This window comes from Gordonia sp. SID5947, from assembly GCF_009862785.1.
GTDB lineage: Bacteria > Actinomycetota > Actinomycetes > Mycobacteriales > Mycobacteriaceae > Gordonia.
The window spans coordinates 172,202-229,872 of record NZ_WWHU01000001.1 but is presented as its reverse complement, the minus strand read 5'-3'; the positions used below and the strand labels follow the sequence as shown (position 1 = coordinate 229,872).

Genomic DNA, 57,671 nt, shown 5'->3' with positions numbered 1-57,671 from the left:
TGGATTCGTAACTTCGACGCCATGAGAAAACACAGAAACGACCGGCCCCCAGGGCGCCGGAGCTTGGTCATCCTCATTCTCATCGCCGCGGCCACAACGATTCTGGGCCTCGGCTTCGGAGCGTCGGACGCGCGGTCGTCGTCGGAAACCGGCGCGCCGGGCACCGCTCGGACGAACTTCCCACCCACGCCCGCCGATCTGGCCACACCGGCGGGTCGATTGGTGTGGGACCTCACATCCGGTCACCCCGATCGCGCCGCCCGCGAGTTGCCGAAGCAGTTCACCGCGGATCTCGGTTACCGGCCGCAGATCGTCGCCGGCTATCCGGTCAATCCGAGGGGCGGTTGTTCCTCCCCGGTGACCCTCCCGCGCAGGTTCGAAGTCCTGTGCCGGTCCCACGATTTCGGTTACGACGTACTGCGATTCGCCGCGGAGACCGGGCATCCACTGGGCGGATGGGCCCGCCTGCGCCTGGACCAGATGCTCGTCGACCGGATGCACGCGTCCTGCACCTCGCCGTTCTGTGATGCCGCCGCCACCGCGACCGAGCTCGGGCTCCGCCTCAACACCTGGCGCCAGTACGACGGACCGCCCACCGCGGTCGAGTCCGCCACACAGATCGTGTCGTCCGGGGTCGGACGCGGGTGGGCCGACCTCCTCGACCGACGAGCCGATACCGAGCGATGATCGCGCCCGCACCCCCATCCGGGCCGGTGCGGTACCCACGACGAGCCACCATCTTCTCCCCTCCCCATCCCGCCGTGTCGATCGCGGCGTCACTGGGCGCGGTGATTGCGCTCTGGCCGTGTGGGCTCCCCCGGTCCGGGATCATCTCGGGCATCCTCACCGCACTGTGTGTGGGAATCGCAACGACCGCAGCACTTGTGGCCACCCGGCGACGCACCGTGCGTCCCGCGGCGGCCGTCGCCGCCGTCGCCGGAGCGGCCGGTGTCCTGGTCTGCATGGCTCTGGTCAGCCTGTCGTGGCAGAACGCGCTCCGCACCGACCTGGGTGCACCGTTGGTCGGCGTGAGCTGGCTGGGCGCAGCCGTGGCCCCTGCCACCCTGCTTTTCACGGCCATCGTGTCGCTGCCCCGGATCACCGCGATGATCGGTGCCACGGTGGTGGCGGTGGCCGCGGGATACCTCCCCGCGGCGCAGGCGGATCCACCGTCACCGCCCCGCACTCCGACCGGTGTGATCTACGGCGTCGACGACGGTGCATCGCTCCCCGATCGCAGTCGAGATCTCGCAGATCGGTGGGTGCTCGCGGGAGGGCTCGACCTCCGGGCCGTGGTGATCGCCGTGCCGACCGGTTCCGGGTGGGTCGATGCCAGCGCGGTGGCGGGTTACACAAACCGATTCGCCGGAGATGTCGCGATTCTCGCCGGTCAGTACGCCCAGGTGCCGTCGTGGCGGGCCTTCGTCGGTGACCGCTCGGCAGCCGGCCGGAACGCGATCGCGCTACTCGACGAAGTGATCGGACGCACCGAGTCGCGGCCGCCGAACCGACGGCCACAGATCTATCTCTACGGACAGAGCCTGGGCGCCATCGGCGCCGAGGACGCCCGGGTCTGGGCCGGCGCGCATCGGCCTGGTGCGGTCACCGAGACGTTGCTTGCCGGGGTTCCCGGCGATGCCGTCGGCGACCAGCCCGGGCCAGGCGCTCGGCGGGTCGTGCTCACGAACGCATCCGATCCGATCCCGCGGTGGGCGCCGTCCCTGATCTGGCGCCCGTCCCGGCAACCGCAGGGCACGGTCGTCATCGGCCGGCCCGTCCGTCACCCGCCGTGGCTACCGCTGGTCGGCTTCCTCCAGACGAGCACCGACCTGCTCGGCTCGCTCGACGGCGCTCCGGGCGTGGGACATCGATACGGTCAGGAGCAGTCGTCGAGTATGTCCACGACGTCTGAGGGGTCCGGGTGACCGTCAGCTCACGGGCCCGCGGGCGGCCTCGTAGGCGCCACCCACGCGGTAGAGCCGGTCGTCGGCGAGCGCCGGCGCCATGATCTGCAGGCCCACCGGCATCCCGTCGTCGGCGGAGAGCCCCGACGGCACCGACATCGCACCGACACCGGCCAGGTTCACCGGCAACGTGCAGAGATCGAACAGATACATCGCCAGCGGGTCATCGACCTTCTCGCCCAGGTCGAATGCCGTCGTCGGGGTGGTCGGCGACACCAGCACGTCGACCTTCTCGAAGGCCTCGGCGAAATCACGGGCGATCAGGGTCCGCACCTTCTGGGCCTGGCCGTAGTAGGCGTCGTAGTACCCGGACGACAGCGCGTAGGTGCCGATCATGATGCGGCGCTTGACCTCCGGACCGAAACCCTGGTCGCGGGTCAACGCCATGACCTCTTCGGCACTGTGCTTGCCGTCGTCGCCGACCCTGAGCCCGTAGCGCATGGCGTCGAAACGCGCGAGATTCGACGACACCTCCGACGGCAGGATCAGGTAGTAGGCACCGAGCGCGTAGCTGAAGTGCGGGCACGACACCTCGACGACCTCGGCGCCACGGTCGGTGAGCACTTGCAGGGCCGCCCGGAACGAGTCCAGCACGCCCGCTTGGTAGCCCTCGCCCTGGAGTTCGGTGACCACACCGATCTTGACGCCCGAAAGATCTTGCTGCGCACCGAACTCGGCTGCCGCGACCACATCTGGCACGGGCGCGTCGATCGACGTCGAGTCACGCTTGTCGTGTCCGGCGATCACGGCGTGCAACAGCGCCGTGTCGAGCACGGTCCGCCCACAGGGGCCACCCTGGTCGAGCGACGACGCGCAGGCCACGAGTCCGTAGCGCGACACGGTCCCGTAGGTCGGCTTCACGCCGACCGTGGCGGTGACCGCGGCCGGCTGGCGGATCGAGCCGCCGGTGTCGGTGCCGATGGCCAGGGGTGCCTGATACGACGCGAGCGCCGCCGCACTGCCCCCACCGGATCCTCCCGGGATCTTGTCGGTGTTCCAGGGGTTTCTGGTGACCTGATAGGCCGAGTTCTCCGTCGAACTGCCCATCGCGAACTCGTCCATGTTGGTCTTGCCGAGAATCGGCATACCGGCGCCGCGGAGTCGCTCTGTGACGGCCGCATCGTACGGGGAGACCCAGCCTTCGAGGATTCTCGATCCGCACGTGGTGGGCGCGTCGACAGTGGTGAACACGTCCTTCAGCGCGATCGGGACGCCGGCGAGCGGCGACGGCGCGTCGCCCGCCGCGATGGCGTCATCGGCCGCCTTGGCCGCGACCAGTGCCTCTGCACCGCTGATGTGCAGAAAGGCGCCGAGTCGATCGTCGATCTCGGCGATCCGGTCCAGGTGGGCCTGGGTGACCTCGACCGAGGACAGCTCGCGGGTGCCGATCTTCTCGGCGAGATCGGCAGCCGAGAGGCCGGTGATCTCCCCTGCGGCCCGTGATGCGTCGGTCACTGTTCCTCCCCCAGGATCTGCGGGACCGCGAACCGGTCCTGTTCCACGGCCGGTGCGCCCGACAATGCCTGCTCGGTGGTCAGGCAGGGCGTCTCCACATCCGGACGGAGCACATTTGCCAACGCGGCCGGGTGCGCCGTACCCGGCACGTCGTCGGCGGCCACCTCGGACACCTGGGCGACGTGCGCCAGGATCGAATCGAGCTGCGTCGCGTACTGGTCGAGTTCGTCGTCGGTCAGCGCGAGCCGGGACAGCCGAGCCAGATGCGCGACCTCCTCCCGAGAGATCGCCGACCCTGATCCGCTGGACATGCCAGGTCCTTTCGCCGTGTCGTGCGTGGTCCGCCCACCAGCCTATGGGAACGGCGCCACGGAGCCGTAGCCGCGGTGTCGCGCCCTGCCGTCCGCCGACACCGCGACCGGTGCCGGGCGCCTCACCGCACGCGTGTGCGCCGGTGGTGCGACAATGGCGGGCGTGTCTTACCTGCTGCGGGTGTACCTCCAGGACCGGCCGGGCAGTCTCGGACTGCTCGCGGTCCAGTTGGGTTCGGTGGGAGCCGACATCCTCTCGCTCGAGGTGGTGGAACGCGGCGACGGATATGCCGTCGACGACCTCGTGGTCGAGGTGTCCCCTGGCTCTCTGCCCGACGCCCTGATCACGGCCGCCGAGAAGGTCAAGGGTGTCCGTGTGGACTCGATCCGCCCCTACTCGGGTGTCCTCGACACCCATCGGGAACTCGAACTCGTGGACCAGGTCGCGACGGTCGGCCGCGACCGTCTGCAGGTTCTCGTCGACAACGCACCGCGCGTGTTGCGCGTCTCGTGGGCCATGGTGGTGACGGGTGCCAGTGGCGGTGTCCTGCAATTGTTCGGCAGTTCCGGCGCTCCGGAGACCCCGCTGACCCATGTCGACTGGTTGCCGTTGCGCGACGCCGCACAGCTCGACGGCGAAGGCGATTGGGTTCCCGATGCGTGGAAGGAGATGGACACCCGCATGGCGGCGGCCCCACTCGGCAACGGGGACAAGGCGATTCTGCTCGGCCGCATCGGTGGTCCCGATTTCCGCCCGTCGGAGGTGGCTCGTCTCGGCTATCTCGCCGGGATCGTGGGCACGGTGCTGCGCGCGGACAGTTGACCGGCGACGGGCGGCCTCACCGGTCAGTCCTGACCCGGATCTCCCGTCTCGAGAAGACGCTTGAAACCGTCCTCGTCGAGGACCGGCACCCCCAACTGTTCGGCCTTGGCCGCCTTGCTGCCGGGTGAATCACCGACCACCACGAAGTCGGTCTTCTTGGACACCGACCCCGACGCCTTGCCGCCACGCACCAAGATCGCCTCCTTGGCACCGTCACGCGAGAAGTCTTCCAGGGAACCGGTCACCACAACCGTCTTGCCCTCCAGGGTCCGGGCGATCGACGAGTCACGCTCGTCCTCCATGGAAACGCCTGCGGCACGCCACTTCTCGACCACATCCCGGTGCCAGTCGACGGCGAACCAGTCCCTGATGCTCTGCGCGAGGGTGGCGCCGAGCCCCTCGACCTCGGCCAGCTCGTCGGCGCTCGCCTCCTCGATCGCCTGCAGGGATCCGAACTCGGTGGCCAACGCGCGGGCCGCGGTGGGCCCGACGTGCCTGATGGAGAGGCCGACCAGGACCCGCCAGAGCGGAACCTTCTTGGCGTTCTCGAGATTCGCTATCAACCGCTTTCCGTTGGCGGACAGGGATCCCGACTTGGTCGTGAAGAGGTCGGTTCGGACGAGATCGTCGGCGGTCAGTCCGAACAGGTCGCCCTCGTTGGTGATCACACCGGATGTCAGCAGCGCGGTGGCGGCCTCGTAACCGAGGGCCTCGATGTCGAAGGAACCGCGGCCGGCCAGGTGGAACAGTCGTTCACGCAGCTGCGCCGGGCAGGATTCCGTGTTGGGACAACGGATGTCGGCGTCGCTGTCCTTCTCCGGCCGGAGTTCGGTACCGCACTCGGGCAGTGCGTCGGCATGGCGAACTCGCGTTCGCTCCCGTCGCGGACGTCCACGACCGGACCGAGGACCTCGGGAATCACGTCACCGGCCTTGCGGATGGTGACGGTGTCGCCGATCAGCACGCCCTTGCGTTTGACCTCGGACTCGTTGTGCAGCGTCGCGCGGGACACCGTCGACCCGGCGACCAGAACCGGCTCCATGAACGCGAAGGGTGTCACACGTCCGGTGCGTCCCACCCCGACCTTGATGTCGAGGAGTTTGGTGGTCGCCTCCTCGGGCGGATACTTGTACGCGATGGCCCACCGCGGAGCCCGCGACGTCGCACCCAGCCTGCGCTGGAACGTGACGTCGTCGACCTTGACGACGATTCCGTCGATCTCGTGCTCGACGTCGTGCCGGTGCTCGCCCCAGTAGGCGATCTTGTCGAGGATCTGCGCGGCACCGTCGAGTTTGGTGGTGTGGTCGGACACCGGCAGTCCCCACGCGCCGAGCGCCAGGTAGGCGTCATGCAGCGACGCCGGTCGCCACCCTTCGGTGTGGCCGATCCCGTGACAGATCATCCGCAGCCTGCGTCGAGCCGTCACCTGGGGGTTCTTCTGGCGCAGCGACCCCGCAGCGGAGTTACGCGGATTCGCGAACGGGGGCTTGCCGTCTGCCACCAGGGAGGCGTTGAGTGCCGCGAAGTCCTCCCCGCGGAAGAACACCTCTCCGCGGACCTCCAGCACGTGCGGGATCGGGAAGTCGTCGGATGCGGTGAGCCGGTTCGGGATGTCGTCGATGGTGCGCGCATTGAGGGTGACATCCTCCCCGGTGCGGCCGTCGCCGCGGGTGACGGCACGCGTGAGCGTGCCGTCGGTGTAGACGAGCGCCAGGGCGACGCCGTCGATCTTGAGTTCACAGAGGAAGTCGACCCCGGCGCCCGTCTCCGCCTGCACCCGGTCGACCCAGGCACGCATCTCGTCGGAATCGAAGACGTTGTCGAGCGACAACATCCGCTCGAGGTGGTCGACCGGGGTGAACGCGGTGGAGAATCCTCCGCCGACGAGTTTGGTCGGCGAGTCGGGGGTCGCCAGTTCCGGGTGCGCGTCCTCGAGTTCTTGCAGCTTGCGGAGCAGCCGGTCGAACTCGCCATCGGAGACGATCGGCGCGTCCTTGACGTAGTACCGGAACTGGTGATCGCGGATCTCGTCGGCGAGCGCGGTCCACTCCTCGCGCAGGTCGCCGCTCTGATCGGTGGTACCGACTTCTTCTGCCACGACATCGAGCCTATCGGAGCAGACCGACACCACCGCGCTGCCGACCCGCCCTATCCTGGGTCCATGCCGCACCCGATCATGTTCGACGACGCGGATCCCGTCCTCGCCCGCGTACGGGGGATCGCCTTGGCCCTACCCGATACCACCGAGGTGATCGCCCACGGCCGGCCGACATTCCGGTGCGGCAAGATGTTCGGCAACTACGGCGGCAGCGTCAAGGCCACCAAGGTGCGCCACGACCGGTCCCTCCTGTTCATCCCGGAGGAGTCCGAACGTCCGGCACTGCTCGACGACCCGCGGTTCTTCTTGCCCGCGTATCTGGGACCGTACGGATGGCTGGGCCTGGTCCTCGACGAGACATCGGACTGGACAGAGGTCGGCGAACTACTCGACGCCAGCTACCGACAGATCGCACCCAAGCGATCGATCGCCAAGCTGTCGACGCCGGACTGAAGGCGGGTGCAGACCTGCGCCGAACGGGCGTCGGGCGCAGTCGGGCCTTCGGTGGGGCGGGGCCTACAGCGCTGTCGGATCTGCTGCCAGCAACTCGCCGGCGGCCGCGCAGAGGCCGAGCGCAGTCCTCGCCCACGCCGGAGTGGCGCCGGACAGACCGCAGGTCGGGCTGACGATCACATTCTGCGACAACACTTTCCGGTCAAGACCGATCCGGTCGGTCAGCGCCGCGAGCCGCGTGGCGACGATCTCCGCGCGTAGATCCCGGTCGCCCAGGGTGGGCACCACCCCGGCCACCAGCACGTCACCACGGTCGATCAGCGAGCCGATGCCGTCGAGGTCCGCGGTGGTGGGCGAGGTCACGTCGAGCGACCAGGCGACGCCCCGGAGACGGTCGATGAGATCCCAGCGCGGCGCCGCACAGCTGTGCACGATCGTCGGACGGCCGATCTGCTCGACCACCCCCCGCAGGGACTCGGCGACGTCGGCCACCGGCACGGCAGGAATGGTGTCGAAACGCGTCAGGGGCCGGACCGCTCCGTCGATGACCTGCCCGATCATCGGCTCGTCGAGCTGCACCACCACGTCGGCCCCCAGCCGCCGGGTGACATCGCCGACGAGTTCGCGCAACCCCTCCGCCGTGGAGGCCACCACGTCGTGCCACGCTCCGCGGTCGCGCAACACCTTGTGTCCGGCACGCAGTTCCACCGAGGCCGACACCGTGAAGGGACCGCAGACCTGGATCTTGAACGGACGCCGTGTCCCGCGGAAACCTGCTGTGTCCCAGAGTTCTTCGACGGCGTCGAGATCGGCGCGCAGAAAGTCCCGCGAGCGGCGCGAGATCGCCGACCCGCGAGCCGCGAGCCGGTAGCCCCAGGTCCCGGCATCCATCGGCAGATCGACGAGGACAGCCGCCATCCGACCGATCATGTCGGCGCCGGCACCCCGGTTCGGTAGTTCGACGAGGTGGGCGAGGTCCAGTTCGCCGTTGATGACCGCGGCAGCCTCACGCGGGTCGGTTCCCGGCATCGAACCGATGCCGGTTCCGACGCCGCCGCGCAGCGCGGGTTCCGGTTGACTCACGCGGCGACGCTCACGCGCCCGGACCGGTCGCGACCCGGGCGTGACGCGCACCCGAGGCGGGATCAGAATCTGTCGTCAGGATGCGTCCGGATCCCAGCACGAGGTCGCCGTGCCGTGAGTCCGGCCGATACAGCACTGCGGCCTGCCCTCTGGCGACCCCGGTCAGCGGTGTCGACAGGGCGATCTCGATGACCGGCTGACCGTCGCGGACGGCGGGTGTCGCGACGACCGGCGCCAGGCCGCCATGCGCACGGACCTGCACCATCGCCTCGAACGGCCCGGTCGGCGCGGTCCCGGCGGTCCAGACCGGGCGATGTGCGGTGATCGACCAGACGTCGAGGTGAGCCGCCGAGCCGACTGTGACGGTCCCCGACTCCGGGTCGATCTCTGTCACATATCGGGGCCTGCCGTCGGCGGCCGGCGCCTCGATGCCGAGACCCTTGCGCTGGCCGATCGTGAAGCCGTGGACGCCGTCGTGTTCGGCGAGCCGGTCTCCGGTGTCGGCGTCGACCACCGCACCCGGCCGGATGCCGATGTTGGCACCGAGAAACGCGCGGGTGTCGCCGGTCGGGATGAAGCAGATGTCGTGCGAGTCGGGCTTCTCGGCGACCGCGAGTCCGCGTCGTGCGGCCTCCGCGCGGATCTCGCCCTTCGGGGTGTCACCCACCGGGAACATCGCGCGCGACAGCTGGTCGGCGGTGAGCACGGCGAGCACGTAGGACTGATCCTTGTCCTCGTCGACCGCGCGGCGCAGTTCGCCGTCGTCGAGCCGGGCGTAGTGGCCGGTCGCGAGCGCATCGAAGCCGAGTGCCGTGGCCTTTTGCGCGAGCGCGGCAAACTTGATCTTCTCGTTGCAGGTCAGACACGGATTCGGTGTCTCGCCCGCGGCATACGCGTCGACGAACTCGTCGATCACGTCGTCTTTGAACCGGTCGGCGAAATCCCAGACGTAGAAAGGGATTCCGAGGAGATCGGCGACCCGGCGGGCATCCGAGGCATCCTCGCGCGAACAGCAGCCGCGTGATCCGGTACGCAAGGCCCCGGGGGCGGTCGACAGGGCGAGATGCACCCCGACGACGTCGTGTCCGGCGTCTACCGCGCGGGCCGCGGCCACCGACGAATCGACTCCCCCGCTCATCGCTGCCAATACTCGCATCAGCGTCCCTTCCCGGTCGGTGACGAGACGAGCCCCGCGGCGCGTGCCCGGTCGACGACCTGACCGATCACCTCGGCGACCGCGTCGACATCGGCCGCCGTGGAACTCGGCGCCAGAGAGAACCGCAGCGAACCGCGGGCCGTCGAGACGTCGAGTCCCATCGCCAGCAGGACATGACTCGCCTGGGCCACCCCCGCGGTGCAGGCGGACCCCGTGGAGCACTCGACGCCGTTGGCGTCGAGCAGCATCAGCAGGGAGTCGCCCTCGCATCCGTCGAAGGAGACATGGACGTTACCGGGCAGCCGCCGGTCGTCGCGGGGCCCGTTGACGGTCGTGTCCGGTACGTCGAGGAGAGTGTCGAACAGCCGGTCCCGGAGTTCGACGACGTGTTCGGTGGCGGCCGGCATGTGCTCGACGGACAGTCGCAGCGCGGTCGCCATGCCGACGGCCCCTGCCACGTCCTGGGTGCCCGACCGGACGTCGCGCTCGTGGCCGCCGCCGTGCAGCAGTGGCACGCACTCGACGTCGCGGCGCAGGAGCAGCGCGCCGACTCCCTGCGGCCCACCGAACTTGTGCGCTGCCAGGCTGAGCGCCGAAAGCCCGCTCGACCCGAAATCGACCGGGATGTGGCCGACGGCCTGGATCGCGTCCGAATGCACGGGGATCCCGAACTCGGCACCCACGGCCGCGATCTCGGCGATCGGCTCGATTGTCCCGACTTCGTTGTTGGCCCACATCATCGAGATCACCGCGGTCTCGTCGGCGTGCGCCTCCAGTTCGGCCCGCAACCACGCCGGTGACACGAAGCCCTCGGCGTCGACCGGGGCGATCACCAGTTCGGCGCCGGCGGCATCGGCAAGCCAGGTGGCCGGGTCGAGCACCGCATGATGCTCGACGGCCGACACGACGACCCGCCGCCGCTCGGGGTGCTCTCGACGGCGTGCGGCGTAGATGCCCTTGAGCGCGAGATTGTCGGACTCGGTCCCACCGCCGGTGAAGATCACCTCGGAGGGGCGTGCGCCCACCGAAGCGGCGATCGACTCCCGCGCCTCTTCCAGCCTGCGGCGGGCCCAGCGACCCGAACCGTGCAACGACGACGCGTTGCCCGGCTGCGCGAAGACAGCGGTCATCGCCTCGACGGCGTCGGGCAGCATCGCTGTCGACGCAGCATGGTCGAGGTAGACCGGGGCTCGAGAAGGCATGGACATGACGTTGCAAGGATAAACGCGCGAAGACCGCCGACCAATTCCCGCGGATCGGGCGGTGCCGCTCACACCGCGCCGACCGGCGGTTGCGGGCGCTCAGGCGTCGACGAGCAAGACCGGTTTGATCGTCGCGCCGCCGAGCGAATCGGCCGCCGCCTGATTGATCTGCGCGAACGGGTAGACGGTGATGAGGTCGTCGAGCGGGAGCTGCCCGGCGGCGTACAGGTCCGCGAGTTCGGGGATGACCTCGTCCGGCACCACGTCACCCTCGATGACTCCCCGGATCGACAAGCCTTTGTACAACACCGACATCACGTCGAACTCGAGGGCACGACCGATCCCGACGAGCGCGATCTCACCCCGCGGCTCGGCTGCCGCGACAGCCGCGGCGAAGACATCCTGGCGTGCGGTCGTGTCGATCGCGTGGTCGGTACCACGCCCGTGCGATGCGATGACCTCGGCAGCGAGATCGTCGGTCGAGGTGGGATCGATGGTCGCGCACGCGCCGAACTTCTCGGCGAGCGCGCGTCGACCGGCGATCGGATCGACGGCGATCACCCGCGCCCCTGCCCGGGCCGCGGCGAGCACCGAACACAGGCCGACACTGCCCGCGCCGTATACGGTCAGCGTGGCGCCGGCTGCCGGACGCACGACCCTGGTCACCGTGCCGTAACCGGTCTGCACACCACAGCCGAGGGGCGCGGCGATGACCGGCGACAACGTCTCGGGCACCGGAATCGTGTTGTCCTCGTGAGTGATCGCAAAGGTGGCGAAACTCGACTGCCCGAAGAAGCCGCCGAAGACGGGTTCGCCGTCGCGAGTGATCGTCGGCGTGCCGTCCGGCCGCCCTGCGGTGTTGAGTCCTGCAATGCAGTATGCGGGATGCCCCGCAAGGCATTGCCTGCAACTGCGGCAACTCCGGTAGGTCAGGCACACGGTCTGGCCCGGTCGCACCCGGGTGACCCCCGGCCCGACGGCCTCGACCACACCGGCGCCCTCGTGGCCGAACACCTGCGGACAACGGTGTTTCGACCAGGTCGCACGCATGCCCAGATCGGTGTGGCAGATCCCGACCGCCCGAATCCGCACCAACACCTCCCCGGCCTGTGGCGAATCGAGTTCGACGGGAGACACCTCGAACGGACCGCCGGGCACCGAGACGACCGCGGCGTCGATCCGCAACCTCAGACCCGTTCGAGCAGAAAGTACAGGTGGCGGCCGTCGATGACGGCGGCCTTGCCGTTCATGATGCCCATCACGGTGTTGTCGTCGACTCGTTTGAAATGGTCGATGACGGCCTGCCCGTCGTAGACCATCGATGCCGTGACCTCGCCGCGGAACTCGACGGACCACAGACTGGCCTCACCCTTGCCGAGTTCGGTGTTGGAGAAGAGGTCGCCGTCGTCATTGCGACAGATCAGCGGCTGGACATCGGAACGCGACGTGAAGGTCTTGCCGAACCACCCTGCCTTGCCGAGCATGCCGTTGACCGGGTGCCCGGTGGTGAACTCGTCACCCTTCCACGCGCCGAACATCTCCTCGGGCCGGACGGTGTCGAGGGCTGCCCACACGGCGTCGAGTTCGGCGTCGTCGACCAGGCCGGTCGCCGATCGGAGCTCGGTGAATCGTGCTCGGGCCTCGGCGCGGGACAGTGTTGGTGCGGAAGTCATGGCTCGAACGCCTCCTGTTGCTGATCGCGACGCCGGACGATCGTCCGGCTCTCGGCTACAACATATATGAGATATGTAGAGCCGTCATTTGCGGGCGGGAGCCGGTCAGGCCGAGAGCAGACGCTCACACCGAATGGCCAGCGTCCGGCGATCCGCGTCGGGCAGTTGCAACTCGTGCACGCGGACGTGGACCGTCAGTCCCCGCGCACGCACGACGCGACGCAAGGTGTCCAGCGGGGTGTCGTTCCCGATGAAACTCGGGCCGAGCTGGGCGAGCCGTCCAACCCGGTGAACCGGAGTCGGATCGGGATCACCGGCACCCCGGCGTCGATCGCGGCCTGGAAGAACGCCGGACGAAATCGGCCGGCCTCCCGGCCACACCAGGTCGTGCCCTCCGGGAACACGGCGACCGATCGATCCCGATGTAGTTCGTCGACAGCACTACGCACCGTCGCCGGAAGCTCCCGGAGCGACGCCCGATTCACCGGGATGACGCCGAGACGCCGAGACAGTGCCGATATCACCGGCATCTTTGTCACGTCGGATTTGGCGACGAAATGCGATGGGCTGACCACGGCGATCGCCAGAAGATCCAGATACGAGATGTGGTTGGCGACGACCAGCCCCCGCAGCGATCCGGCGAAGGGGCGCCGGTCGTCGACGCGAACGCGGATACCGAGGGCCGCCAGCAGGTGCAGCGCCGCCCGGCTCAGGAGCCGCCTGCGCAGTAGCCGTGGGGCGAAGACGACCAGTGGCCCGCATGTGACGAGGAAGCACACGACGACGATCAATCGGACCATCCGTGTCACCGCCACCGCAAGGTTCACCACCGACGGCTGCTCCCGACAGTGCTCGCCGCACCCGCTGGCGGGGTACCAGGCGTGGCGCGCCGGCGGCTGGACCGGTGCGACCCACTGCGCTTCGATCGCTCCCGAGGCCGACCGTCTCGTCGGGAGACCGGATGCGGTCAACGCGGCGGTCGGACTGGTCGCGAGTGTCATGTCCCGATGACATCCAGCACGGACGACGGGGCGCCAACGACGACGTGTCGTGTCGGTTCTGGGCCGGTGAACGTCGATGACCGCGAATGAACGCGGCCCCAAACGACGGTGGCCCCGGCGTGTCGAACCGACACGCCGGGGCCACCACTGATCAGATCACTTGCGCTTCTTGACCTCTTCGGTCAGCTGCGGCGCGACGTTGAACAGGTCGCCCACGATGCCGTAGTCGGCGATCTCGAAGATCGGCGCCTCTTCGTCCTTGTTGACGGCGATGATCGTCTTCGAGGTCTGCATGCCTGCGCGGTGCTGGATCGCACCGGAGATGCCGAGCGCGATGTAGAGCTGCGGCGACACGGTCTTGCCGGTCTGACCGACCTGGAACTGGCCCGGGTAGTAACCCGAGTCGACCGCGGCGCGCGAGGCACCGACGGCCGCACCGAGCGAGTCGGCGAGTTCCTCGACCACGGAGAACTTGTCCGCGCTGCCGACGCCACGTCCGCCGGACACCACGATCGACGCCTCGGTCAGCTCCGGACGATCGCCGCCGACGTTCGGCTCGACCTTGGTGATCTTGACGACGCCGTCGGCCTGAGCCGGGACCTCGACGTCGACGCGCTCGCCGGCACCGGCCTGCGGAGCTGCCTCGACACCACCCGGACGCACCGAGAAGACCGGGGTGTCGCCCTTGGCCTTGGCATCGACGGTGAATGCGCCACCGAAGATGGAGTGGATGCCCACTCCGCCCTCTTGCACATCGACCACGTCGGCGAGCACACCCGAGCCCAGGCGCACGCCCAGCCGGCCTGCGATCTCCTTGCCGTCGGCGGTCGCCGCGACGAGGATGCCCGCCGGGGACGCCTGCTCGGCGATCGATGCCAGGACGTCGACCTGCGGGGTGACCAGGTAGCCCGCAGCGTCGTCGGACTCGGCGACGTAGACCTTCTCCGCGCCGGCCTCCTTGAGACCGTCGATGACGCCGTCGGCCGATCCCGGCTTGCCCACGACGACCGCCGCAGGGGTGCCGAGGGCACGCGCGGCCGTGATCAGCTCGCTGGTGACCTTCTTCAGGGCGCCTTCGGCGTCCTGCTCCACGAGCACAAGTACTTCAGCCATGTTCTTTATCTCCTGAATGTCTCTTTTATCGCCAGTTGCTCTGAGTGCCCGCGCGGACTAGATGATCTTCTGCGACACCAGGTATTCGGCGACCTTGGTACCGCCGTCACCTTCGTCGGTGACGCGCTCGCCTGCGGTCTTCGGCGGCTTCGGATTCGATGCGGTCACCTCGGTGCCGGCGTTTTCGAGGCCCACATCGGTGGCCTCCACGTCGATCTCCGCGAGGGTGACGACCTGAACTTCCTTCTTCTTGGCAGCCATGATGCCCTTGAAGGACGGGAAGCGCGGCTCGTTGATCTTCTCGTTGACGCTCACGATGGCCGGCAGCGTCGCCTCGATGTGGAAGATGCCGTCGTCAGTCTCACGCTCACCGGTGAGGGTCTCGCCCTCCAGGGTCAGCTTGCGCAGATGGGTGAGGTGCGGGAGTTCCAGGTACTCGGCGATCATCGCGGGGATCGCGCCGACCCGTCCGTCGGTGGCCTCGTTGCCCGCGATGACGAGCTCGACACCCTCGACGGTGCCCAGCGCACGCGCCAGGACGTAGGCGGTCTGCACCGCATCCGAGCCGTGGAGCTGATCGTCCTTGATGTGGATGGCCTTGTCGGCGCCCATCGACAGCGCCTTGCGGATCGCCTCGGTCGCACGCTCGGGACCCGCGGTCAACACGGTCACCTCGCCACCGTCGGCTTCCTTGATCTTCAGGGCCTCCTCGACCGCGCGCTCGTTGATCTCGTCGAGAACGGCGTCAGCGGCTTCGCGGTCCAGGGTGAAGTCACCGTCGGTAAGCTTGCGCTCGGACCATGTGTCGGGAACCTGCTTGATCAGAACGACAATGTTTGTCATGGGTCTGCGTCGACCTCCTGCGTCGGTTTCTCCCACCTTACTGCCGAGTAAGTTGGGTTCGGTCTCCCCCACTTTAGCGTTAGCTCGGTGAGCACAAAACATCGACTACCTCACATAACGTGCCGACAGGGGCAACCGGGCAACCCGGAGCGAGCGGCGGACGCGCTGAGATGCCGTCGAAGCCCTTGGCGTTGGGTCGCCCCGACGAGTCCGCCGCTCGCCGCGCGACGGCGACGGCCTGCCCATCTGGGGAGCACACCCTCCGATCGCCGTGATGGTGGGCACTAGTCTCGTGGGGATGAGCGAGTCACACGAGACCCTCGCGTTGACGGGCGAGCGAACCGTCCCCGGTATCGCCGAGGAGAACTACTGGTTCCGGCGGCACGAGATCGCGTACGCCCACGTCCTCGGTCTCTGTGCCGGTATGGACGTGCTCGAGGCAGGCTCGGGTGAGGGCTACGGCGCGGCCATGCTCGCCACCCGCGCGCGGTCGGTGACCTGCGTCGACTACGACACCAGCGCCGTCGAGCACACCCGCCGCCGGTACCCGGGACTGATTGTGCACCAGGGCAATCTGATCGATCTGCCACTCGCCGACGAATCCGTCGACGTCGTGGTGAATTTTCAGGTCATCGAGCATCTCTGGGACCAGCCGGCGTTCATCGCCGAATGTCGTCGCGTGCTTCGACCCGGGGGTCGGTTGTTCATCTCCACCCCGAACCGCATCACCTTCTCCCCTGGCCGCGACACCCCGCTCAACCCGTTCCACACCCGCGAACTCGATGCCGCCGAGATGACACAACTGTTGTCCGACGGCGGGTTCGACGTACCGACGATCTCCGGCGTGTATCACGGACCGCGACTGGTGACCCTCGACGAGAAGTGGGGCGGTTCGCTGATCGACGCGCAGATCGATCGTGCGCTGGCCGGCCAATCGTGGCCCGATGACCTCGCGAGCGACGTCGCCGCGGTCGCCACCGACGACTTCGCCATCCTCGACCGCGCTCGGGACGGTGTCGACATCGACGCCAGCCTCGACCTCTTCGCCGTCGCCGTCCGGCGCTGATCGGCGAAGCGCCTCATGACACCCGCATCCGGTGCCGCCGTACCCGGCCGATTCACGCTTGTGCTGCATTCTCATCTGCCGTGGCTGGCCAACCACGGCCGGTGGCCGGTCGGCGAGGAATGGCTCTACCAGTCCTGGGCGAGTTCCTATCTGCCGCTGTTCGCGATGCTGCGCCGGTTGGCCGACGACGGCGCGGTCCACCAGTTGTCACTCGGCATCACGCCGGTGCTCGCCGCGCAACTCGATGATCCGCATTGCGCCACATCGATGTACGAGTGGCTCGCCGACTGGCAGTTGCGCGCGGTCGAGGCGGCGATCGCGCCTGACCCGGCGCGACGCGCCCTCGGCAATCGCGAGTATCGCGCCGCAGCGGAGGCGATGACCGAGTTCGAGACGTACTGGCGCCACGGCGCGAGTCCGCAGATCCGCTCACTCGCCTCGTCCGGGGTGGTCGAGATCCTGGGCGGCCCGCTCGCCCATCCGTTCGCCCCGTTGCTCGACCGCCGGCTACGGCAGTTCTCGCTGGCCGAAGGTCTGGCGGACGCACGAGCGCGGTGGGCGTCTCGTCCCGGAGGCATCTGGGCTCCGGAATGCGCCTTCGCCCCGGGGATGGAGACCGAGTACTCCGCGGCGGGCGTCGGCCATTTCATGGTGGACGGGCCGACGCTCAAGGGCGACACGGCACTCGGCAGGCCGGTCGGTGACAGCGATGTCGTCGCGTTCGGCCGGGATCTGAGCATCAGCTACCGGGTGTGGTCGCCCAAGTCGGGTTACCCGGGCCACGCCGCCTACCGGGACTTCCACACCTATGATCACGCCACCGGCCTGAAGCCGGCCCGGGTGACCGGTCGAGGTGTCGAGTCGGCCGACAAGAAGCCGTACGACCCGGCTCGCGTGGACGCCGTGATCGACCGGCACGTCGACGATTTCGTCGATCACGTGCGCCGCCGACTCGTCGACGAGTCGGCGCGGCAGGGGCGTCCGGCGCTGGTGGTGGCCGCCTTCGACACCGAGTTGTTCGGCCACTGGTGGCACGAGGGCCCGGTTTGGCTCGAGCGCGTCCTACGGCGACTGCCCGAAGCAGGCGTCGAGGTCGGCACCCTCGCGTCGGCACGGCGCGACGGCTTCGTGGGCACACCGGCGCACCTGCCGGCGTCGTCGTGGGGATCCGGCAAGGACTGGCGGGTGTGGAACGGGCCGCAGGTCGAGCATCTCGTCACCCTGAACGCGGAGGTCACCGAGACCGCACTGGCGACGGTCGACAAGATCCTCGCCCCCGGGGTCGCGGCCGCCGGTCGCCCGGCCGGGCGCAACCGGGTGGCCGATCAGATCCTCCGGGAGACCCTGCTGACGGTGGCCTCCGACTGGCCGTTCATGGTCTCCAAGAACACCGCGGCCAACTACGCTGTCGAACGGGCACACAAGCATGCGCACGCGACCCGGGAGATCTGCGACGCCGCCCTCCGGGGCCGTCACGACCTGGCCGGCCGCCTCGCCGACGCCTGGGCGCGCGCCGACAATCTGTTCGCCGGGCTCGATGCACGACGATCACACACGAGGGACGCGGTCCACGGGGCCGGGGGATGACCGCGACGGGGGATGGCAGATGAGGATCTTGATCGTCTCGTGGGAGTACCCACCTGTGGTGGTCGGCGGTCTGGGCCGTCACGTTCACCATCTGACGACCGAACTCGCCGCTCAGGGACATGACATCGTGGTGCTCACTCGGCGTCCGACCGGCACGGACGCGGTGAGTCACCCGACCACCGACTCCCGAGTCGACGGCGTCCGCGTCATCGCCGCAGCCGAAGATCCCCCGGAGTTCGAGTTCGGCCGCGACATGATGGCCTGGACACTGGCGATGGGCCACGCTTTTGTACGCACCGGACTGAGAATGCTTGCCGGCGAAGGCAACTCACCCGGTGTACAAAGCTGGCAGCCCGACGTCGTGCATGCCCACGACTGGCTGGTGGCGCACCCGGCCATCGCACTCGCCGAGTTCTTCGACGTTCCGCTGGTCTCGACCATCCACGCCACCGAGGCCGGTAGGCACAGTGGTTGGGTCAGCGGACCGACCAACCGGCAGGTGCACTCCGTGGAATGGTGGCTGGCGAGCGAGTCGGATTCGCTGATCACGTGTTCGACGTCGATGCGCGACGAGGTCACGCGCCTCTTCGGGCCCGACCTGCCCGACATCTCGGTGATACACAACGGCATCGACATCAGGACCTGGCCGTTCGCGCCGCGACCGATGCGCTCCGGCCCGCCAGAGCTGTTGTTCGCCGGACGCCTGGAATACGAGAAAGGCGTCCAGGACCTGCTGGCCGCGCTCCCCCGCATCCGTCGGACGCAGCCCGGGACGACCCTGACCATCGCCGGGACCGGCACACAGGAAGAGTGGCTGATCGAACAGACGCGGCGGCACCGCGTGACCAAGTCCGTCAGGTTCCTCGGGGCCGTCGACCACCAGGGTCTCGTCGATCTCATGCATCGTTGTGCAGCCATCGTGCTGCCCAGCCGCTACGAGCCGTTCGGGATCGTGGCGCTCGAGGCGGCGGCCACCGGCGCGCCGCTCGTGGTGTCGACGGCGGGCGGTCTCGGTGAAGCGGTGACCGACACGACGACCGGCCTCACCTTCGCGCCGGGCGACGTGGCCGGCATCGCGACCGCGGTCCGCGCTGCGCTGAGCGACCCGGCGGCCGCGGCCACCCGTGCGGTCCGGGCACGCGACCGGCTCACCGAGGAGTTCTCCTGGAGCGAGGTCGCCGAGCGGACCGCCGGTGTCTATCTGGCCGCCAAGCGCCGGGTCCGTCATCCGGTCGGTCGCCCGAGCATCCCCGAACGCCCACTCCCGGAACGTGATCCGGGACAAACGGACTGACCGAGGGGCACTTTCCGGTTGAGTGTGGCCATCCCGGCAGATAGTCGGCGACCGTCACCGCTCGCGCTCGGCCGCTGCCTTCTTCCGTTCGATGTCGGCGAGGGCACGTTCGAGTTCGGCACGTTCTTCGGCGCTGGTCGCCCAATCGTCCTTGCGGTTCTTCACGACTCGGGCAGGTGCGCCCACGGCGATGGAGAAGTCCGGGATGACCCTCGGACCACCGCGTGCGAACCGAGCACACAGCCCCGGCCGACGATCGTGTTGCGCAGCACCGACACCTTGGCGGCGACCCAGGTGTCCGGCCCGATCCGCACCGGCCCCTTCACGATGCCCTGATCCTTGATCGGCAGGGTGATGTCGTCCATCTTGTGGTCGAAGTCGCAGATGTAGCACCAGTCCGCGATCAGGGTAGAACCGCCGATCTCGAGATCGAGGTACGAGTTGACCACGTTGTTGCACCCGAAGACGGTCTTGTCGCCGATCTTCAGGCTGCCCTCGTGGCACCGGATCGAGTTGCCGTCGCCGATGTGCACCCAGCGGCCGATCTCCATCCTCGCCATCTGGGGGGTCGCGTGGAGTTCGACGTCACGTCCCAGGAAGACCATGCCGCGCAGCACCACATGGGGGTTGGCGAGGCGGAAACGCGCCAGTCGGTAATACCGGACGAGATACCACGGCGAATACGCCCGGTTACGTACCACCCATCGCAGCGAATCACGCGTCAGAAACCGTGCCTGCGCTGGGTCTCGCCGGCGGCCCGCCGTCCATCGGGACCGATAGGAGGCATTCCACATGGTGGTCATGACGACAAACCCTAATCGACCCGAAATCCGGGCACGATAGGCTCTCTGCTGGCACGTCGTCCGACGGGGCAGATCGCGACAGGACAGGAGCTTCGATGGCGGTAACGGCCGGTAGGCGTGAGGTTTCCCGTCGTGCACCGACGACCCTCGTGGCGCTCCTGGTGACCGTCATCGCCGTCGTGGCATCGGCCTGCTCGGACGGCGAGGTCGATGTCCACTCGGTCGCGGGCCCCGGGTGGTCGAGCTATGGCGGCAACGCGGCCAACTCGAACTTCGCCTATCCGGCCGTACCCGACGACCTCGAGCTCAGTTGGACCCGCCCCACCGGCGGTCCGGTGACCGCACCGCTCACCATTTCCACCCAGGCCAATGTGGGCGTGACGTCGAACACGGCGAGCGGATGCAATCTGCTGATCCTCGACCCCCACAGTGGCCGCAAGAACTTCTGCAAGCGGATGCGGGCGGGCATCGAGGTCAATTCACTCCTCGTGGACCAGTTCGATCAGCCCTACGTCGGGGAGGAGACGACCTTCCTGGCGTTCAACGCAGGCGGCGCGATCCGCTGGCGGATGCCGGTGCTCGGCGTCCCGCTCTCGGCGAAGTTCGCCGCGCCGGGCCAGGTGCTCGTGGCCACCACCCAGGGCCAACTGCTGCTCATCGACAGCCAGACAAACGAACTCGTCGCACCCGAGGTTCGGCTGCGTAGCGATGCCAACCCCGACGACCCCACGTTCGGCTTCGGCGAATGCGTCACCAACGGACCGCGCTGCGGCATCCCGTCGCCCCCCGCGGTCGACGAGGCGCATGAGAGGTTCTTCCTCAACTTCTGGCCCGAGGGGGCCATCGCCTCTCAGATCCGCGCGATGTCCTACGCCGAACAGAATGGCCGACGCGTGATGCGGGAAGCGTGGCATGCCGACGTCCCGGGCGGCGTCGTCGGGTCTCCGACGCTGTCCGCCGACGGATCGACCGTGTACACGTTCAGTCGTCTCGGCAAGCTCGTGGCGCTCGATGCCGCGACCGGCAAGACGCGGTGGACCTACGACAACGGCGGGTACGGCTTCGGCACCATGTCGGTCTCCCCGGATGGTCTCATCATCCCGACCGGAGTTCTCGGCGCCCCGTTGACCTTGCTGCGCGACCGCGGCGATCACGCCGAACAGGTATGGCAGCGCAAGGATCTCGCATCGGTGAGCCTGTCCACCCTCACCGATCAGGACACCGCCTGGACCGTCATCCGTGACAAGGGCAAGAGCACCCTGTCCCTGGCCGAGGTATCGACCGCCGACGGGTCGACGAAACGCACACTGCCGCTTCCGGAGTCGGGCGGTTTCGCCACCGGTGTCGCCGTGTCGGCGAGAGGACAGGTCGCCACCGCGACGAACATCGGAAAGGTCTACTTCTTCGACAGCAAGGCCGAGATCGACTGACTGACCTCACCGGTCGACGCTTGCCGCTTCCGGATCGAGGAAGAAGAGACCGGCGATCCGCCCGTCGGTGTCGAAGGCGACCCGTATGCTCATCGCACCCGCCTCCTGCTCGATCGGCACATCGACCACCGTGTGCAACCCGTGCAGACGTACGAACGGTGCGCCGGTCGACTCAACCTCGCCCCTGAGCGCGATCACCGATGCCCAGGCATCGGCCAGACCGGACTCGTCGAGCGCGGCCGCCATCGAGGTGGCGAACCTCGACACGACAGTCGCCCACTCGCCTGCGCGAATGCGTGTCAGCAGATCGGCGGCCATCACATCTGCGTGGGGTATCAACGTCTTCAGCATCGGTTCCCCGGTCCTCGGGTCCATCGGTTTGCCGAATCGCTGGAACGCGGCCTGGCGGGTGACACCGACGACGTCACCGATCTCCTGCCAGGTACAGCCACACTCTCGGGCGCGTCGTGCTGTCGCGCTGAGCAATTCCTCTGCCCGCCGACCCAGCTGGAGTGCGTCGTGAACCTGCGCCAGCGCGCCGGGCCGGCCGTCACCTTCAGAACCTATGCTCCGCGCGTACCGTTCGACGTCGAGAACCAGCTCATGCACCTCACCCATACGTAAAGCGTAGGTTTACAGATCGGCGCTTGTCAATATCTGGTTTACAACGGCAGGAAGTCTCAGAATCTCGCGCCGGGCTCACAGATGAACCCCACGCCCTTTCTTCCCATCCGGGTCAATACGAGCGTCAGCGCCCGAGAGCCTTTGGGCTTCAACCGTTTACGCAGGCGATCCGGGTCGATGTCGAGGCCTCGCACCAAGATCTCGAGCGTTCCGCAATCCTGGGCGGCCAGCCGCTTGCGCAGTTCCTTCTCCGCGACACCGGTGGCCTCGATCACCCGAAACCCCCGCTCACCCTCGGGTACCGCGTCGCCGGTCAGATAGGCGATCTGCGGGTCGAGTTGCCAGAGGCCGTGCCGACGAGCGTAATCGCGAACCAGGCCGGCCCGAACGACTGCACCGTCCGGGTCGATGATCCACTCCCCCACCTCACCGACCGGCACGTGGTCATCGCCGTCATCGGTCACGTCGTACGCACGCACCGACCCGTCGGGACGCGACCTCAGGACGGTGGCGCGTTGTCGCGGCTCGTCGTCCCGTTCGGTCCACAGACATGCCTCCCGCACCGAGCCGTCCAGAGATGTGATCTGGACCTGGCCGGAGAACCCGAAGCGATCGCGCAGCATTCGATAATCCAGCCCCGGAGCGCATTTGACGGCGAGAGGCCGGCCGGCGTAGGTGGTGAGAACATCGAGCAGCGGCGGCGTGAGCGCCTCGAGCCGGAACACTCGTGCCGAACCGGACCGACGCGCCGGATCGGCGACTACGACATCCGCGGACGACGTCGGCGTGAGTGCATCCGCCCGGAGCAGCGTCGAAGAACCGTTGCCCAGTGCGCAGTTGTGGCGGGCCATGGACAGCCGGACGGTGTCGACATCGCTGCCGATCACACCTGAAATACCTTCCTGCGCAGCCAATTCCATGACCTCGGTACCGATCGAGCAAGTGACGTCATGGATCACGGCGCCGGGGTGACGCCGGGCGATCTCGGCCGCACGGTTTCGGCCGACCGCGCTGGCGGTGGCCTGCTGCAACGCGTCGTCCGTGAACAGCATGTCGTCGGCCGCCGAGAGTTTCGTCCGTCCCCGGCGACGACAGATGACCGTCTCGATCAGCGCGGCGTCGTGCGGCGCGTAACGGCTACGGAGCTCCCCGATGTCGGCGAGCATGGACGCCGGGGTCAGGTCGAGCGTCGAGGCGGTCTCGAGCGCCTTGATGCCATGTCGCGACCGCAGGAAGGTGACGTCGTCGAGTGTGAACCGGTAGCCCACCGTTCATCCCTCCGCGCCACGCTCCCGACGGTCCGACGTCACTTCTTCGTGCCGGTGACGATCGCGTTGTAGAAGAACTTCGGCGGCACCACTTTCCGCAGTACCTTCTCGTCCAGCCAGGACATCCGCTTCCATCCGTTGAACGCGAACATCGCCCAGCCCCAGCCCAACTTCGCCTGCGGCACCGCGGCCTCGAAGGTGCGGACCGGCCAACCGAGCATGGCCGCCGCGAGCTCCTCGGTCGCCGTCTCCACGCGGGTGGCACCGGCGTCACGTGCCATGCGCTCGAGTTCGGCCGGATCGAAGGTGTGGATGTCGACGACCGCCTCGAGAGCCGCCGCCCTCGACGACTCGTCCAGTTCCTCCTGCGGACGTCGCCAGGACCGCAATGGACCGAGTTTGGTGATGTTGGTGGTCGCGGCCCACGTCGCACGGCTCATCCACCGCGCATAGAAGTCGCCGATGGTCGTCGGTTCACCGGCGAACACGAAGCGCCCGCCCGGCTTCAGCACACGCAGCACCTCACGCAACGCCTGTTCGACATCAGGGATGTGATGCAGGACCGCATGCCCGACGACGAGGTCGAAGGTGTTGTCCTCGTACGGGATCTTCTCCGCGTCCGCAACGCGCCCGTCGACGTCGAGACCGAGGTTCTCCGCGTTGCGCAGCGCGACCTTGACCATGCCCGGCGACAGGTCGGTGACCGACCCCTTCTTGGCCACACCGGACTGCATCAGGTTGAGCAGGAAGAACCCGGTGCCACAACCGAGTTCCATCGCGCGCTCGTACGGCAGTTCCGCATCCGAGGCCACCGCATCGAATCGTCCACGCGCATAATCGATACAGCGTTCGTCGTAGGAGATCGACCACTTGTCGTCGTAGGTCTCCGCCTCCCAGTCGTGGTAGAGCACCTGTGCCAGCTTGGTGTCCTCGAGCGCGGCCTTGACCTGCTCTTCGGTGGCGTGCGGATTCGGCTCCGGATCGATTCCCGGCGTCATATTCGTGGTCATTACTCGGCTACTTTCTCGTCGTCGGGGTGAATCACGATCTCGGCCCGCCGCCTCGCGACGCCCGCCGGTCGTTCGATCTGCGGGATCGGGGCATCACTTGCCGGTGAACTTTGCCTTTCCGGGCCCGTTCTCGATGAACGACTGCATACCGATCCGGCGGTCCTCGGTGGCGAACAATGCGGCGAAGAGTTGTTCCTCGATCTTCAGACCGGTCGTGAGGTCCACACCGAGTCCTTGGTCGACCGACTTCTTTCCGGCCGCGAGCGCGACCGACGCCGCGTCGCGGAACTGTCCCGCCCATGCCAGTGCGGCGTCGTAGACGTCGTCGGGTGCCACCACCTCGTCGACGAGACCGATCGCGAGCGCTTCCTGTGCGTCGACGAAACGCCCCGTGAAGATCATGTCCTTGGCCTTTGCGGGTCCGACCAGCCGGGCGAGCCGCTGGGTACCGCCGCCACCGGGGATCACACCGAGCAGGATCTCGGGTACGCCGAGCTTCGCGTTGTCCCCGGCGATGCGGCGGTCCGCGCCGAGGGCGACCTCGAGACCACCGCCGAGGGCGTAGCCGGTGACCGCGGCGACCGTGGGCTTCGGGATGTCGGCGACCGATCCGAGCGCGGCCTGCAGCCGCCCGGCGACCTTGCTCATCTCGGCATAGGTCATGTCGTTCATCTCTTTGATGTCCGCGCCCGCGGCGAGCACCTTCGGTCCGCCGTAGATGATGACCGCCTTGACGTCGTCGCGCCGGGTCGCCTCGTCGGCCGCCGCGGCGAGTTCGGACTGCACCTGCCGATTCAGCGCGTTCATCGGCGGTCGATCGAGCCGGATGGTGCCCACGCCGGGATGATCATCGGACGTCTCGAGGGTGACGAACTCTGGCATGGTCGAAGGCTACCGTCTGTATTGCGTGTGCAACCCCGCCGGGGGAGGTCACGGATCTACAGTTGGCTCATGGCGAGGGCCTCGGAAGCCGGTGACCCGGTCGAGTTGGAGGTTGGCGGCCGGACGATCCGTCTGTCCAGCCCCGACCGTGTGTATTTCGCCGAGCGCGGTGAGACGAAACGCGACCTGGCCGATTACTACCTGTCGGTCGGAGACGGGATCGTCCGCGCACTGCGGGACCGGCCCTGCATGCTGCACCGGTTCCCGAAAGGTGTCGACGGCAAGAAGGTGCACCAGAAGAGGATTCCCGCCGGCGCGCCCGACTGGCTGGAAACGGTCGAGCTCTGGTTTCCGCGCTTCGGCCGTACCGCAGACGAACTCTGCGTCACCGAGCTGGCCAGCGTGATCTGGGCCGTCCAGATGTCGACGGTCGAGTTCCATCCCTGGAATTCGCGACGCCGGGACCCCGAATGTCCCGACGAATGGCGTATCGATCTCGATCCCATGCCCGACTGCCCGTTCTCCCGAATCCAGCGGGTCGCCCACGTCGTCGAGGAGGTGCTCGACGAACTCGGCATGCGGGGGTTCCCGAAGACGTCGGGTGGTCGCGGACTGCACATCTACGTCCGGATCGAACCGGAATGGGGCTTCCCGCAGGTCCGCAGCGCAGCGCTCGCCTTTGCGCGAGAGGTCGAACGCCGCGCCCCGGCCGATGTGACGACGAGTTGGTGGCGCAAGGACCGTGATCCCGCCGCCGTGTTCGTCGACTTCAACCAGAACACCCGCGACCACACCATGGCGTCGGCGTACTCGGTGCGCGGAAATCCGCGCGCGACCGTCTCCGCTCCGATCCGGTGGACCGAGATCGACGATGTGGCGCCCGACGATTTCACGATCGCGACGATGCCTGCACGTTTCGCCGAGATCGGCGACCTGCACGCCGAGATCGACGATGTCGCCCACCGGATCGACACCCTGCTGGAGTGGGCCGAACGCGACGACATCGCGGTCGCGGACGACGAAGCATCGGGCGAGGGCATCGTCGACCTCGACTCCCCGGAAGTCACCGATAAGGGTCCGTGATCTCCCGCAGGTCGACGAGACACTGACGGAGATCGTCGAAACGGTTGGCACCCAGGTGTTCTCGCCATTCATTCTCGACGACCTCGACCTCATGGGCAGCGATCTCGCACAGCCTGGCGCCTTGCTCGCTGAGCGTCACGAGCCGGGCGCGACCGTCGGACGGGTCGGGCACCCGCATCAGGTAGCCGGCGGTCTCCAACTGGTCGACGAGACCTCCCGCGGTCTGCTTGGTGATCCCGGCCTGCTCGGCGAGGTCGGTCAGGCGCATCGGTTCGGGCGCCAACCGCTGCATCAGACGCGCCTGGGCGAACGTGATGTCGGCGGCACCGGCCACGGCGATGCGCGCCATCACCCGCGCCTCCGCCGCGCGGTGGGCAACGAACATCAGGACCGCGATGGGCGGGTCGTCGGACATACGTTGACTTTAGTACGAGAACCTGACTAATATAGTCAGGTCGGCTGACCAAATCGAGTCGTGTTGGAGCGGAGGTGGACCATGGAGTCCGATGCCATCTGGGGCCACATCGACGAACAGCGACTGAGCCTTGCCGACCTGATCGAGTCGCTGGGTGCCGATCAGCTCGCGACCCCCTCCCTCTGTTCCGGGTGGACGGTTCGCGACGTCGCGGTGCATCTCACCCATTCCCACACGCGCGCCGGCCGCGTGCTGTTCGAGGCGGCGAAATCGGGATTCCGCTTCGACGCCATGGTCCGTCGCCTGGCGATCGAGGACCGGGCCGATGCGCATACCGTCGCGATCAGGTTGCGGTCGATGGTCGGGTCACGTCGTCACCCGATCGGTACGACCGAGTTGGAACCACTGCTCGACACGCTGGTACACGGGCAGGACATCGCGGTACCCCTCGGCATCGACCGACACATGCCCGCCGACGCGGCAGCGGCGGCCGCACATCGGGTATGGGCGATGCGATTCCCCTTCCACCCACGTCGTGATCACCGGGGCATACGGTTCGTCGCCACCGACTCCGCTCTCGACCTCGGTCACGGACAAGTCGTCGAGGCGCCGACCCGCGACATCCTCATGCTGTTCGCCGGACGAACGGGGGCGGCGGGCGAACTCCTTGACCTGTCTCGATGATGCCCACCGCATTCAGCGGCTGAGGCCGGGCACCGATCGGTCCGCGGCGACGGCGAAGTACCGGTCCGAACCCTCGAACTTCAGACCTGCCAGCCCTGCGCCGGGCGTGACGGACGGTTCGATCGGCTCGATCAGCCGATCTGCTGCGAGCAACTCGGAGACCGAGGCGAACTCCGCCAGATGGTTCAGCTGCGCCCAGGTCGGCGGGAGGAGGGTGTGCTCATTCGCGATCCACGCGTCGAGGGCGGCCCGCGGTGTGGCCCAGGCAGTCACCTCTGCCTCGGTGGTGTGACCATCGGCGGTCTGCCCCTCGGGCAAGGCGGCCAGGAAGAAACGCGTGTCGTAGCGCCGCTTCTCGATGATCGGGGTGATCCAGTGGGCGAGCGGCCGCAAGAGGTCGGCTCGGAGGGCCAACCCCTGCTCACGCAGGAACTCACCCAGCGACAGTGTCTTGTCGACGAGCCGGCCGCGTTGTGTCGCAAACGACTGCGGATCGACCGGGGTGCCGTCTGGACGCGTGGCCAGCAGCACCCCGCACTCCTCGAAGGTCTCACGAACCGCGGCACACACCAGAGCTTGTGCCGTCTTGGCGTCGGTGTGGAACGCGTCGGCCCACCACTGGGCGTCCGGGCCGGTCCAGTCGATGTCGGCGTCCGCATCGCGCGGGTCCACGCCGCCGCCGGGAAAGACGGTCACCCCGCCGGCGAAGGCCATCTGCTTCACCCGGCGCTGGAGGAAGACCTCGACGCCGCGTTCCGAATCACGGACCAACACCACGGTCGCCGCCCCACGCAACGGTGCCGGTTCGGTGGCAGTGGGCTCCGGGGTGGACTCGGATGGGCTCATGGCAGATGCTCCTGTCGGCAGATCACCGTACGACCGTAGCGCGCGGGGATCAGCCCGCCGCTCGGCGATGCCCGCCGGGCCGCCGGGTCCGCCGGGCGAACCACCGGCCGTCGACCTTGCTCAGCGTTATCTGCTGCCGGAACGCCGTCGACAGGTTCTCACTCGTGAGGACATCGTCGAGGAGCCCTTGGGCGACGACCTCCGCCTCGGAGAGCAGCATCACGTGCGTGAACCCGTCGGGGATCTCCTCGACGTGGTGGGTGATCAGGACGATCGCCGGGGCCTCCGGATCGGAAGCCAGCCGGCCGAGGCGATCGACGAGTTCTTCGCGGCCGCCCAGGTCGAGTCCGGCCGCAGGTTCGTCGAGAAGCAGCAGTTCTGGATCGGTCATCAGTGCACGCGCGATCAGGACCCGTTTGCGCTCGCCCTCGGACAAGGTGCCGAACCGGCGGTCGGCGAGGTGCTCGGCACCCAGCGACTCCAGGGATTCGACGGCCTGTGCGCGATCGATGTCGTCGTAGGTCTCACGCCACCGTCCGATGACCGAATAGCCGGCCGAGATCACCACGTCGCTGACGACCTCGTCGGCGGGCACCCGTTCGGCCAGCGCGGCGCTGGAGACGCCGATCCGCGTGGACAGTTCCCGGACCTCCACCTTCCCCAGCGGCTCGTTCAACACGAATGCCGTGCCGGACGTCGGGTGGACCTGCGCGGCCGCCAGCCTCATCAGGGACGTCTTGCCAGCACCGTTCGGACCGATCACCACCCAGCGTTCGTCCAGCTCGACTTGCCACGAGATGGGCCCCACCAGTGTGTTGCCACCACGGACCAGCGTCACCTCGCGGAAATCGACCAACAGGTCCGGATCGGATTCGTACACCTCGTCTTCGGTCGCGTCCGTCACTCCCCTATCGTGCCCTACACCGATGGCCTCCACGTGGAGCCATGCGACACATGCTCGCCGCCAAGGGAATACATCGGGCCGGAATACACCGGGCCGGTGGCGCCTTGACCTCTACATGAGTGTTGATCTGTCCATCCTCGACCTGGCACAGGTCGGCCCCGGCGAAACCGTCCACGACAGCTTTGTCGCGAGCGTCGACATGGCGCAGCGCGCAGAGCGCTGGGGCTTCCGGCGCATCTGGTATGCCGAGCATCACAACATGTCGTCCATCGCATCGGCCGCGCCCGCGGTTCTCATCTCGCATGTGGCCGCACACACCGAGACGATCCGACTCGGCGCCGGCGGCGTGATGCTGCCCAACCACTCCCCGTTGGCGATCGCCGAACAGTTCGGCACCCTCGGCGAGTTGTATCCGGGTCGCATCGATCTCGGACTCGGCCGCGCGCCGGGCGGCGACCAGCAGACCTTCGCGGCGCTCCGCCGCTCGATGGCGTCGGCCGATCGGTTCCCGTCGGACGTGTTGGAACTGCAGGGGTACCTGCGCGGCCAGTCCCGCGTCGAGGGCGTCTCGGCCACGCCGGGAGCCGGCACCGACGTCCCGCTCTACATCCTGGGTTCGTCGCTCTTCGGCGCCCAACTCGCCGCCGCGCTCGGCCTCCCCTATGCGTTCGCGTCCCACTTCGCGCCACAGGCCCTCGAGGAGGCCGTCGCGGTGTACCGGCGCGAGTTCCAGCCATCCGAACAACTCGAGTCGCCGTATGTGATCGCCGGAGTCTGTGTCATCGCCGACGACGACGAGGCGGTCGCCCAGGACCAGCTTCGTCAGGCGAAGCGCCACCGCGTCAACGCACTCTTCGGCCGCGGGCGAAAGTTCACCGACGAGGAGGCCGACATGATCCTGGACATGCCGCAGGGCCGCCAGATCGACTCGATGATGACCTACGCCGGTGTGGGCACGCCTACTCAGGTGCATGACTATCTCGACTGGTTCGCCGGGCACGCGCAGGCCGACGAACTCATCGTCGCGTCGATCGCACCTGACCGCCACATCTGGCGCAACACGTTGGGGCACATCGCACCGGCTGCTGCGCGCACCAGCACGTCCTGAACCACCACGGACCGAAGCACCGCTCGTCGACTCAGACGGGTGGCCGCGCGTGAACGCTCATCGGTCGGCGAGCTCAGCGATCACCGTCACCGATCCTGGTGCGATCTCGGTGAACCCGGCGTCGCGGACCGCGACCGAACGACCTGCCGGCCCGGCGTCGAGCAGGTCTGCCCATCGCCGCGGCGTGGCCCGGCGAACCGCGAGATCACATCCCGCCCTGCGCCATTCACGCGCCTGCGCGACGGTCATCAGCGTGACCGCGAGCATCGCACCGTGACCGACCTGGGCGGCCGTCTTGCCGACGGTCATCTCGAGACCGGGGTTGAGCCAGAGACACACCCCCGCGTCCGGGGCGACGGAATCCACCTGCCCGCCGATCTCCGTTCCCCCGATCTGCAGCCGAGAGATGCGCTTGTCGACGTCGCCGACGCGGCCGGGCACGATCGCGCGCGCCTCGGCCGCTCCGTGCTCGACGGTCACTCCCCAGACCTCCTGCGCCGCCGCCCATTGGGCACCGCGGGCACGGCGGGCGATCTTGCGGATACGCGCATCGCACCAGTCATCCATCGGCGGTGACCACGGCCCGTCGGCACCCGCGCGGTCATCGAGACACAGCATGGCCACCGAACGTGCGGCAGCAGTGAGCAGGTCGGTCCGGTCCGGCGGATCGGCCTTCTCGATCCGGACCACCATCTGCATGGCCAGCACGTCGCCCGGATCATCCGGGTCCTCGCCGCCTCCGACATAACTCACGAGTCGCCGGTAGGCGTCGTCGAAAGGATCCTCGGCGTCGTCCTCGATCGCCGGGTCGGTCATCCCCAGTTCTCTGCCTTCGTCAGGCAGAACGGATGGCCCGAGGGATCCAGCAGCACCCGCCAGGTCTCGCCGGGCTGTTCGGCCGGAACCGTCGCGCCGAGCTCGACACATCGCGCCGCCGCCGCGTCGAGGTCGTCGACGGCCAGATCGAAGTGGAACTGCTTGGAACCGTTGGGGTTCGGCCACGCCGGCGGCACGTAGTCGGGAATCTCACCGAAACCGAGCGCGGCACCTGTCCCGGTCAGCATCGCGTACCCGCTGCCCGACGCGGTGATCTCCCAACCCAGCACCGCCGACCAGAACTCCGACGACACCGTAGCGTCGGCACAATCGAGCGTGACCATGGCCAGGTCACCTACCTTTTGTTCATTCGCCATCGCAACGTCCTTCCCTGTGTGATCCGACAATCCGATCATGCCCCGCACCGACGTCGGTGACTTGAAGGAACACGACACCATGCCGCTCAGCCGAGTGGCACCCGGCGGACGACTCCATCTGCGGCGTCGGCTGCCTCGATCTCATCGCGGGTCACACCCAGGATGAAGAGCACCGCATCGAGGAAGGGGTGGCTCAGGGCTGCGTCGGCGACCTCACGTAGTGCCGGTTTGGCGTTGAAGGCGATGCCCAGTCCGGCCACGCTGAGCATGTCGATGTCGTTGGCGCCGTCGCCGACGGCGATCGTCTGTTCCATCGGAACCCCGACCTGATCGGCGAAGGCCCGCAGCGCCCTGGCCTTGCCCGGCCGGTCGACGACCTCCCCGACCACTCGTCCGGTCAGCTTGCCGTCGACGATCTCCAGGGTGTTGGCCCGGACGAAATCCAGTTCGAGCTCGTGCGCGAGCCCTTCGATGACCTGACGGAATCCACCCGAGACCACACCGCAGTGATAGCCCAGCCGGTGCAGGGTCCGGACGGTGGTCCGCGCACCCGGGGTGAGCTGCAGGGAGCCGGCCACGTCGTCGATCACGCTTGCGTCCAGTCCCGCCAGGACGGCGACCCGCTGATGCAACGACTCCGAGAAATCGAGCTCACCGCGCATGGCGGCCTCCGTGACCGCCGCGACCTCGGCTTCCTTGCCCGCTTTGGCCGCCAGCATCTCGATGACCTCGCCCTGGATGAGCGTCGAGTCGACGTCGAAGACGATGAGACGCTTCGCACGTCGGGCCAGTCCGCCACGTTCGACGGCGATGTCGACCCCGTGGTCGACGGCGACGGCCGCGAGTCCCTTCCGCAACGCCGAGTCGGCGGCGACGTCGTCCCGCTTGGTGCTCACCATCAGTTCCAGCCCGGTGAGCGGATAGTCGGCGACACCACGGATGGAGTCGATGTTGCCGCGCTGGCTGGCCAGCTCGGCGGCAATCGCCCGGAAGGCGCGTGCGGTCACCGGGCTGCCCAACACCACCACCGCGTGGCTCGACGGCCGCCTGGTCCCGGTGTCCGGACCGACCTCGACGATGACGTCGATGCCGACCGAGTCCATGGCCTGCTCGACCACGTCCTGGAGTTCCTCGGGATCTCCCGAGGCAGACACCAGCACACCGAGCGTCAGTCTGCGCCGGATCACCACCTGCTCGACGTCGAGGAGGCTGACCTTCTGACCGGCGAGCGCTCCCATCAGCACCGACGTCACGCCGGGTTTGTCGGGCCCGGTGACGGTGATCAGGACTGTCGTGTCACCCGATTCCTTCGCCACGTGTTCGCGTCTGTGGGCGGTCAGCGGGGGTCCGGATCCCCGGACGCCTCATGGTCGCCGGTGGTGAACGGCGCTCGCCGGATGTGCTCGGCCTCTTCGGTGACCTGCCGGTCACGGCCGTGCTCGTTGTGCCCGGGGCCGACATGGGCCTCCGCGCGCATCCGATCGATCATGTGCGGGTAGTGCAACTCGAAGGCCGGACGCTCCGAACGAATCCGGGGCAGCTCGGTGAAGTTGTGCCGAGGCGGCGGGCAACTGGTCGCCCACTCGAGCGAGTTTCCGAAGCCCCACGGATCGTCGACCGTGACGACCTCGCCGTACCGGTAGCTGCGGAAGACGTTCCACAGGAACGGCAGCGTCGAGAGACCCAGGATGAAGGCACCCAACGTCGACACCATGTTCAGCGTGGTGAACCCGTCGGAGGGCAGGTAGTCGGCGTAACGACGCGGCATGCCCTCGTTGCCCAGCCAGTGCTGCACCAGGAACGTGGTGTGGAAGCCGATGAAGGTCAGCCAGAAGTGGATCTTGCCCAATCGCTCGTCGAGCATGCGCCCGGTCATCTTCGGGAACCAGAAGTAGATGCCGGCGTAGGTGGCGAACACGATGGTTCCGAAGAGCACGTAGTGGAAGTGCGCGACCACGAAGTAGCTGTCCGAGAGGTGGAAGTCCAGCGGGGGGCTGGCGAGCAGCACACCGGTGAGACCACCGAAGAGGAACGTGACGATGAAGCCGACGGAGAACAACATCGGCGTCTCGAACGTCATGTTGCCCTTCCACATCGTGCCTATCCAGTTGAAGAACTTCACACCGGTCGGCACCGCGATGAGGAACGTCATGAACGAGAAGAACGGAAGCAGCACGGCTCCGGTGACGTACATGTGGTGCGCCCACACGGCCACCGACAGCGCGGCGATCGACAGCGTGGCGTACACCAGGCCCGAGTAACCGAAGATCGGCTTGCGGGCGAACACCGGGAACACCTCGGACACGATCCCGAAGAACGGCAGGGCGATGATGTAGACCTCGGGGTGGCCGAAGAACCAGAACAGGTGCTGCCACAGGATGACGCCGCCGTTGGCGGGGTCGTAGAGGTGTGCGCCGAACTGACGGTCGACCTCGAGGCCCATGAGAGCCGCGGTCAACAGCGGGAAGGCGAGCAGGATCAGCACGCTGGTGACGAGGATGTTCCAGGTGAAGATCGGCATCCGGAACATCGTCATGCCCGGAGCGCGCAGACAGACGACCGTTGTCACCATGTTGACGGCGCCGAGGATGGTGCCCAGACCGGAGACGGCCAGACCCATGATCCACATGTCGGCACCGACACCCGGCGAGTGGATCGCATCGGTCAGCGGCGTGTAGGCCGTCCAGCCGAAGTCGGCGGCGCCGCCCGGGGTGAGGAAGCCCGCGACCGCGATCGACGAGCCGAACACGAACAGCCAGAAGCCGAACGCGTTCAACCGCGGGAAGGCGACGTCGGGCGAACCGATCTGCAGGGGCAACACGAAGTTCGCGAAGCCGATGACGATCGGTGTCGCGTACATCAGCAGCATCACCGTGCCGTGCATGGTGAACAACTGGTTGAACTGCTCGGTCGACAAGAACTGCATGCCCGGGTGAGCGAGCTCGCCACGCATCAGCAGGGCCATCAGGCCGCCGATGAGGAAGAACGCAAAGCAGGCGGTGATGTACATCATGCCGATCAACTTGTGATCGGTCGTCGTCAGCAGCTTGTAGATGAACGAGCCCTTGGGCTGGTAGCGCTCCGGAAACGGACGCACTGGTGCCACTTGCGTGGTGGGCTGGTCTACCGCGGTCACAGATCCTCCTCGTTGCGCAACCGATCAGGGCCGGTCAGCTGCCGCTCCCCGCGGTCGCCACATGAACAAAGCGAGCGCTGGTTACTGATCCTAAACCCTCACACGGGCAGTGGCCGAGTGGGTCCTACGATACGTCGTATTCGACGGCCGGGCAGGCCCATAGGCACAGTTCAGGACCCGCTTCGACGACGACGCGCGGACCGCTGGGCGGCGTCGCCGGACGTCTTCGGTGACGTGTCGCGACCGCCCAGGGACCATGGATGGTCCGGTGCTAGCGTGATCGCGTGCATCGCAGCGGCGAAACCCGGTTACAACGGTCGGATCGAAGGGCCCGGGGCATGGCTCGGGTGATCGGGACCATGTCGTCGATCGCCGTCCTGGTGGCCGTCGCCGGATGCAGCGACGACGCACCGCTGACAGATCCCCAGGGTCAGCCGATCTCCACCGTCACCACGCGGGTGGCCGAGGTGAACATCGTCAACGCCGACCGTGACCTCACGCGCACCTGCCTCGCGCCCACCGCACCCGACGACGGTGTCACCGATGTGACACGGATCGTGGTGACAGACCCTGCCTTGCTCGACGCGGTCTGCGCGCTCGGGATCGGGCCCAAGGTCACCGCTGTCGCGGCCGCGCCGGGCAGCGTCCCCGAATATCTCGGCCCCCAACTGGGGGCGGTACCCACCATCGGGTCCACTCCCGGTGCCGACGCCGTGGCCGCCGCGAAGCCCGACGTGGTGCTCGCGACGCCACAGACAGAGGCGGCCGCGAAGGCCTTCGGTGACGCGCGCGTCGCGACGATCGCGCCGGGCGGTTGGAAAGAGCGGTTCCAGGCCGTCGCCGACGCGCTGGGCCGGTCGTCAGCGGGCACACGACTACTCGACGAATTCCACACCGAGACGCAGAAGACCGGGCGTCGTATGGACGCCCAGCACAGCCAGGTCTCACTGGTCCGGTTCACGGGGGATTCCGAGATGATCGCCGGGACGGGCACCTTCGCCGGCCAGATCCTGTCGGAGATCGGGGTACAGCGGCCCGAGCCACAGCGCTCCCTGCGCTCGTTCACCGTCACCGACGAGAACTTCACGGACGCCGACGGCGATCTCATCTACGTGAGCTTCCAGGACGAGCGCGGACTCGAGCACGGAAAAGAGGTGCTGCTGAGCGATCGCTGGCTGGACATGGGTGCGCCGACGTGGAAGCGAGTCCTCTCCGTCGATGACCAGATCTGGTACGGAACGTCCGGCTTGGCGGCCGCCTGGCTGGTGCTCAACGACCTGAAGGGGTCCCTCGATGGCAACTCGTGATCTGGCCGCACAGGCCCGGGAACTGCTCGATCTGCACCGGCCCGGCGACCCAGGGGTGTTTCCGACCGTCTGGGACGCGTGGTCGGCCGGACTCGCGGTCGGCGGCGGCTTCGCGGCGCTCACGGTGGGTAGCCACCCGGTCGCCGACTCGATCGGACGGCCCGACAACGAGGGCATGACGTTCGACGAGTTGCTCACTCGGGTGCGTCAGATCAGCGCCGCGGTCGAGGTGCCACTGTCCATCGACATCGAGTCCGGTTACGCCGAGACACCCGAGCGTCTCATCGACGGACTGCTGGAGGCCGGCGCCGTCGGCCTGAACATCGAGGACACCGTGCACTCCGAGGGGGGTCGTCTCCGCGAGGCCTCCGAACACGCGGACCTGGTCGGCGCATTGCGTGCCGCAGCCGACGCGGCCGGCGTGCCGATGGTCATCAACGCGCGGACGGATCTGTTCCTCAAACAGGTCGGCGACGAGGCCGACCGGGTCGACCGCGCGGTCGCGAGGTTGATCTTGTGCGCCGACGCCGGCGCCAGTTCCCTCTACCCGGTCGGATTCCACACCGACGACGTCCAGCGGCGACTGTGCGCCGAGTTGCCGCTGCCGGTCAACGCCATCGGGAACCCGGCCGACGGTTCCCGCGCGCATTTCGCCGAACTCGGGGTCGGACGCATCAGCTTCGGACCGCTCTGGCAGATGAGCCTCGCGCAGCGGGCGACGGATCTGCTCGCCGACTGGCGTTGACCATCTGCCGTCCCCGGTTGACGGTCGACCTGCACCTCATGGCCGACGCTAGGGTGGTCATGATCCTCGATGCCTCTCGATTCACCACGAAATAGGTCGACCGCGAGCTCGACCGCGGACCCCTCCCCGACCCTGCCCCTGCACGCGCTCTGGCGGCCGGGCATCGGTCTTGCGCTGTGGTGGGCGCCGGGCGGCTGCCATGGCGACCTGCCTGAAACGCTCGCCGACCACCTGGCCCGACGACGCGCTCGTCGGGAACTGGCGATCATCGGTGCATCCGGGGGGCGTGAGTTCGTCCCGACGATGACACTCGGCGCCGCTTCCGGTGTGGCGTTCCTCGATCTCACCCGACCGCAAACCGTCAGTGGCGAGATCCGCTGGTACCGGTACCTGCTCGACGGTGTACGAGCCAACGTCGCCGCCGGTGCCGTCGCCCCGGGCGTCGCCGAGATCGACGGTGAGCCGATGCTGCGATGGCAGCCCGTTCCGACCTCCTCCTGGCAGAGCTGGATGGCCGTCGTCTCCGCCACCGCACCGGCACTGGTGACGGAGAACGGCGGTATAGATGCGATCACCGATCTGCTCGGGGAACTCGTCGACCACGAATGCCGCGCACGGTTGGCGTCCGCCGGACGCACCACCGTCGAGGGACAGGCATCCGAATGGCTGGTGCGCGCACTGCTCCCCGACCCGCCGGAGCTCGACGCTGATCGCCGCGCACGACTGCGAAGCGCGTCCGCCTCCTGGACGCACTGGAACAATGCTGCTCCACAAGATGATTCCGCCATCGTGCTGCGCCTGCACGAGCCGGAGGACGAGCCCGTCGACGAGTTCGGGTCCGGTGGCCCCGGCACCGCCCTGTGGCGGTTGGAGGTGTGCCGACGGGCATCCGATGGCCAGATCCTGCAGGTGATACCGCATCGACTTGACGGACATGAGCTCGATCGGGTGACCACCGGGCTCGCGGCCGCCGTACGGGCCTTCCCCGAGTTGTCACAGGCGGAGCCGGACCGGCACACCCTCGACTTCCTGCTGACCACTCCGATGGTGGAGAAGCTCTTCGCCGGTGGCGCCGCCCTCCTGACCGACGCCGGTTGTCCGGTGCTGCTCCCCGCACGATCGCCGAAGTGCGTCCGGCGCTGGGGTTGCGCGCACGGCCGGTGGCGACCAGCAGCGGCCGGGCCGCGCAGATCGGGGTGGCCGAGGTCGGCGAGTTCGAGTGGCGTCTGGCCCTCGGCGACGACCCGGCCGCCCAGACCCTGTCCGACGCCGACCTGGCCGACCTCGCCCGCCGGCAGGGTGACCTGGTGAAGATCCGCGGGGTCTGGGTACGCGCCGAGGGCGGCGCCCTCACCAGGGCGGCCGCGTTCGTCGTCGCGCAGCGCGCTCTGGCAGCGTCGGACCAGCCGGCGGACATGGGTGCACTCTTCAATCTCGTCGTCGACACGGTTCCCGTCCCCGTGACATCGATCGAGGGACTCTCCTGGCTCGACGACATCGCCAACGGTGGGACGCTACGACCCACGCCGATCACCGTCCCCCCGTCGCTGCGCGCCGAGCTCCGGCCCTATCAGCAACGCGGTCTGGACTGGCTCCACCACCTGACCACCCACCGCATCGGCGGGGTCCTCGCCGACGACATGGGCCTCGGAAAGACCGTGCAGGTGATCGCGCTGCTGTGCCACGAGCAGGAGACGGACACCGACACCGCCGCCCGTCGGCCGACGCTGATCATCTGTCCGATGTCGGTGGTGGGCAACTGGGAGCGTGAGATCGCCCGCTTCGCCCCCGATCTGCGGGTGGCGGTCCATCACGGGACCACCCGGACCGCCGGCAGTGGTTTCGGGGCGGTTCACGCCGGCGCCGACGTCGTGCTCACCACCTTCGCCATCGCGACGCGCGACCGCGACCTGCTCAGTGCTCATCGATGGAGGCGCGTCGTCGTCGATGAGGCGCAGCACGTCAAGAACGTCGCCACCAAGGCGGCCAAGGCGATTCGCGCGGTCCCGGCGGACCATCGCATCGCGCTGACCGGGACCCCCGTCGAGAATCGGCTCGAGGACCTGCGCGCGGTGATCGATCTGGTCAACCCCGGGCTCCTCGGTTCTGCGTCCCGTTTTCGGGCGAGATTCGCCGAACCCATCGAGCGTGACCGGGACCCGGCCGCGGTCCGCAGGCTGAGCGCGCTCACCCGTCCGTTCATCCTGCGCCGGGAGAAGACGGACCCGACCATCATCTCGGACCTGCCAGAGAAGACCGACATCACCGTCCGGGCCAATCTGACCGTCGAGCAGGCCGCGTTGTACCGTGCGGTCATCGACGAGCTCATGGACGCGTTGCGGAGCAAGCAGCAGCGGACCATCCGGCGACGGAACATCCTGGCCGCTCTGACCCGCCTGAAACAGGTCTGCAACCATCCCGCGCACTACCTCGCCGACGGCTCGGATCTGTTGCGCCGCAACCGGCATCGCTCCGGCAAGGTCGAGTTGCTGGTGGACATCCTGACCACGGCTGCCGCCGAAGGCGATCAGGCGCTGGTGTTCACCCAGTTCGCCGCCTTCGGTGATCTGTTGTCGGAATGGCTGGCGCCCTACCTCGGTGAGCCCGTACCGGTGCTGCATGGAGGACGTACCCGCCGTGAGCGCGATCAGATGGTCGCCCGGTTCCAGGGCGGCGACGGACCGCCCGCGATGATCGCCACCCTGAAGGCCGGCGGCACCGGCCTGAACCTCACGGCGGCCAATCACGTGGTGCACATCGACCGTTGGTGGAATCCCGCGGTCGAAGACCAGGCGACCGACCGCGCCTACCGGATCGGACAACAGCAGCGTGTGCAGGTCCATCGGTTCCTCTGCGTGGGCACGCTCGAGGAACGGATCGACGAGATGATCTCGGCGAAGCGCGAACTCTCCCGGTTGACCGTCAGCTCCGGCGAGAACTGGCTGTCCGACCTCGGCAACGACGAACTCTTCGACCTGTTCCGCCTGCGCGACGATGCGGTGAGCGAATGAGCCGGGGCAGCGAGCGCCGGGTCGGGGGACGTCTCGGCTCCACTCGCGGATACGGCCTGAGCCGGTGGGGACGCGCGTTTGTCGACGTGGTGGAGGGTGTGCACTCCGGCGATGCTGACCGGCGGCGGATCACCCAGGCCCGCCGCTACTTTCGGGATCACCATGCCGAGCGTCTACAGATCTCGGACGCCGTGGTGACGGCTGCGGTACGGGGCAGTCAGCTCGATCCGTTCGAGGTGACGCTCACCATGCGACCCATCGACGTGCCGACGGTCATCGCCCTGCTCCGGGCTCGTGATGCCACGGGTGACCTGATGGCGCTCGCCCGCGGCGAACAGCCCAGTGCGGTGGGCGAACTGCTGCTGCCCACCGAATCTGCCGATATCGCCGCAGACTGCACATGTCCCGACGAATCACCTCGCTGCATCCATGTGTTGTGCGTCGCCTATGAGGTGGCGGCCGAGATCGACCGCAGCGCGGTCACCGTGCTGACGGTCATGGGCACGGACCTGGCCACGTTGCTGTCTGCCGCGACCGAGGTGGGACGGGCGGGTTCGGCCGACGATGCGACACCGCGCGATCAGGCGCCGGCACCCGTAGTCGACTTCTATGGCACCAACGCAGTGCTGCCACCCCTGCCGAACCCGCCGCGGCGCAACCCACTCATGGATCTCGACGCCGATGCTCTACGCAAGGCACTGCGCGCTTCCGGCGTCGCACCCGCCGACGTCGGCGAGACCCTCGATCTGCTAGACGAGCTCTACGAGCTGTTGCGCGACAGCGACCACTGACCGTTTCGTAGCACGAATCCGCGGCCGGCGCGGACTCGTGCTACGAAATCGATTGAGGGACTAGAAGTCCCAGTCCTCGTCCTCGGTGTTGACGGCCTTGCCGATCACATACGAGCTACCCGATCCGGAGAAGAAGTCATGGTTCTCGTCGGCGTTCGGCGACAGCGCGGACAGGATCGCGGGGTTCACGTCGGTTTCGTCCCGCGGGAACATCGCCTCGTAACCCAGGTTCATCAGGGCCTTGTTGGCGTTGTAGCGCAGGAACTTCTTGACATCCTCGCTGAGCCCGACCTCGTCGTAGAGGGCCTCGGTGTAATCGGACTCGTTGTCGTAGAGCTCGAACAGCAACTCGAAGGTGTAGTCCTTCAGTTCCTGTCGGCGCTCCGGGCTCTGCACCTCGAGTCCGCGCTGGTACTTGTAGCCGATGTAGTACCCGTGCACTGCCTCGTCGCGGATGATCAGGCGAATGAGGTCGGCGGTGTTGGTGAGCTTGGCACGGCTCGACCAGTACATCGGAAGATAGAAGCCCGAATAGAAGAGGAACGACTCGAGCAGCGTCGAGGCGACCTTGCGCTTGAGCGGATCCTCGCCACGGTAATAGTCCATGACGATCTGCGCCTTGCGCTGTAGGTGCTCGCTCTCCTCCGACCAGCGGAACGCCTCGTCGATCTCCTTGGTGGAGCACAACGTGGAGAAGATCGAGCTGTAGCTCTTGGCGTGCACCGACTCCATGAAGGCGATGTTGGTGAGCACCGCCTCCTCGTGCGGGGTGGTGGCGTCCGGGATCAACGAGACCGCACCGACAGTGCCCTGGATGGTGTCGAGCAGGGTCAGACCCGTGAACACCCGCATGGTGAGCTGCTTCTCGTACTCGGTCAGCGTGTTCCACGACGGGATGTCATTGGAGACCGGAACCTTCTCGGGCAACCAGAAGTTGCCGGTGAGGCGATCCCACACCTCGGCGTCCTTCTCGTCGGGAACCCGGTTCCAGTTGATGGCGGAGACGCGGCTCACCAGCTTGATGGGCGCTCCGTCGGCGGGGCTGTGGCTTTCGGTGGAGGTCATCGGATCATCCCTTGGTGAGTGCGGAGAAGTGTCGGGCGGCAGGGAAACTCACAGCATGCAACTGACGCAGCCCTCCACCTCGGTACCCTCCAACGCCAACTGACGCAGACGGATGTAGTACAGCGTCTTGATCCCCTTGCGCCATGCGTAGATCTGCGCCTTGTTGACGTCCCGGGTACTGGCGGTGTCCTTGAAGAACAGCGTCAGACTCAGTCCCTGGTCGACGTGCTGCGTCGCGGCCGCGTAGGTGTCGATGATCTTCTCGTACCCGATCTCGTACGCATCCTGGTAGTACTCCAGGTTGTCGTTGGTCATGTAGGGCGCCGGGTAGTAGACGCGACCGATCTTGCCTTCCTTGCGGATCTCGACCTTGGCGGCCACCGGGTGGATCGAGCTCGTCGAGTGGTTGATGTAGCTGATCGAACCGGTCGGCGGAACGGCCTGCAGGTTCTGGTTGTAGATGCCGTCGCGCTGCACGGCCTCCTTCAGCTCCCGCCAGTCGTCTTGGCTCGGGATGTGAATCCCGGCCTCGCCGAACAGGTCCCGGACCTTCTGGGTCTCGGGCTCCCACGACTTGGTGATGTACTTGTCGAAGAACTCGCCACTGGCGTACGCGGAGCGCTCGAAACCGGCGAACGGTCGACCGCGTTCCCGTGCGATCCGGTTCGACGCACGCAAGGCGTGGAAGAGCACTGTGTAGAAGTAGATGTTGGTGAAGTCGACACCCTCGTCACTGCCGTAGAAGATCCGCTCACGTGCGAGATAGCCGTGCAGGTTCATCTGCCCGAGGCCGATCGCGTGGGAGTCGTTGTTGCCCTTCTCGATCGACGGGACCGAGGTGATCGCGGTCTGATCACTGACCGCGGTCAGCCCTCGGATCGCGGTCTCGATGGTCTGACCGATGTCCGGCGAATCCATCGTCTTGGCAATGTTCAGCGAGCCCAGGTTGCACGAGATGTCTTTACCCACGTGCGAATAGGACAGATCGTCGTTGAAGGTGGATGCCGTCGAGACCTGCAAGATCTCCGAGCAGAGGTTCGAATGCGTGATCTTGCCGTCGATCGGGTTCGCACGGTTCACCGTGTCCTCGAACATGATGTAGGGATAGCCCGACTCGAACTGGAGCTCGGCGAGCGTCTGGAAGAACTCGCGCGCCTTGATCTTGGTCTTACGGATTCGACGGTCCTCGACCATCTCGTGGTACTTGTCCGTGACGTTGACGTCGGCGAACGGGACGCCGTAGACGCGTTCGACGTCGTACGGGCTGAACAGGTACATGTCGTCGTTGTCTTTGGCGAGCCGGAAGGTGATGTCGGGGATCACCACGCCGAGCGACAGCGTCTTGATGCGGATCTTCTCGTCCGCATTCTCCCGCTTGGTGTCGAGGAAGCGATAGATGTCCGGGTGATGGGCGTGCAGGTACACCGCTCCGGCACCCTGGCGAGCGCCGAGCTGATTTGCGTAGGAGAACGAGTCCTCGAGCAGCTTCATGATCGGGATGACGCCCGAGCTCTGGTTCTCGATCTTCTTGATCGGCGCTCCGTGCTCACGAATGTTGCTGAGCAACAAGGCGACTCCGCCGCCGCGCTTGGAGAGCTGCAACGCCGAGTTGATCGACCGGCCGATCGACTCCATGTTGTCCTCGATGCGCAGCAGGAAGCACGAGACCGGCTCGCCCCGCTGCTTCTTACCCGAGTTGAGGAAGGTCGGGGTCGCCGGCTGGAAGCGGCCCTCGATGATCTCGTCGACGAGATTGCGCGCCAGGGCCGTGTCACCGTCGGCCAGCGTGAGCGCGACCATGCACACGCGGTCCTCGAACCGCTCGAGGTAACGCTTGCCGTCGAAGGTCTTGAGCGTATAGCTCGTGTAGTACTTGAACGCTCCCAGGAAGGTCGGGAACCGGAACTTCTTCGAATACGCGTGGCCGAACAGGAGTTTCACGAACTCGCGGTCGTATCGCTCCAGGACCTGCGGCTCGTAGTAGTTCTCCTCGACGAGGTAGTCGAGCTTCTCGTCGAGGTCGTGGAAGAAGACGGTGTTCTGGTTGACGTGCTGCAGGAAGTACTGGTGGGCGGCCTCGCGATCCTTGTCGAACTGGATCTTGCCGTCCACGTCGTACAGATTGAGCATCGCGTTGAGGGCGTGGTAGTCGAGTTCGCCGGGCTCGTGGCCGGCGGGCCCCGAGTGGATGCCCGACTGGCTGGCGGACGCGGTGTCGGAGACGGGGGCGGCGGTTGGCGACACGAAAGACTCCTGGCAGTTGGGTGTTCTTATGAGAAAAAGCTACTCGGCGGGTCAGACAGACTCAGGCGCGTGCGGCACTGAACTCTGCGTGCCGCGGATCGGTGAACGCGGGGCCACGGACGAAGTCCGCCAGCCCCGCACGCACCCGTTCGACGTCGTCGGCGGTGCCCATCAGCTCGAACCGGTACAGATACGGCACCACGCATTTGCGCGAGATGATGTCGCCGGCGTGACAGAACTCCTCACCGAAGTTCGTGTTGCCGGCGGCGATGACACCCCGGATCAATGACCGGTTGTGGGTGTCGTTGAGGAACTTGATGACCTGTTTCGGCACGTAACCGGACCGGTCCCCGGTGGCCTTGCCGCCACCGTAGGTGGGTGTGATCAGGACAAACGGCTCGTCTACGTGAATTCCACCGGGACCCGCCGGCACATCGGCGCCCGCGCCCCCGTGCACCGGGATGCGCGCGCTGCGCATCCCCAGCTTCTCGACGAACCGGTGGGTGTTCTCCGAGACGGACGAGAAGTAGACGAGCAACGGCGACTCATGTGATACGCCTGCCATCGTCCACCTCCCGTCAGTTCGTCTCTCCGCCATGTGGTGGCTGCGACTCCGGTGCTGTCGACCTCTGGCGCGGTCCACGATCCGGCTTCCCCGTCGGATCGAGCGACGCACTCCCGGTGATCAGGCAGCGGCGACGGCCAGCGCCTTGATGCGATCAGGACGGAAACCCGACCAGTGATCGTCACCGACCACCACCACCGGCGCCTGCAGGTACCCCAACGCCATCACATAGTCGCGGGCCTCGGTGTCCTCGCTGATGTCGACGACATCGTAGGACAGGCCCTGCTTGTCGAGTGCCTTGTAGGTCGCGTTGCACTGAACACATGCCGGCTTGGTGTAGACGGTGATGGCCATCGAAGATTCTCCTTGCTGGATCAGGCTGCTGTATCTGGCTGCGTGCTGGATCGTGTCGGTGTACGCGGTCCTGGTGATCACCAGAGGGTGATCCGAGGTGGTGCCGTCGTGCCACCGGGTCGTCGTGTCGCGGTCTGCTTGCCATGGCCGGCTCGGGTCCGAGAACCTCTGCCGCTCGCTCCTCAGGGAGCGAACCCGCCGCCCCGATCAGCGCCGATCGTCGTCTCCATGACGTTCAACACCAGACCCGGGCGGGCACTTTCCCAACGTGAAGAAAGTGATGCAGGTCACCGCCCTCATGGCTTCTTTCGCGCGGTCACACCGGTCTACGACGTCTGCCCCGTTGGTGTCCAAAACACTACACCTAGTGTCTGACATTTGGGGACACCACAAGAACTTGTGAATAACATTCGTGAAAGTCGCAGGTCGCGGCGTATGCGCGATCGTGAAGTCGGGCGTGTCCGGCGTGTCCTCCACATGTTGTCCCAGGACTCTCCACAACGTGTCCCCAAGCTGCCAACAGGCCGCAGACAGAAACGCGCCGTCGCGGGCCTTCAGAGCCCGCGACGGCGCGTCGACGATCGTTCGGATCAGGCGGCGACGGTCACCTCGTCGACAAGGCGGTTGACCGCCACGACGACCTGTTCGACCACCTCGGCGGCGGCGACGCCGTGGTCACCGAGCGTGGAGGTCTGAACGCCGACCTCGACGTCCTCGATCACACGTCCGCCGGCGATACCGACGGATTTGCGAGTGTCCTCACGCGACCAGGTGCCCGCGTACCGGCCCAGTGCGGCACCGATGACACCGACGGGCTTGGCGGACACGGCACCGGCGCCGTAGGGCCGCGACAGCCAGTCGATGGCGTTCTTCAGGACGGCCGGCATCGTGCCGTTGTACTCCGGCGTGACGAGCAACACGGCATCGGCGGCGCCGACGGCCTCCCGCAACGTCGCGACACCTGCGGGCAGTACTGCCCCGGCCTCGATCGACGGGTCGTGATCCTCGCTGTAGAACGGCAGCTCCCCGAGCCCCTCGACGATCGTGACCTGCACCCCCGCCGGGGCATTGTCGGCGGCGACCTGCGCCAACTGACGATTGATCGATCCCTTGCGCAGGCTTCCCACAAGCGCGACGATCTCCACGTTCTTTTCGGACACGATGCTCCCTTTCGATGCTTAGCAAGTCGAAATATCCAACGGGACCACTGTCCGATCCATTCCCACGAAGGGTCAAGCGTTACGCTCGTCACGTGTCGAACGGTCCCGACGGCAGTCTCATCCCCCTCCGTCTGTCCGACGGGTCCGATCCCGAACGGGCAGATGCCGCCCGCAATAGGCGCCTCCTGCTCGACGCTGCCAAGAACCTCATCGACAATCACGGTGCCTCCGCGGTGACCATGGATGCGGTGGCCCGTGAGGCAGGCGTGGGCAAGGGCACCGTCTTCCGGCGGTTCGGCAGCCGGACCGGCCTGATGCTGGCGCTGCTCGACCATTCGGAATCCGAGATCCAGCGTGCGTATCTGTTCGGTCCGCAACCGCTCGGCCCGGGCGCGGCCCCGCTCGACCGACTGCTCGCCTACGGCCGTGCGCGGCTCAAGATGACCGTCGACCATCTCGACATCCTCATCGAGGCAGGTGGCTCCGGCGCCGAGTTCTTGAGTCACCCGGTGTGGGCCGCATCCAACCGCCACGTGCAGATCCTCCTCCAACAGGTGGGTTTCGGGGATCAGGTCGATGTGGTCGCCGTCGCGGTGCACGCCCCCCTCAATGCGGCCGCGGTCAAACACCTCCGGGACGCCGTCGGTCTCGACCTGGAGACGATCACGACGGAGTGGGAGCAACTGGTGACCACGCTCGCCGCCGGCCTGCACGCGAACTGAGCAGCATCGCACCGGTCTCGGCGCGCGCCCGACCGCCATCGGCCCTAGCCTGGACGGATCGCGCGAGCACGAGATACGAGAGAAGGCACAATCCAGTGAAGGCTGTCATCATCGGCGCCGGCATGGGCGGCCTCAGTGCCGCCATCGCACTCAAGCAGATCGGCGTCGAGGTCGAGGTCTATGATCAGATCACCGAGAACAAGCCTGTCGGAGCGGCGATCTCGGTGTGGTCCAACGGGGTCAAGTGCCTGAACCATCTCGGACTGGAGAAGGAGACCGCGGCGCTCGGCGGAATCGTCGACTCGATGTCGTACATCGACGGCTTCACCGGTGACCCCATGTGCCGCTTCAGCATGCAACCGCTGATCGACGAGGTCGGCCAGCGGCCGTACCCGATCGCACGAGCCGAACTCCAGTTGATGCTGATGAACGCGTACGGCATCGACGACATCCACTTCGACAAGAAGATGGTCTCGGTGTCCGATGGCCCCGATGCCGCGACCGTCGAATTCGCGGATGGGACAATCCTTTCCGCAGACCTCGTGATCGGCGCCGACGGCGCGCGGTCCATCGCGCGCGAGTACGTCCTGGGCCATCCGGTGGAGCGCCGCTATGCCGGTTACGTCAACTTCAACGGTCTCGTCGACGTGGACGAGACGATCGGACCGGCCACCGAGTGGACCACCTACGTCGGCGACGGCAAGCGGGTGTCGGTGATGCCGGTGGCCGGTGATCGCTTCTACTTCTTCTTCGATGTCACCATGCCCGAGGGGCAGCCGTATCGACCAGGGACGGCGCGCGAGTTCCTCGCCGAGAGTTTCGCCGGCTGGGCACCCGGCGTCCAGCAGTTGATCGTTGCGCTCGATCCGGCGACCACCAACCGGGTCGAGATCCTCGACCTCGATCCGTTCCACACCTGGGTCAGGGGTAGGGTCGCGGTTCTCGGCGACGCCGCCCACAACACCACGCCCGACATCGGCCAGGGCGGTTGTTCGGCAATGGAAGATGCTGTCGCACTACAGTTCGCGTTCGTCGAACACCCCGACGACCTCCACGCCGCACTCGCCGCATACGAGTCGGCGCGCACCGAGCGGGCGGGCGAGTTGGTTCTCCGGGCTCGAAAACGCTGTGACGTGACCCATGCCAAGGACCCGGCGGCCACCGCCGCGTGGTACGACGAGCTCCGCTCGGAGGACGGCACCAGGGTCATCCGCGGGATCGTCTCGAACATCGTCGGCGGACCACTCACGTCCTGACGGGCCGGAGAGTCGCGGTCAGTTCTCCGGCAGCGGGATCGGCTGCGCGTCCGCATCGGGCGCCATCCCGTCGTGTGACATCAGGGCCGCCGACCGGGACAACGACGGACCCGCGGCGAGCAACGAGAGGACCGGCCACGGCGCCTTCGCCGGGGTGTCACCGAGCCCGAGGACCTGGCCGGTCTCGGCGTCGGCGACGCCGTAGCGAATGCCGACATCGCTGATGTAATAGCGTGATTCGACACGCCGGCTGTCCGGTTCCGACCCGGTGGTCTGGACGTATTCGCCCGTACCAGGACGCAGATAGACCTGATCGACACCTGGTCCGGCACCATCGGCCGAGCTCACCCGCACCGGAACGGCACCGTCGGGCAGGGGCAGCTCGCGGCCCACCAGGAACCGGGACGTCGCCGTCGCCTCGTCGGCGGCTCGCGACCAGGATCGACAGAGGGTCCCGGCGGTTTGCATCTCCACCAGACTCGGTGCGTGAGCGGGGAAGTCACCGACCGGCAACTCTTCTCTCATCGGACCGGCGGCCACCCGACCGGGTGCCACGGTCCGCACCGGGGCGGTGCTGTCCCGGTCGGCGAGCCGCAAGATCTCCGCGGTGGCCTCGCTGATCTGCTGGACACCGCCGCGCAACACGACGTAATAGCTGGTCCGGTCGTCGACGCCCACGGACTTGACCACCGAGCCCACCCGAACGTCGCTGCCGAGTGTCGCGGCGGCACCGCCCGCACCATCGATCTCCGGGACGGTCAATCGATCGACCTCCGGGAAGTTGTTGAGCAGTCCCGCGCTCATCTCACGCACGACCGCCCCCTCGAGGCGCAGCCCACGCATCACCGGTGTGCTCGAGGTGTCCACCTCGGCACGGACCGCCAGGGGCTTCCCGTCGCGCTCGGTGGTGTAGATCAGAAAGGTCTTGCCGCCGACGGCGACCAGCGCCGCGTCGTCCGGGCCGGCCATGTCGATCGACCGGCCGAGAACGGGACGCTCACCGATCACGGCCAGCTCGATGGACCGACCCGCCCCCTCCGGCGACGCGGTCGCGGTGTCGCAGACGGTCCAGAACGACTGTCCCCCATGGGAAGATGAATGCAGAGCGGGCGGCGCGCCGGGGATCCCCAGCAGTGGTCCACGTGCGTATGCGGCGAGCTTGCCGTCGCTCACCGACTTCGGCGTCTCACTGCTGCCCGCGATCAGGCGCGCCGAGGCGAGGTTGAGCACCGGATGCAGGGTGTCGTCTATGCGGACGTAAGTGCCCCCACCGTCCTTGCTGACTACTATCCTCGCGTCACCGACGGAGCCCTGGGGCCGCACCAGTCCCCAGACCCCACACCCCGCGAGTACCAACACCCCGAGAAGCGCCCCGACGAGAAGAGCCTGGAGCTGCGACCGCATCGGGTCGTGCAACATCCGGACATCGCGACGGACCAGCGCATGTTCGAGTCGACGCAGCATGAACCGGTAGCCGTTCACCTGTGCCTTGGTCGTGAGCTGCCGGGCCATCTCTCCCCCTTCGGCCGCATGACAGACCTCGTCGCACTGCCGTTTCCACTGTTCAGATGGTCCCCGACGGCTCGACGCGTAGTAGCGTAACCGATACATTTTCCGCGGGTGCCGCGCCAGTCATCCGTACCGAGGGGGAAGTCATGGCGATGACAGGCATGCCGGTGACGACCTCCCGTCGTCCGGAAACCGCTCCAGCCCGAAGGCCGCCCCGACGAGAGCGGGCCGGCCGACAACGCAGCACCCTCCGGACAGTCGTGATCGTCGAGATCATCCTGGCCGGCGGCCTCATCACCTGGGCGGTCGGTGGCAGCCCACTGGGCCCGATCGCTCTGGCGACCGCCGCGGTGGCGTCGCTCGCCCTCGTCCCGCTCGGCGGCGGTCACTCGATCGCCGGCCGGTGGACGCGACGATGGGGATTCGTCTGGGCCCGAACACGTCGCAGATCGATCGACCTCGCACCCCTCCGCTTCGACGTCCCCGCCGCACCGGCGGGCGGTCACGACCCGATCGGCGCCCGCTGGGTCGGGGACACCGTGATCACCGTCCTGCGAGTGTCTCCCGCGGGGCCGGCAGCCACCTTCCTGACCCCGGGCCACACCGGTGTCGACGACCCCACCGGGCAGGTGGTGCCGCTCGACGCGCTCGCCGAATGCATCAACCCGTACGACATCGCGCTGCACTCGATCGAGGTCGTCAGCCACGGCGTCCGCAGCTGGGGCACCGGTCCGATTGCGCAGTCCTACCACAGGACTCTCGGGCCCCTGGCGGCAACCGCACACCGTTCGGTCGTGGTGGTGTTGCGTCTGAAACCCCTCGACTGCGCCGACGCCGTCGCCCGCCGTGGTGGGGGCGCCGTCGGCGCACTGCGGACCGCCACCGTGACCACCAGACGTGTCGCCAGACGTCTCACCGAGAGCGGCCTTCGGGTCTCCGTCCTCAACGGCACCGAGATCAGCTCGGTCACCCGCCAGTTGTCGGAGGGCGTCGCGCTGGAGGACATGACCGAGCAGTGGGATGCCGTGGGTGCCGGTCCGCTCCGTTTCCGCAGTGCGGCCATCGAGCCACACCGGATGGGCTCGGTGTTGTCGTCGGTGTGGGTGAACTCGGCCATCTCGACCACCGCGACCGTACGGCTGCGCCACGGTGCCGATCGCACGCTCGAGGTCGCCGGCATCGTGCGGTTCGCCGAACTCCCTTCGGCCGGGCGCAGTGTCGAGCCGCTGCCGCCAGGACTCGTGCCACTCGACGGTCACCAGTTCGACGCCCTGGCTGCCGGCCTGCCCATCGCGATCCCCGCTCGACTGGACCGCACGCTCGGCGCCGTGCGCGGTGCGCAGGCAACACAGTTGCTCAGTACCCTGGCCCTGCCGGCCGGTGGCTGTGGTCAACTCGTCGGCGCCGACCGCACCGGTCGCGCTGTCGCCGTCCCGCTCCTCGGCCCCGACATCCCCTCGACCGTCGTGTCGGCCGATCCAGCACTCGTCTCACAGATCGCGTTGCGCGCCGTGGCCATCGGCGCCTCCGTCACGGTGCACACTCTCCGACCCACCCGGTGGGAGCACCTGGTCGCCGCCGTGGGAGACCGGCGACAACTCACCGTGAGCTCGGACCACGTCGCGCACCCGTCCGGGCATCGGGTGGTGATCTACGACGAGTTGACGGCCCCCGCACCCGAGGTCGGCACGACGACCATCACGGTGTGTGCCGCGGGAGAACCGCGGGTGGCCGAGCTGGTCCCGGACGCCGCGGTCGTCCTCCGTCAGAATCCACATGCACCGCAGAGCTTCTCGGTGACCACGGCCACCGAGCGGGTGGATGTGTCGATGGTCGCGACACCGGACGAGTGGACCTACATCGGACGCTGACGCCCGACGTGCAGACCATCGGTCAGCCGGGTGGTCGGCCCGGCACCAGCGCACGGAAGAAGACCGCACGAGACGACGCGGCGTGGACGACCACGTCGGGTTCGGCATCTCCGATCCAGATCGCGCGCCCGGCGGGGATCGTGGTGGCCTCCCCGCCCATCGGTCGGACATCGATCGAACCATGCAGTACTGCCAGGATCTGGGGACCCGGCATGTCGAAGCACACCGAGGATGCATGCCGCAGGCCGGTACCGTCGAGTTCGACACGGGAGAGCCGGAACTCGGGGGCGGGCGTCAGATAGACGCGCTCGGCACCGACGGTGCGTATCGGCGCGGTGATCTCGGCGACGGCGGCCGGAGTAAAGTCCAGGACCCGGAGCAGTTCGGGCACGTCGATGTGTTTCGGCGTCAGGCCTCCGCGCAGCACGTTGTCGGAGTTCGCCATGATCTCGATGCCGATGCCGCGCAGGTACGCATGCAGGTTTCCGGCCGGGAGGTACAGGCCCTCACCTGGTTCGAGTCGAATACGGTTGAGCAGCAACGACGCCAGCACTCCTGGATCACGAGGGTAGACCTCGCCGAGTTCCAGGACGGTCCGCAATTCCGCCGCGAAGCGGTTGTCGCCACCTGCCCCGAGGACCGACACGGCCCCGGCGAGTACGGCGGGGATGAGCGTGGCGATCGATGCGTCGGGCAGGGTGAGCCAGGTGGTGAAGAGAGCACGCAACCCCTCCGAATCAGGTTGCCCGGCAAGCATTCCGAGATACGGATCGAGCTCGCTCACCTGCAGCTCACGCAACAACTCGATCGTGACGGCGGGATCCCGGAAGCCCGCCAGCGCGTCGAATTCGGTGGTCGCAACGATCAGTTCCGGCTTGTGCCACGGGTCGCGATAGTTCCGGTTCGGTGCGTCGATCGGCACTCCGGCGGCATTCTCGCGGTCGAACCCATCGCGGGCCTGGGTCAGGCTCGGATGCGCCTGCAGCGACAACGGCTCGTCGGCCGCGAGGACCTTCATCAGGAACGGCAACCGCCCGTCGAACGCTTCCACGGTGCGCCGACCCAGCATCTCCACTCGGTCGGCGTCGATTGCGCTGAGCAGGTCGGTGTCGTGCTCGCCGTCGGGCCGTAGGCAGACCGCCGGGCCGGCCGGATGCGCGCCGAACCACAGTTCCGCTTCCGGATGCGGCGAGGGCACCGCCCGTCCACGCAGTGATGCGATCGCGGTGCGCGATCCCCACGCATAGGGACGCACCACCCCCTCCAGGGTCTTCATCGCGTCAGGTCCCGATCAATCGGAGATAGACGGCTGCCATCTCGATACGAAGGATCAACACCACGAGCGACACGAGATCGGCCGGCGCATCGGCGGCGAGATCGTCCATGGTGGCGACCGGCGGCGAACCGGCATGTCGACCCGCGGCGTCGTCCTCGGTGCTGTCGCCGGTGAGCACGTCGAGATCGCCGAGACCGTCGAGACGACGGCGCACGTACCAGTCCCGCGACGGCGTGGTCGCCACGAACACCCGTGGTGGACTCTGCGGTGCCGGGCCGTCGATCTCGGGGTCGTAGAAGATGGATTCCGACGGCGTCGAACCCGTTCGCTCAGACCACTCCCGCACCAACCGCGCCACATCGCCGACCTCCGCGACGGCGCTGATGACGCCCGCGAGGGCCAGCAGCGAGCGCGATGCCTGACCGGCGATCACAGCGGTCCCCACCGTGTCCCCGACCCAGACCGACGAGCGTGCGTCGAGCCTGGCGGCCAGCAACTTCGCCCGGTTGTGGAAGCTCTCGTTTCCCGGGTGGTTGGCGACCGCCTCGCCGTCCAGGGCGTCGGCGAGATCCGCGACCTGGGGCACATGTCCGGTGAAACGGACCTGGCTCAGCGAGACGAACACCGCGAGGAGCGCCGCGACGAACCCCGGAAATCGAAACCTGGAATCCACCGGTACTCGCGGTGAGAGGTCGATGCCGTTGCCGCCCAGTGCATCCCGTAACGGCCCTTCGATCGGCGCGGCGACGACCACTTCTGCCCGGCGACGCAGGGAGCGAGCGGCTGCGTCCGCGAGGACCATGTCGCCGGCGTCGTCACCGACCACCACCACCACATCGAGTGGGCCGATCCATCCCGGCAACGCGGGAGCGGCCACGATCGGGACGTCGACCCGCGAGCTGATCGCGGCGATCACCAGCTGCGCCGCCGGAGATGCCGCCCCGGTGGTGCCGCAGACGATCACGACACTGCGCGGCCGCAGCTGCGACAGCGGCTCGAGGACGCCCTCGCGCTGTGCCTCCGCGACGGATCGCACCTGCGCACCGGCAAGTGCGACGGAGGGTAGGAGACCGTCCACGTCGGCCGCGATCAGTTCCTCGACATCATCGAGATCGGGGGCACCGGTACGCATGACGTCCAGCCTAGTCACGCAGACCGCCCGCCGCGCACGTGCCTGCGCCGATGCCGGGTGCACTCGAGCCTGACACGCCCGACGCCCCTCATGCGCGCAGGCGTGTCAGTCGGTCGGGTCCGGCAGAACCCGAAGGTGACCCCGCCGTCCGGGGCGCGGACGGGCCGATTGCGATGATCGGCGCGGTGCACCGTCTTCTGCCGCGGGCGACTCCGGAGCAGGCCGCGGAGAACCGCGACGTCCTGGTGCGACGTCGTCCGATCCGTCGAACACGTCGGGCCACTGCGACGTGTCGACCCGGCCGGCACCGCCGACCTCGCGCACCGCCTCGGCCAACGCGGTCAGTTCGTAGTCCTCGGCGACCGGAGCCGAGAACCCCCGCTCGCTCCGCAGCATCTCCCAGCCGCGGGGCACGGTGATCCGCCGCGCATGATCGTCACAGAGATCCCACGAGTGCGGCTCGGCCGAACTGGCCAGTGGCCCGATGACCGCCGTCGACTCGGAGTAGACGAACGTCAGGGTAGCCACCGCGGAACGGGCGCAGCCGGGCCTGCAGCACTGTCGGGGAAGCTTCACGCTGACGAGGTTATCCCCGGCGGCGGGTCCACACCGGCGGCGACACGCGTGCTCGCGCGAAACGCACCTCACACGCGACAGACGCGACCGGAATCCTTACACTCACGTCATGCGTTTCGATCCGCCCCGCCCCTCTCGGGGCCGCGCCGACGAACCTCGTGGTCGCGCCCAGGATCCCCGCGGTCGCGGTACCGACCCGCGTGCGCAGGATGCGCGTGGTCGTGCGGGCGCGATCCATCGGGGCTCGCTCCGGAGCCCGAGCCGGTCGGTACGGATCCGAGATCGGCGTGGCCGCGGACTGCGTTCACCTCTTCTGCCACAGACCGTACCGGCATTTGCCAGCAGGGCGGACTCCTTCGACGTCGTCGCTCTCGAGGCGTTCGCAGAGATCGATGCGAACTGGCACGATCAGCTGGCCGGACTCGACATCGCGGTCGACGACATCCCGCGGATGTTGCCGCACGACCCCGATTCGATCCAATGGCCCGATGAGGTCACCGCCGACGGCGCGGTGCCGCTTGCCAGACTCATCCCGGCCGGCCTGGACGTCCGGGGGCAGCCGACCCGGGCGCAGATCATCCTGTTCCGTCGGCCGTTGGAGATCCGCGAGAAGCGCGGAGCCGATCTGCTGGAGTTGGTCCACGAAGTGCTCGTACAGCAGGTCGCGACCCACCTGGGTGTCGACGAGGACACCATCGATCGCGGGCCGGAGTAACACGACACCGGCGCGCAGGCGTCAGATGATGCCGCGCTTGAGCCGCCGACGCTCGCGCTCGGAAAGCCCGCCCCAGATGCCGAACCGTTCATCGTTGTGCAGGGCGTATTCCAGGCACTCCGGCTTCACCTCGCATCCCTGACAGATGCGCTTGGCCTCGCGAGTCGAGCCACCCTTCTCGGGGAAGAATGCCTCGGGATCGGTTTGGGCGCACAACGCCCGCTCCTGCCACTGCTCCTCGACGGCCTCGAAGAGATCGTCGAAGTCGTTGGCCACCAACGACAGATGGCGTCCCTGTGACCAAGGAGAGTTGTTACCCGGCTCCGCCGCGGCGTTGCCGATTCGCGGCGTCATGGGCGAATCTCCCACCAGCCCAAGATGATTCGCCGACACGTCGGCGCGAGCCAGTTCTTCTGAACGATCCACCGGCTCAACAGGTTTGCGGGGATCGGAATAGTCGCGTGGTTCAAGTGGATTGCCGATCGGGTTCTCAAAAGCCATCGTCGGCGCCTCCTAGCTCGAGAAGTCTGTCAGTTCCAGTCGTCGGTGTCCGCGGCAACCCTGCCGCCCACCACATCTGCCCACACCATCGATCTTCACCGTGTCCGGGCCCATTGCCCGTGAGTCATTCGAACAAATGATCGAAAACCTTGCGCTCCATCAATTCTCGATCTCAAACTCATAATGACACTGATGTGATTACACACGGCATGGACCGCTGCGGTCAAGTTAAACCGAAAAGATTCCTTAATACCATCAGTCGTCGGAATCCCTCGGTCTCGACACGGGCTCGGGCGCAGACATCAGCAATCTCACAGATGAGCGATCCCCTCCCCCGGAATCGTGACCCATGGTAGCGAACCCACCGCCGCCGAGCGTCATCTCGCAGATGACGGCCCCCAGACCACCTCGGAACGCCGCGACCCACCGCGGTCGACACCGCCCGGCTACCGATCACTAGAGTGAACGAGGTGAAAGTGACGGTTCTCGTCGGTGGCGTCGGTGGCGCCCGCTTCCTGTCCGGCGTCCGCGAATTGCTCGGTCCCACGCCGTTTCCCGGTCCGGGCGCTCCGGACCCGGGCGGTGAGTCGACGACACCGCACCGCGCGGATCACGAGGTCACCGCGGTCGTCAACGTCGGCGACGACGCGTGGATGCACGGTGTCCGGATCTGTCCCGACCTCGACACCTGTATGTACACCCTGGGCGGCGGCATCGACCGCGAGCGCGGGTGGGGTCGGGTGGGCGAGACATGGCATGCCAAGGAGGAGCTCGCGGCCTACGGCGCCGACCCGGACTGGTTCGGCCTCGGTGATCGCGATCTCGCCACACATCTCATCCGGACCCAGATGCTCGACGCCGGTTACCGGCTGTCCGATGTGACCGCGGCCCTGTGCCGGCGATGGCAGCCCGGTGTCCGCCTCATCCCCGCAACGGACGATCGACATGAGACCCACGTGGTGGTCGCCAAGCCCGACGGCGACGACGGCGAGCGGGTCGCCATCCACTTCCAAGAGTGGTGGGTGCGACATCGGGCGAAGATCCCGACGTTCGGTTTCGCGCAGGTGGGCTCCGACGACACCCGTACCGCACCGGGCGTCGCCGAGGCGATCACCGACGCCGACATAGTGCTGCTGGCGCCCAGCAACCCGGTGGTCAGCATCGGCGCCATCGTCAGCGTGCCCGGCGTCCGGAGCGCGCTACGGACCACCTCGGCCCCCGTCGTGGGCATCTCGCCGGTGATCGACAACCGGCCCCTGCGCGGGATGGCCGACGAGTGCCTGTCGGTGATCGGTGTCGAGACCTCGGCCGAGGCCATCGCGGCCCATTACGGCGCCCGCAGCGGCAACGGGATCCTCGACGGATGGTTGATCGCCGAAGGTGACCAGGCGAGGGTCGACGGCATCGCGATCGGGTCCGCTCCCCTGCTGATGACCGATCCGGCGGTCACCGCACAGATGGTCCGTGACGCATGCGCGCTGGTCGGGGTTGCCACTCCTGATCGCAATGCCGGTGCCACCGAAGGGGGCGTGAGTTGACCACCGGTCCGGCCGAAGGCGACCACGGCTCCGTCGGCGGCCTGGAAATCCGTGCGGTCCGCGGTCTGGGTGAATTCACGCCGGAGAGCGACATCGCGAGCGAACTCCTCGCCGCCGCGCCCTGGCTTGCCGACGACGACGTCGTGGTGGCGACCAGCAAGATCTTCTCCAAGGTGGAGAACCGGATGGTCGACGCCCCCAGCGATCCAGAAGAACGAGATGCGCTGCGCCGCAAGCTTGTCGATGACGAGTCCGTGCGCGTCCTGGCACGCAGGAACCGCACGCTCATCACCGAGAACCGCCTCGGCATCGTACAGGCGGCGGCCGGGGTGGACGGGTCGAACATCGCCACCGACCGTCTGGCGCTGCTCCCGGCCGATCCCGATGCGAGCGCGGCCGCGCTCCGTACGCGCATCCGTGAGGTGGCAGGCATCGACGTCGCGGTGATCGTCACCGACACGATGGGCCGCGCCTGGCGAAACGGCCAGACCGACGTCGCCATCGGTGCGGCAGGCATCCGGGTCTCGCACCCCTACGAGGGCTCGGTCGATGCCTACGGGAACCCGCTCGTGGTCACCGACATCGCCGTCGCCGATGAGATCGCCGCCGCCGCAGACCTGGTGAAAGGCAAACTCGGTGGGGTACCGATCGCCGTGGTGCGCGGCCTAAGCCCGGTCGACGACGGTTCCGGCGCCACCGATCTCGTCCGGCCGGCATCGGAGGACCTGTTTCGGCTCGGCACCGCCGAAGCCATCGAACAGGGGCGTCGCGAGGCGGTTCGGACGCGCCGGTCGGTGCGCAGCTTCGCGCCCGGCGCCATCGAAC

51 protein-coding genes and 3 pseudogenes (1 of these 54 cut by a window edge) are annotated in these 57,671 nt (G+C 67.5%); 21 read left to right on the top strand and 33 right to left on the bottom strand.

Annotated features, from left to right (window positions below):
* Positions 1-63 precede the first annotated feature (63 nt).
* Complete coding sequence (locus GTV32_RS01115) at positions 64-687, top strand: hypothetical protein (RefSeq protein ID WP_202421537.1); 624 nt, start codon at positions 64-66, stop codon at positions 685-687.
* Positions 684-1,925, top strand: a complete 1,242-nt coding sequence (locus GTV32_RS01110; protein WP_161058592.1) for an alpha/beta-hydrolase family protein — start codon at positions 684-686, stop codon at positions 1,923-1,925. Before GTV32_RS01115 ends, GTV32_RS01110 begins: the two co-directional genes overlap by 4 nt.
* 3 nt (positions 1,926-1,928) lie before the next feature.
* Here the strand turns inward: GTV32_RS01110 and gatA are convergent, their stop codons facing one another.
* Positions 1,929-3,419 carry an Asp-tRNA(Asn)/Glu-tRNA(Gln) amidotransferase subunit GatA gene (gatA, locus tag GTV32_RS01105; RefSeq protein ID WP_161058591.1) on the bottom strand — a complete coding sequence of 497 codons (1,491 nt, stop codon included), beginning with the start codon at positions 3,417-3,419 and terminating at the stop codon, positions 1,929-1,931.
* The gene (gene gatC, locus GTV32_RS01100) at positions 3,416-3,730 is read right to left on the bottom strand and encodes an Asp-tRNA(Asn)/Glu-tRNA(Gln) amidotransferase subunit GatC (protein WP_161058590.1); all 315 of its coding nucleotides are present in this window, start codon (positions 3,728-3,730) and stop codon (positions 3,416-3,418) included. The genes gatA and gatC overlap by 4 nt, the downstream gene beginning before the upstream one ends.
* A 154-nt stretch (positions 3,731-3,884) precedes the next feature.
* Here gatC and GTV32_RS01095 point away from each other — a divergent pair, with 154 nt between their 5' ends.
* Positions 3,885-4,553: an amino acid-binding protein gene (locus GTV32_RS01095; RefSeq protein WP_161058589.1), complete on the top strand. Its 669-nt coding sequence runs from the start codon at positions 3,885-3,887 to the stop codon at positions 4,551-4,553.
* A 23-nt stretch (positions 4,554-4,576) separates the two neighbouring features.
* Here the strand turns inward: GTV32_RS01095 and ligA are convergent.
* A pseudogene (gene ligA, locus GTV32_RS01090) lies at positions 4,577-6,651 on the bottom strand (NAD-dependent DNA ligase LigA).
* A gap of 63 nt (positions 6,652-6,714) precedes the next feature.
* Between ligA and GTV32_RS01085 the strand changes: the two are divergent.
* Positions 6,715-7,104 (top strand): MmcQ/YjbR family DNA-binding protein, encoded by a 390-nt coding sequence (locus GTV32_RS01085; RefSeq protein ID WP_161058588.1) that lies wholly within the window; start codon positions 6,715-6,717, stop codon positions 7,102-7,104.
* Between the two features lie 63 nt (positions 7,105-7,167).
* Here GTV32_RS01085 and GTV32_RS01080 read toward each other — a convergent pair whose 3' ends face one another.
* From GTV32_RS01080 to GTV32_RS01045, 8 genes are all read right to left on the bottom strand, one after another.
* On the bottom strand, positions 7,168-8,187 hold the full coding sequence (locus GTV32_RS01080; RefSeq protein ID WP_343287172.1) for a vitamin-B12 independent methionine synthase: 1,020 nt from the start codon (positions 8,185-8,187) through the stop codon (positions 7,168-7,170).
* 10 nt (positions 8,188-8,197) lie between these two features.
* Positions 8,198-9,343, bottom strand: a complete 1,146-nt coding sequence (gene mnmA, locus GTV32_RS01075; protein ID WP_161058587.1) for a tRNA 2-thiouridine(34) synthase MnmA — start codon at positions 9,341-9,343, stop codon at positions 8,198-8,200.
* Entirely contained in the window at positions 9,343-10,545 is a 1,203-nt protein-coding gene (locus GTV32_RS01070; protein ID WP_202421536.1) for a cysteine desulfurase family protein, read from the bottom strand. Before GTV32_RS01070 ends, mnmA begins: the two co-directional genes overlap by 1 nt.
* A gap of 99 nt (positions 10,546-10,644) precedes the next feature.
* Positions 10,645-11,730, bottom strand: a complete 1,086-nt coding sequence (locus tag GTV32_RS01065) for an NAD(P)-dependent alcohol dehydrogenase (RefSeq protein WP_161058585.1) — start codon at positions 11,728-11,730, stop codon at positions 10,645-10,647.
* Positions 11,731-11,732: 2 nt separating this feature from the next.
* Positions 11,733-12,218, bottom strand: coding sequence for a DUF4334 domain-containing protein (locus GTV32_RS01060; RefSeq protein ID WP_161058584.1), 486 nt, complete (start codon positions 12,216-12,218; stop codon positions 11,733-11,735).
* Between the two features lie 194 nt (positions 12,219-12,412).
* Positions 12,413-13,219 (bottom strand): lysophospholipid acyltransferase family protein, encoded by an 807-nt coding sequence (locus tag GTV32_RS01055; RefSeq protein WP_343287171.1) that lies wholly within the window; start codon positions 13,217-13,219, stop codon positions 12,413-12,415.
* A gap of 156 nt (positions 13,220-13,375) precedes the next feature.
* Positions 13,376-14,332 carry an electron transfer flavoprotein subunit alpha/FixB family protein gene (locus GTV32_RS01050; RefSeq protein ID WP_161058583.1) on the bottom strand — a complete coding sequence of 319 codons (957 nt, stop codon included), beginning with the start codon at positions 14,330-14,332 and terminating at the stop codon, positions 13,376-13,378.
* A gap of 57 nt (positions 14,333-14,389) precedes the next feature.
* Entirely contained in the window at positions 14,390-15,175 is a 786-nt protein-coding gene (locus GTV32_RS01045) for an electron transfer flavoprotein subunit beta/FixA family protein (protein ID WP_161058582.1), read from the bottom strand.
* A gap of 298 nt (positions 15,176-15,473) precedes the next feature.
* On the opposite strand from GTV32_RS01045, the gene GTV32_RS01040 reads away from it, so the two are divergent.
* From GTV32_RS01040 to GTV32_RS01030, 3 genes are read left to right on the top strand one after another with little or no spacing between them, the layout of a single operon-like run.
* A complete protein-coding gene (locus GTV32_RS01040; protein WP_237421463.1) occupies positions 15,474-16,241 on the top strand; it encodes a class I SAM-dependent methyltransferase in 768 nt (255 codons plus the stop codon).
* 15 nt (positions 16,242-16,256) lie between these two features.
* Positions 16,257-17,828: a glycoside hydrolase family 57 protein gene (locus GTV32_RS01035; protein WP_161058580.1), complete on the top strand. Its 1,572-nt coding sequence runs from the start codon at positions 16,257-16,259 to the stop codon at positions 17,826-17,828.
* Between the two features lie 19 nt (positions 17,829-17,847).
* The gene (locus tag GTV32_RS01030) at positions 17,848-19,122 is read left to right on the top strand and encodes a glycosyltransferase family 4 protein (protein WP_161058579.1); all 1,275 of its coding nucleotides are present in this window, start codon (positions 17,848-17,850) and stop codon (positions 19,120-19,122) included.
* 54 nt (positions 19,123-19,176) lie between these two features.
* Here the strand turns inward: GTV32_RS01030 and GTV32_RS01025 are convergent.
* Positions 19,177-19,925, bottom strand: a pseudogene (locus GTV32_RS01025) (acyltransferase).
* 95 nt (positions 19,926-20,020) lie between these two features.
* Here GTV32_RS01025 and GTV32_RS01020 point away from each other — a divergent pair.
* Positions 20,021-21,355 (top strand): PQQ-binding-like beta-propeller repeat protein, encoded by a 1,335-nt coding sequence (locus GTV32_RS01020; protein ID WP_161058578.1) that lies wholly within the window; start codon positions 20,021-20,023, stop codon positions 21,353-21,355.
* Positions 21,356-21,361: 6 nt separating this feature from the next.
* Here GTV32_RS01020 and GTV32_RS01015 read toward each other — a convergent pair whose 3' ends face one another.
* From GTV32_RS01015 to GTV32_RS01000, 4 genes are all read right to left on the bottom strand, one after another.
* A complete protein-coding gene (locus GTV32_RS01015) occupies positions 21,362-21,973 on the bottom strand; it encodes a DUF3887 domain-containing protein (RefSeq protein ID WP_161058577.1) in 612 nt (203 codons plus the stop codon).
* A 62-nt stretch (positions 21,974-22,035) separates the two neighbouring features.
* Positions 22,036-23,247: a class I SAM-dependent methyltransferase gene (locus tag GTV32_RS01010; RefSeq protein ID WP_161058576.1), complete on the bottom strand. Its 1,212-nt coding sequence runs from the start codon at positions 23,245-23,247 to the stop codon at positions 22,036-22,038.
* Positions 23,248-23,285: 38 nt separating this feature from the next.
* On the bottom strand, positions 23,286-24,257 hold the full coding sequence (locus tag GTV32_RS01005; RefSeq protein ID WP_161058575.1) for a class I SAM-dependent methyltransferase: 972 nt from the start codon (positions 24,255-24,257) through the stop codon (positions 23,286-23,288).
* A gap of 93 nt (positions 24,258-24,350) precedes the next feature.
* Positions 24,351-25,139, bottom strand: coding sequence for an enoyl-CoA hydratase-related protein (locus GTV32_RS01000; RefSeq protein WP_161058574.1), 789 nt, complete (start codon positions 25,137-25,139; stop codon positions 24,351-24,353).
* A gap of 69 nt (positions 25,140-25,208) precedes the next feature.
* On the opposite strand from GTV32_RS01000, the gene ligD reads away from it, so the two are divergent.
* Positions 25,209-26,222 carry a non-homologous end-joining DNA ligase gene (gene ligD, locus GTV32_RS00995; RefSeq protein ID WP_161058573.1) on the top strand — a complete coding sequence of 338 codons (1,014 nt, stop codon included), beginning with the start codon at positions 25,209-25,211 and terminating at the stop codon, positions 26,220-26,222.
* On the opposite strand, the gene GTV32_RS00990 is transcribed toward ligD, so the two are convergent.
* Positions 26,203-26,637 (bottom strand): MarR family transcriptional regulator, encoded by a 435-nt coding sequence (locus tag GTV32_RS00990; RefSeq protein WP_161058572.1) that lies wholly within the window; start codon positions 26,635-26,637, stop codon positions 26,203-26,205. The genes ligD and GTV32_RS00990 overlap by 20 nt on opposite strands.
* A gap of 81 nt (positions 26,638-26,718) precedes the next feature.
* Between GTV32_RS00990 and GTV32_RS00985 the strand changes: the two genes are divergently transcribed.
* Complete coding sequence (locus GTV32_RS00985) at positions 26,719-27,321, top strand: maleylpyruvate isomerase family mycothiol-dependent enzyme (protein WP_161058571.1); 603 nt, start codon at positions 26,719-26,721, stop codon at positions 27,319-27,321.
* 12 nt (positions 27,322-27,333) lie between these two features.
* Here GTV32_RS00985 and GTV32_RS00980 read toward each other — a convergent pair whose 3' ends face one another.
* Both GTV32_RS00980 and GTV32_RS00975 read right to left on the bottom strand, forming a co-directional pair.
* Complete coding sequence (locus tag GTV32_RS00980; RefSeq protein WP_161058570.1) at positions 27,334-28,167, bottom strand: NUDIX domain-containing protein; 834 nt, start codon at positions 28,165-28,167, stop codon at positions 27,334-27,336.
* 49 nt (positions 28,168-28,216) lie between these two features.
* Positions 28,217-29,047, bottom strand: coding sequence for an ABC transporter ATP-binding protein (locus GTV32_RS00975; RefSeq protein WP_161062264.1), 831 nt, complete (start codon positions 29,045-29,047; stop codon positions 28,217-28,219).
* 139 nt (positions 29,048-29,186) lie between these two features.
* On the opposite strand from GTV32_RS00975, the gene GTV32_RS00970 reads away from it, so the two are divergent.
* Positions 29,187-30,179, top strand: a complete 993-nt coding sequence (locus GTV32_RS00970) for an LLM class flavin-dependent oxidoreductase (protein ID WP_161058569.1) — start codon at positions 29,187-29,189, stop codon at positions 30,177-30,179.
* 57 nt (positions 30,180-30,236) lie between these two features.
* On the opposite strand, the gene GTV32_RS00965 is transcribed toward GTV32_RS00970, so the two are convergent.
* The 4 genes from GTV32_RS00965 to ctaD form a co-directional block, all read right to left on the bottom strand.
* Complete coding sequence (locus GTV32_RS00965) at positions 30,237-30,995, bottom strand: peptidyl-tRNA hydrolase (protein WP_161058568.1); 759 nt, start codon at positions 30,993-30,995, stop codon at positions 30,237-30,239.
* Positions 30,992-31,372 (bottom strand): VOC family protein, encoded by a 381-nt coding sequence (locus GTV32_RS00960; protein ID WP_161058567.1) that lies wholly within the window; start codon positions 31,370-31,372, stop codon positions 30,992-30,994. Before GTV32_RS00960 ends, GTV32_RS00965 begins: the two co-directional genes overlap by 4 nt.
* 86 nt (positions 31,373-31,458) lie before the next feature.
* A complete protein-coding gene (gene serB, locus GTV32_RS00955; RefSeq protein ID WP_161058566.1) occupies positions 31,459-32,688 on the bottom strand; it encodes a phosphoserine phosphatase SerB in 1,230 nt (409 codons plus the stop codon).
* A gap of 20 nt (positions 32,689-32,708) precedes the next feature.
* Complete coding sequence (ctaD, locus tag GTV32_RS00950) at positions 32,709-34,508, bottom strand: cytochrome c oxidase subunit I (RefSeq protein ID WP_161058565.1); 1,800 nt, start codon at positions 34,506-34,508, stop codon at positions 32,709-32,711.
* A 338-nt stretch (positions 34,509-34,846) separates the two neighbouring features.
* Here ctaD and GTV32_RS00945 point away from each other — a divergent pair, with 338 nt between their 5' ends.
* The 4 genes and pseudogenes from GTV32_RS00945 (at position 34,847) to GTV32_RS00930 (ending at position 40,362) form a co-directional block, all read left to right on the top strand.
* Entirely contained in the window at positions 34,847-35,815 is a 969-nt protein-coding gene (locus GTV32_RS00945) for an ABC transporter substrate-binding protein (protein WP_237421462.1), read from the top strand.
* Entirely contained in the window at positions 35,802-36,560 is a 759-nt protein-coding gene (locus tag GTV32_RS00940; protein WP_161058564.1) for an isocitrate lyase/phosphoenolpyruvate mutase family protein, read from the top strand. The genes GTV32_RS00945 and GTV32_RS00940 overlap by 14 nt, the downstream gene beginning before the upstream one ends.
* A 69-nt stretch (positions 36,561-36,629) precedes the next feature.
* A pseudogene (locus GTV32_RS00935) lies at positions 36,630-39,571 on the top strand (SNF2-related protein).
* Positions 39,568-40,362: a hypothetical protein gene (locus GTV32_RS00930; protein ID WP_161058563.1), complete on the top strand. Its 795-nt coding sequence runs from the start codon at positions 39,568-39,570 to the stop codon at positions 40,360-40,362. Before GTV32_RS00935 ends, GTV32_RS00930 begins: the two are co-directional and overlap by 4 nt.
* A gap of 60 nt (positions 40,363-40,422) precedes the next feature.
* Here the strand turns inward: GTV32_RS00930 and nrdF are convergent, their stop codons facing one another.
* From nrdF to GTV32_RS00905, 5 genes are all read right to left on the bottom strand, one after another.
* Positions 40,423-41,427, bottom strand: coding sequence for a class 1b ribonucleoside-diphosphate reductase subunit beta (nrdF, locus tag GTV32_RS00925; RefSeq protein ID WP_161058562.1), 1,005 nt, complete (start codon positions 41,425-41,427; stop codon positions 40,423-40,425).
* Positions 41,428-41,475: 48 nt separating this feature from the next.
* The gene (nrdE, locus tag GTV32_RS00920) at positions 41,476-43,671 is read right to left on the bottom strand and encodes a class 1b ribonucleoside-diphosphate reductase subunit alpha (RefSeq protein ID WP_161058561.1); all 2,196 of its coding nucleotides are present in this window, start codon (positions 43,669-43,671) and stop codon (positions 41,476-41,478) included.
* A 61-nt stretch (positions 43,672-43,732) separates the two neighbouring features.
* Positions 43,733-44,236: a class Ib ribonucleoside-diphosphate reductase assembly flavoprotein NrdI gene (gene nrdI, locus GTV32_RS00915; protein ID WP_161058560.1), complete on the bottom strand. Its 504-nt coding sequence runs from the start codon at positions 44,234-44,236 to the stop codon at positions 43,733-43,735.
* Positions 44,237-44,356: 120 nt separating this feature from the next.
* Positions 44,357-44,590, bottom strand: coding sequence for a redoxin NrdH (locus tag GTV32_RS00910; RefSeq protein ID WP_161058559.1), 234 nt, complete (start codon positions 44,588-44,590; stop codon positions 44,357-44,359).
* A gap of 590 nt (positions 44,591-45,180) precedes the next feature.
* The gene (locus GTV32_RS00905; protein ID WP_161058558.1) at positions 45,181-45,750 is read right to left on the bottom strand and encodes an NAD(P)H-dependent oxidoreductase; all 570 of its coding nucleotides are present in this window, start codon (positions 45,748-45,750) and stop codon (positions 45,181-45,183) included.
* Between the two features lie 92 nt (positions 45,751-45,842).
* Here GTV32_RS00905 and GTV32_RS00900 point away from each other — a divergent pair, with 92 nt between their 5' ends.
* Both GTV32_RS00900 and hpxO read left to right on the top strand, forming a co-directional pair.
* Entirely contained in the window at positions 45,843-46,472 is a 630-nt protein-coding gene (locus GTV32_RS00900; protein WP_343287170.1) for a TetR/AcrR family transcriptional regulator, read from the top strand.
* 95 nt (positions 46,473-46,567) lie between these two features.
* Complete coding sequence (gene hpxO, locus GTV32_RS00895; protein WP_161058556.1) at positions 46,568-47,728, top strand: FAD-dependent urate hydroxylase HpxO; 1,161 nt, start codon at positions 46,568-46,570, stop codon at positions 47,726-47,728.
* A gap of 18 nt (positions 47,729-47,746) precedes the next feature.
* Here hpxO and eccB read toward each other — a convergent pair whose 3' ends face one another.
* Positions 47,747-49,240 (bottom strand): type VII secretion protein EccB, encoded by a 1,494-nt coding sequence (gene eccB, locus GTV32_RS00890; RefSeq protein WP_161058555.1) that lies wholly within the window; start codon positions 49,238-49,240, stop codon positions 47,747-47,749.
* 56 nt (positions 49,241-49,296) lie between these two features.
* Between eccB and eccE the strand changes: the two genes are divergently transcribed.
* Positions 49,297-51,108, top strand: a complete 1,812-nt coding sequence (gene eccE, locus GTV32_RS00885) for a type VII secretion protein EccE (RefSeq protein WP_343287169.1) — start codon at positions 49,297-49,299, stop codon at positions 51,106-51,108.
* A 22-nt stretch (positions 51,109-51,130) separates the two neighbouring features.
* Here the strand turns inward: eccE and manA are convergent, their stop codons facing one another.
* The 3 genes from manA to GTV32_RS00870 form a co-directional block, all read right to left on the bottom strand.
* Positions 51,131-52,384: a mannose-6-phosphate isomerase, class I gene (gene manA, locus GTV32_RS00880; RefSeq protein ID WP_161058554.1), complete on the bottom strand. Its 1,254-nt coding sequence runs from the start codon at positions 52,382-52,384 to the stop codon at positions 51,131-51,133.
* Positions 52,385-52,388: 4 nt separating this feature from the next.
* Positions 52,389-53,516 (bottom strand): hypothetical protein, encoded by a 1,128-nt coding sequence (locus tag GTV32_RS00875; RefSeq protein ID WP_161058553.1) that lies wholly within the window; start codon positions 53,514-53,516, stop codon positions 52,389-52,391.
* A 105-nt stretch (positions 53,517-53,621) separates the two neighbouring features.
* Complete coding sequence (locus tag GTV32_RS00870) at positions 53,622-54,092, bottom strand: DUF3499 domain-containing protein (RefSeq protein WP_161058552.1); 471 nt, start codon at positions 54,090-54,092, stop codon at positions 53,622-53,624.
* Between the two features lie 274 nt (positions 54,093-54,366).
* Between GTV32_RS00870 and GTV32_RS00865 the strand changes: the two genes are divergently transcribed.
* Entirely contained in the window at positions 54,367-54,807 is a 441-nt protein-coding gene (locus tag GTV32_RS00865; protein ID WP_343287423.1) for a metallopeptidase family protein, read from the top strand.
* A gap of 21 nt (positions 54,808-54,828) precedes the next feature.
* Here the strand turns inward: GTV32_RS00865 and GTV32_RS00860 are convergent, their stop codons facing one another.
* Positions 54,829-55,092, bottom strand: coding sequence for a WhiB family transcriptional regulator (locus GTV32_RS00860; RefSeq protein WP_237421632.1), 264 nt, complete (start codon positions 55,090-55,092; stop codon positions 54,829-54,831).
* Between the two features lie 686 nt (positions 55,093-55,778).
* On the opposite strand from GTV32_RS00860, the gene cofD reads away from it, so the two are divergent.
* Together cofD and GTV32_RS00850 are read left to right on the top strand one after the other, a co-directional pair.
* Entirely contained in the window at positions 55,779-56,846 is a 1,068-nt protein-coding gene (cofD, locus tag GTV32_RS00855; protein ID WP_161058549.1) for a 2-phospho-L-lactate transferase, read from the top strand.
* Positions 56,843-57,671, top strand: the 5' portion of a protein-coding gene (locus GTV32_RS00850; protein ID WP_161058548.1) for a coenzyme F420-0:L-glutamate ligase. It continues 530 nt past the right edge of the window; only the first 829 of its 1,359 coding nucleotides appear in the window; it begins with the start codon at positions 56,843-56,845; its stop codon lies beyond the right edge, outside the window. Before cofD ends, GTV32_RS00850 begins: the two co-directional genes overlap by 4 nt.

Coding starts and splice junctions, on each gene's coding strand:
- GTV32_RS01110 (WP_161058592.1), top strand. CDS start 684: ATGATCGCGCCCGCACCCCCATCCGGGCCGGTGCGGTACCCACGACGA.
- gatC (WP_161058590.1), bottom strand. CDS start 3,730: ATGTCCAGCGGATCAGGGTCGGCGATCTCTCGGGAGGAGGTCGCGCAT.
- GTV32_RS01095 (WP_161058589.1), top strand. CDS start 3,885: ATGGCGGGCGTGTCTTACCTGCTGCGGGTGTACCTCCAGGACCGGCCG.
- GTV32_RS01085 (WP_161058588.1), top strand. CDS start 6,715: ATGCCGCACCCGATCATGTTCGACGACGCGGATCCCGTCCTCGCCCGC.
- mnmA (WP_161058587.1), bottom strand. CDS start 9,343: ATGCGAGTATTGGCAGCGATGAGCGGGGGAGTCGATTCGTCGGTGGCC.
- GTV32_RS01070 (WP_202421536.1), bottom strand. CDS start 10,545: ATGCCTTCTCGAGCCCCGGTCTACCTCGACCATGCTGCGTCGACAGCG.
- GTV32_RS01060 (WP_161058584.1), bottom strand. CDS start 12,218: ATGACTTCCGCACCAACACTGTCCCGCGCCGAGGCCCGAGCACGATTC.
- GTV32_RS01055 (WP_343287171.1), bottom strand. CDS start 13,219: ATGACACTCGCGACCAGTCCGACCGCCGCGTTGACCGCATCCGGTCTC.
- GTV32_RS01050 (WP_161058583.1), bottom strand. CDS start 14,332: ATGGCTGAAGTACTTGTGCTCGTGGAGCAGGACGCCGAAGGCGCCCTG.
- GTV32_RS01045 (WP_161058582.1), bottom strand. CDS start 15,175: ATGACAAACATTGTCGTTCTGATCAAGCAGGTTCCCGACACATGGTCC.
- GTV32_RS01040 (WP_237421463.1), top strand. CDS start 15,474: ATGAGCGAGTCACACGAGACCCTCGCGTTGACGGGCGAGCGAACCGTC.
- GTV32_RS01035 (WP_161058580.1), top strand. CDS start 16,257: ATGACACCCGCATCCGGTGCCGCCGTACCCGGCCGATTCACGCTTGTG.
- GTV32_RS01030 (WP_161058579.1), top strand. CDS start 17,848: ATGAGGATCTTGATCGTCTCGTGGGAGTACCCACCTGTGGTGGTCGGC.
- GTV32_RS01020 (WP_161058578.1), top strand. CDS start 20,021: ATGGCGGTAACGGCCGGTAGGCGTGAGGTTTCCCGTCGTGCACCGACG.
- GTV32_RS01015 (WP_161058577.1), bottom strand. CDS start 21,973: ATGGGTGAGGTGCATGAGCTGGTTCTCGACGTCGAACGGTACGCGCGG.
- GTV32_RS01005 (WP_161058575.1), bottom strand. CDS start 24,257: ATGACCACGAATATGACGCCGGGAATCGATCCGGAGCCGAATCCGCAC.
- GTV32_RS01000 (WP_161058574.1), bottom strand. CDS start 25,139: ATGCCAGAGTTCGTCACCCTCGAGACGTCCGATGATCATCCCGGCGTG.
- ligD (WP_161058573.1), top strand. CDS start 25,209: ATGGCGAGGGCCTCGGAAGCCGGTGACCCGGTCGAGTTGGAGGTTGGC.
- GTV32_RS00990 (WP_161058572.1), bottom strand. CDS start 26,637: ATGTCCGACGACCCGCCCATCGCGGTCCTGATGTTCGTTGCCCACCGC.
- GTV32_RS00985 (WP_161058571.1), top strand. CDS start 26,719: ATGGAGTCCGATGCCATCTGGGGCCACATCGACGAACAGCGACTGAGC.
- GTV32_RS00980 (WP_161058570.1), bottom strand. CDS start 28,167: ATGAGCCCATCCGAGTCCACCCCGGAGCCCACTGCCACCGAACCGGCA.
- GTV32_RS00970 (WP_161058569.1), top strand. CDS start 29,187: ATGAGTGTTGATCTGTCCATCCTCGACCTGGCACAGGTCGGCCCCGGC.
- GTV32_RS00965 (WP_161058568.1), bottom strand. CDS start 30,995: ATGACCGACCCGGCGATCGAGGACGACGCCGAGGATCCTTTCGACGAC.
- GTV32_RS00960 (WP_161058567.1), bottom strand. CDS start 31,372: ATGGCGAATGAACAAAAGGTAGGTGACCTGGCCATGGTCACGCTCGAT.
- GTV32_RS00945 (WP_237421462.1), top strand. CDS start 34,847: ATGGCTCGGGTGATCGGGACCATGTCGTCGATCGCCGTCCTGGTGGCC.
- GTV32_RS00940 (WP_161058564.1), top strand. CDS start 35,802: ATGGCAACTCGTGATCTGGCCGCACAGGCCCGGGAACTGCTCGATCTG.
- GTV32_RS00930 (WP_161058563.1), top strand. CDS start 39,568: ATGAGCCGGGGCAGCGAGCGCCGGGTCGGGGGACGTCTCGGCTCCACT.
- nrdF (WP_161058562.1), bottom strand. CDS start 41,427: ATGACCTCCACCGAAAGCCACAGCCCCGCCGACGGAGCGCCCATCAAG.
- nrdI (WP_161058560.1), bottom strand. CDS start 44,236: ATGGCAGGCGTATCACATGAGTCGCCGTTGCTCGTCTACTTCTCGTCC.
- GTV32_RS00910 (WP_161058559.1), bottom strand. CDS start 44,590: ATGGCCATCACCGTCTACACCAAGCCGGCATGTGTTCAGTGCAACGCG.
- eccB (WP_161058555.1), bottom strand. CDS start 49,240: ATGGCCCGGCAGCTCACGACCAAGGCACAGGTGAACGGCTACCGGTTC.
- eccE (WP_343287169.1), top strand. CDS start 49,297: ATGGTCCCCGACGGCTCGACGCGTAGTAGCGTAACCGATACATTTTCC.
- manA (WP_161058554.1), bottom strand. CDS start 52,384: ATGAAGACCCTGGAGGGGGTGGTGCGTCCCTATGCGTGGGGATCGCGC.
- GTV32_RS00875 (WP_161058553.1), bottom strand. CDS start 53,516: ATGCGTACCGGTGCCCCCGATCTCGATGATGTCGAGGAACTGATCGCG.